The sequence below is a fragment of the Kitasatospora sp. YST-16 genome, assembly GCF_026802215.1.
GTDB classification, from domain to species: domain Bacteria; phylum Actinomycetota; class Actinomycetes; order Streptomycetales; family Streptomycetaceae; genus Kitasatospora; species Kitasatospora cineracea.
The window spans coordinates 3,913,139-3,969,622 of record NZ_CP113837.1 but is presented as its reverse complement, the minus strand read 5'-3'; the positions used below and the strand labels follow the sequence as shown (position 1 = coordinate 3,969,622).

General features: G+C 71.4%; 51 protein-coding genes, 3 rRNA genes and 1 pseudogene (2 of these 55 only partly in view). 15 read left to right on the top strand and 40 right to left on the bottom strand.

The window, feature by feature from the left end:
- From OU787_RS18265 to OU787_RS18255, 3 genes are all read right to left on the bottom strand, one after another.
- Positions 1-109 carry the 5' portion of a dodecin gene (locus tag OU787_RS18265; RefSeq protein ID WP_030458156.1) on the bottom strand. It extends 113 nt beyond the left edge of the window, so the window shows 109 of its 222 coding nt (coding positions 1-109); the start codon lies at positions 107-109; its stop codon lies beyond the left edge, outside the window.
- 110 nt (positions 110-219) lie between these two features.
- Complete coding sequence (locus OU787_RS18260) at positions 220-1,170, bottom strand: asparaginase (RefSeq protein ID WP_030458157.1); 951 nt, start codon at positions 1,168-1,170, stop codon at positions 220-222.
- 60 nt (positions 1,171-1,230) lie between these two features.
- Entirely contained in the window at positions 1,231-1,749 is a 519-nt protein-coding gene (locus tag OU787_RS18255) for an RsiG family protein (RefSeq protein ID WP_030458158.1), read from the bottom strand.
- A gap of 347 nt (positions 1,750-2,096) precedes the next feature.
- Between OU787_RS18255 and dtd the strand changes: the two genes are divergently transcribed.
- Positions 2,097-2,528 (top strand): D-aminoacyl-tRNA deacylase, encoded by a 432-nt coding sequence (gene dtd / locus OU787_RS18250; RefSeq protein WP_030458159.1) that lies wholly within the window; start codon positions 2,097-2,099, stop codon positions 2,526-2,528.
- 119 nt (positions 2,529-2,647) lie between these two features.
- Here the strand turns inward: dtd and ygfZ are convergent, their stop codons facing one another.
- The 3 genes from ygfZ to OU787_RS18235 form a co-directional block, all read right to left on the bottom strand.
- On the bottom strand, positions 2,648-3,604 hold the full coding sequence (ygfZ, locus tag OU787_RS18245; protein WP_123553451.1) for a CAF17-like 4Fe-4S cluster assembly/insertion protein YgfZ: 957 nt from the start codon (positions 3,602-3,604) through the stop codon (positions 2,648-2,650).
- Positions 3,605-3,614: 10 nt separating this feature from the next.
- On the bottom strand, positions 3,615-4,061 hold the full coding sequence (locus OU787_RS18240) for a Fur family transcriptional regulator (protein WP_268660006.1): 447 nt from the start codon (positions 4,059-4,061) through the stop codon (positions 3,615-3,617).
- A gap of 86 nt (positions 4,062-4,147) precedes the next feature.
- Positions 4,148-4,732, bottom strand: coding sequence for an FABP family protein (locus OU787_RS18235; RefSeq protein WP_030458162.1), 585 nt, complete (start codon positions 4,730-4,732; stop codon positions 4,148-4,150).
- A gap of 242 nt (positions 4,733-4,974) precedes the next feature.
- Here OU787_RS18235 and OU787_RS18230 point away from each other — a divergent pair, with 242 nt between their 5' ends.
- Positions 4,975-5,337 carry a DsrE family protein gene (locus OU787_RS18230; RefSeq protein WP_268660005.1) on the top strand — a complete coding sequence of 121 codons (363 nt, stop codon included), beginning with the start codon at positions 4,975-4,977 and terminating at the stop codon, positions 5,335-5,337.
- On the opposite strand, the gene OU787_RS18225 is transcribed toward OU787_RS18230, so the two are convergent.
- The 5 genes from OU787_RS18225 to OU787_RS18205 form a co-directional block, all read right to left on the bottom strand.
- Entirely contained in the window at positions 5,331-5,612 is a 282-nt protein-coding gene (locus tag OU787_RS18225) for a DUF3099 domain-containing protein (RefSeq protein ID WP_268660004.1), read from the bottom strand. The two genes, OU787_RS18230 and OU787_RS18225, sit on opposite strands and share 7 nt — an antisense overlap.
- Positions 5,613-5,684: 72 nt before the next feature.
- Complete coding sequence (locus OU787_RS18220; RefSeq protein ID WP_030458165.1) at positions 5,685-5,975, bottom strand: DUF1416 domain-containing protein; 291 nt, start codon at positions 5,973-5,975, stop codon at positions 5,685-5,687.
- 39 nt (positions 5,976-6,014) lie between these two features.
- Entirely contained in the window at positions 6,015-6,848 is an 834-nt protein-coding gene (locus OU787_RS18215; protein ID WP_030458166.1) for a sulfurtransferase, read from the bottom strand.
- Between the two features lie 662 nt (positions 6,849-7,510).
- On the bottom strand, positions 7,511-8,182 hold the full coding sequence (locus tag OU787_RS18210; RefSeq protein ID WP_268660003.1) for an LmeA family phospholipid-binding protein: 672 nt from the start codon (positions 8,180-8,182) through the stop codon (positions 7,511-7,513).
- 121 nt (positions 8,183-8,303) lie between these two features.
- Entirely contained in the window at positions 8,304-8,561 is a 258-nt protein-coding gene (locus OU787_RS18205) for a MoaD/ThiS family protein (protein ID WP_030458172.1), read from the bottom strand.
- 662 nt (positions 8,562-9,223) lie between these two features.
- Between OU787_RS18205 and OU787_RS18200 the strand changes: the two genes are divergently transcribed.
- The 5 genes from OU787_RS18200 to OU787_RS18180 all read left to right on the top strand — a co-directional run bounded on the left by OU787_RS18200 (position 9,224) and on the right by OU787_RS18180 (position 14,774).
- Positions 9,224-9,955, top strand: coding sequence for a response regulator transcription factor (locus tag OU787_RS18200; protein WP_268660002.1), 732 nt, complete (start codon positions 9,224-9,226; stop codon positions 9,953-9,955).
- A 126-nt stretch (positions 9,956-10,081) separates the two neighbouring features.
- Positions 10,082-11,122, top strand: a complete 1,041-nt coding sequence (locus tag OU787_RS18195) for a LacI family DNA-binding transcriptional regulator (protein ID WP_268660001.1) — start codon at positions 10,082-10,084, stop codon at positions 11,120-11,122.
- Between the two features lie 125 nt (positions 11,123-11,247).
- On the top strand, positions 11,248-12,411 hold the full coding sequence (locus OU787_RS18190; protein WP_268660000.1) for a S1C family serine protease: 1,164 nt from the start codon (positions 11,248-11,250) through the stop codon (positions 12,409-12,411).
- A gap of 111 nt (positions 12,412-12,522) precedes the next feature.
- A complete protein-coding gene (locus tag OU787_RS18185) occupies positions 12,523-13,296 on the top strand; it encodes a response regulator transcription factor (RefSeq protein WP_030458176.1) in 774 nt (257 codons plus the stop codon).
- On the top strand, positions 13,293-14,774 hold the full coding sequence (locus tag OU787_RS18180) for a sensor histidine kinase (protein WP_268659999.1): 1,482 nt from the start codon (positions 13,293-13,295) through the stop codon (positions 14,772-14,774). Before OU787_RS18185 ends, OU787_RS18180 begins: the two co-directional genes overlap by 4 nt.
- Before the next feature lie 83 nt (positions 14,775-14,857).
- Here OU787_RS18180 and OU787_RS18175 read toward each other — a convergent pair whose 3' ends face one another.
- The 6 genes from OU787_RS18175 to OU787_RS18150 form a co-directional block, all read right to left on the bottom strand.
- Entirely contained in the window at positions 14,858-16,666 is a 1,809-nt protein-coding gene (locus tag OU787_RS18175; protein ID WP_051816561.1) for a bifunctional metallophosphatase/5'-nucleotidase, read from the bottom strand.
- A 164-nt stretch (positions 16,667-16,830) separates the two neighbouring features.
- Positions 16,831-18,177, bottom strand: coding sequence for an ATP-binding protein (locus OU787_RS18170; RefSeq protein ID WP_030458179.1), 1,347 nt, complete (start codon positions 18,175-18,177; stop codon positions 16,831-16,833).
- A gap of 44 nt (positions 18,178-18,221) precedes the next feature.
- Positions 18,222-19,793: an SCO6880 family protein gene (locus OU787_RS18165; RefSeq protein ID WP_030458180.1), complete on the bottom strand. Its 1,572-nt coding sequence runs from the start codon at positions 19,791-19,793 to the stop codon at positions 18,222-18,224.
- Between the two features lie 7 nt (positions 19,794-19,800).
- Positions 19,801-21,078, bottom strand: coding sequence for a hypothetical protein (locus OU787_RS18160; protein WP_268659998.1), 1,278 nt, complete (start codon positions 21,076-21,078; stop codon positions 19,801-19,803).
- The gene (locus OU787_RS18155; protein WP_268659997.1) at positions 21,068-21,886 is read right to left on the bottom strand and encodes a hypothetical protein; all 819 of its coding nucleotides are present in this window, start codon (positions 21,884-21,886) and stop codon (positions 21,068-21,070) included. Before OU787_RS18155 ends, OU787_RS18160 begins: the two co-directional genes overlap by 11 nt.
- A gap of 127 nt (positions 21,887-22,013) precedes the next feature.
- Positions 22,014-22,361 carry a hypothetical protein gene (locus OU787_RS18150; protein ID WP_030458183.1) on the bottom strand — a complete coding sequence of 116 codons (348 nt, stop codon included), beginning with the start codon at positions 22,359-22,361 and terminating at the stop codon, positions 22,014-22,016.
- Between the two features lie 250 nt (positions 22,362-22,611).
- Between OU787_RS18150 and OU787_RS18145 the strand changes: the two genes are divergently transcribed.
- Together OU787_RS18145 and OU787_RS18140 are read left to right on the top strand one after the other, a co-directional pair.
- Positions 22,612-23,667, top strand: coding sequence for a bifunctional lytic transglycosylase/C40 family peptidase (locus OU787_RS18145; RefSeq protein WP_268659996.1), 1,056 nt, complete (start codon positions 22,612-22,614; stop codon positions 23,665-23,667).
- Between the two features lie 211 nt (positions 23,668-23,878).
- Entirely contained in the window at positions 23,879-24,637 is a 759-nt protein-coding gene (locus tag OU787_RS18140) for a phosphatase PAP2 family protein (protein ID WP_268659995.1), read from the top strand.
- 44 nt (positions 24,638-24,681) lie between these two features.
- On the opposite strand, the gene OU787_RS18135 is transcribed toward OU787_RS18140, so the two are convergent.
- Complete coding sequence (locus OU787_RS18135) at positions 24,682-24,876, bottom strand: hypothetical protein (RefSeq protein WP_035953947.1); 195 nt, start codon at positions 24,874-24,876, stop codon at positions 24,682-24,684.
- Between the two features lie 159 nt (positions 24,877-25,035).
- Here OU787_RS18135 and OU787_RS18130 point away from each other — a divergent pair, with 159 nt between their 5' ends.
- Both OU787_RS18130 and OU787_RS18125 read left to right on the top strand, forming a co-directional pair.
- Entirely contained in the window at positions 25,036-25,866 is an 831-nt protein-coding gene (locus OU787_RS18130) for a hypothetical protein (protein ID WP_030458186.1), read from the top strand.
- 140 nt (positions 25,867-26,006) lie between these two features.
- On the top strand, positions 26,007-26,219 hold the full coding sequence (locus tag OU787_RS18125; RefSeq protein WP_030458187.1) for a hypothetical protein: 213 nt from the start codon (positions 26,007-26,009) through the stop codon (positions 26,217-26,219).
- A gap of 13 nt (positions 26,220-26,232) precedes the next feature.
- Here the strand turns inward: OU787_RS18125 and OU787_RS18120 are convergent, their stop codons facing one another.
- Positions 26,233-26,592, bottom strand: coding sequence for a metal-sensitive transcriptional regulator (locus tag OU787_RS18120; protein WP_030458188.1), 360 nt, complete (start codon positions 26,590-26,592; stop codon positions 26,233-26,235).
- Between the two features lie 252 nt (positions 26,593-26,844).
- On the opposite strand from OU787_RS18120, the gene OU787_RS18115 reads away from it, so the two are divergent.
- Both OU787_RS18115 and OU787_RS18110 read left to right on the top strand, forming a co-directional pair.
- The gene (locus tag OU787_RS18115) at positions 26,845-27,465 is read left to right on the top strand and encodes a DUF47 domain-containing protein (protein WP_014137429.1); all 621 of its coding nucleotides are present in this window, start codon (positions 26,845-26,847) and stop codon (positions 27,463-27,465) included.
- A 5-nt stretch (positions 27,466-27,470) separates the two neighbouring features.
- A complete protein-coding gene (locus OU787_RS18110; protein WP_268659994.1) occupies positions 27,471-28,466 on the top strand; it encodes an inorganic phosphate transporter in 996 nt (331 codons plus the stop codon).
- A 133-nt stretch (positions 28,467-28,599) separates the two neighbouring features.
- Here the strand turns inward: OU787_RS18110 and pstB are convergent, their stop codons facing one another.
- The 18 genes and pseudogenes from pstB to OU787_RS18020 form a co-directional block, all read right to left on the bottom strand.
- A complete protein-coding gene (gene pstB / locus OU787_RS18105) occupies positions 28,600-29,376 on the bottom strand; it encodes a phosphate ABC transporter ATP-binding protein PstB (protein ID WP_030458190.1) in 777 nt (258 codons plus the stop codon).
- A 41-nt stretch (positions 29,377-29,417) separates the two neighbouring features.
- Positions 29,418-30,494: a phosphate ABC transporter permease PstA gene (gene pstA, locus OU787_RS18100; protein ID WP_442788491.1), complete on the bottom strand. Its 1,077-nt coding sequence runs from the start codon at positions 30,492-30,494 to the stop codon at positions 29,418-29,420.
- The gene (gene pstC / locus OU787_RS18095) at positions 30,491-31,474 is read right to left on the bottom strand and encodes a phosphate ABC transporter permease subunit PstC (RefSeq protein WP_268659993.1); all 984 of its coding nucleotides are present in this window, start codon (positions 31,472-31,474) and stop codon (positions 30,491-30,493) included. Before pstC ends, pstA begins: the two co-directional genes overlap by 4 nt.
- Before the next feature lie 174 nt (positions 31,475-31,648).
- Positions 31,649-32,785: a phosphate ABC transporter substrate-binding protein PstS gene (gene pstS, locus OU787_RS18090; protein WP_030458193.1), complete on the bottom strand. Its 1,137-nt coding sequence runs from the start codon at positions 32,783-32,785 to the stop codon at positions 31,649-31,651.
- A gap of 256 nt (positions 32,786-33,041) precedes the next feature.
- Positions 33,042-33,455, bottom strand: a complete 414-nt coding sequence (locus tag OU787_RS18085; RefSeq protein ID WP_030458194.1) for an NUDIX hydrolase — start codon at positions 33,453-33,455, stop codon at positions 33,042-33,044.
- 130 nt (positions 33,456-33,585) lie between these two features.
- Entirely contained in the window at positions 33,586-33,948 is a 363-nt protein-coding gene (locus OU787_RS34575; protein WP_327059397.1) for a hypothetical protein, read from the bottom strand.
- Positions 33,864-34,661: a CHAD domain-containing protein gene (locus tag OU787_RS18080; protein ID WP_327059396.1), complete on the bottom strand. Its 798-nt coding sequence runs from the start codon at positions 34,659-34,661 to the stop codon at positions 33,864-33,866. The genes OU787_RS34575 and OU787_RS18080 overlap by 85 nt, the downstream gene beginning before the upstream one ends.
- An 89-nt stretch (positions 34,662-34,750) precedes the next feature.
- Complete coding sequence (locus OU787_RS18075; RefSeq protein ID WP_268659992.1) at positions 34,751-37,237, bottom strand: RNA degradosome polyphosphate kinase; 2,487 nt, start codon at positions 37,235-37,237, stop codon at positions 34,751-34,753.
- Between the two features lie 285 nt (positions 37,238-37,522).
- Positions 37,523-38,443: a mycothiol synthase gene (mshD, locus tag OU787_RS18070; protein WP_268659991.1), complete on the bottom strand. Its 921-nt coding sequence runs from the start codon at positions 38,441-38,443 to the stop codon at positions 37,523-37,525.
- A gap of 295 nt (positions 38,444-38,738) precedes the next feature.
- Entirely contained in the window at positions 38,739-39,326 is a 588-nt protein-coding gene (locus OU787_RS18060; RefSeq protein WP_268659990.1) for a hypothetical protein, read from the bottom strand.
- A gap of 115 nt (positions 39,327-39,441) precedes the next feature.
- Positions 39,442-39,558, bottom strand: a 5S ribosomal RNA gene (gene rrf / locus OU787_RS18055).
- Between the two features lie 74 nt (positions 39,559-39,632).
- Positions 39,633-42,739 (bottom strand): 23S ribosomal RNA (locus OU787_RS18050).
- Between the two features lie 279 nt (positions 42,740-43,018).
- Positions 43,019-44,535 (bottom strand): 16S ribosomal RNA (locus tag OU787_RS18045).
- The 16S, 23S and 5S rRNA genes sit together here, the layout of an rRNA operon.
- 535 nt (positions 44,536-45,070) lie before the next feature.
- A pseudogene (locus tag OU787_RS18040) lies at positions 45,071-46,294 on the bottom strand (PP2C family protein-serine/threonine phosphatase); the annotation flags it as partial.
- 239 nt (positions 46,295-46,533) lie between these two features.
- Positions 46,534-47,808: an NAD(P)/FAD-dependent oxidoreductase gene (locus tag OU787_RS18035; RefSeq protein WP_232795255.1), complete on the bottom strand. Its 1,275-nt coding sequence runs from the start codon at positions 47,806-47,808 to the stop codon at positions 46,534-46,536.
- Between the two features lie 237 nt (positions 47,809-48,045).
- Positions 48,046-48,621, bottom strand: a complete 576-nt coding sequence (locus tag OU787_RS18030) for a hypothetical protein (protein WP_268659989.1) — start codon at positions 48,619-48,621, stop codon at positions 48,046-48,048.
- Positions 48,618-50,432 (bottom strand): alpha/beta hydrolase, encoded by a 1,815-nt coding sequence (locus tag OU787_RS18025; protein ID WP_268659988.1) that lies wholly within the window; start codon positions 50,430-50,432, stop codon positions 48,618-48,620. The genes OU787_RS18030 and OU787_RS18025 overlap by 4 nt, the downstream gene beginning before the upstream one ends.
- The gene (locus OU787_RS18020; protein WP_268659987.1) at positions 50,432-51,109 is read right to left on the bottom strand and encodes a hypothetical protein; all 678 of its coding nucleotides are present in this window, start codon (positions 51,107-51,109) and stop codon (positions 50,432-50,434) included. The genes OU787_RS18025 and OU787_RS18020 overlap by 1 nt, the downstream gene beginning before the upstream one ends.
- 487 nt (positions 51,110-51,596) lie before the next feature.
- Here OU787_RS18020 and OU787_RS18015 point away from each other — a divergent pair, with 487 nt between their 5' ends.
- Together OU787_RS18015 and OU787_RS18010 are read left to right on the top strand one after the other, a co-directional pair.
- Positions 51,597-52,415 (top strand): TetR/AcrR family transcriptional regulator, encoded by an 819-nt coding sequence (locus tag OU787_RS18015; RefSeq protein WP_081967380.1) that lies wholly within the window; start codon positions 51,597-51,599, stop codon positions 52,413-52,415.
- Positions 52,416-52,747: 332 nt separating this feature from the next.
- Positions 52,748-54,739 carry a sigma-70 family RNA polymerase sigma factor gene (locus OU787_RS18010; protein WP_268659986.1) on the top strand — a complete coding sequence of 664 codons (1,992 nt, stop codon included), beginning with the start codon at positions 52,748-52,750 and terminating at the stop codon, positions 54,737-54,739.
- A gap of 33 nt (positions 54,740-54,772) precedes the next feature.
- On the opposite strand, the gene OU787_RS18005 is transcribed toward OU787_RS18010, so the two are convergent.
- The 3 genes from OU787_RS18005 to OU787_RS17995 all read right to left on the bottom strand — a co-directional run.
- Entirely contained in the window at positions 54,773-55,228 is a 456-nt protein-coding gene (locus OU787_RS18005) for a hypothetical protein (RefSeq protein WP_268659985.1), read from the bottom strand.
- A gap of 149 nt (positions 55,229-55,377) precedes the next feature.
- Positions 55,378-56,073 carry a DsbA family oxidoreductase gene (locus OU787_RS18000; protein ID WP_268659984.1) on the bottom strand — a complete coding sequence of 232 codons (696 nt, stop codon included), beginning with the start codon at positions 56,071-56,073 and terminating at the stop codon, positions 55,378-55,380.
- 170 nt (positions 56,074-56,243) lie between these two features.
- Positions 56,244-56,484, bottom strand: partial view of a universal stress protein gene (locus OU787_RS17995; RefSeq protein WP_268659983.1) — the 3' portion only. It continues 257 nt past the right edge of the window; the window shows 241 of its 498 coding nt (coding positions 258-498); the start codon falls outside the window, past its right edge — the gene reads right to left on this strand; the stop codon is at positions 56,244-56,246.

Below are 56,484 nucleotides of genomic sequence, written 5' to 3'. Positions count from 1 at the left end.
GGTTGCGCAGCGTCCGGTTCGCCCGGGCCAGGCCGTTGCGGATGGCGGCGTCCACGCCCTCGTGCGAGGAGCCGACGATCTCGGTGACCCGGTAGGTGTGGTCGGTCATGGCGGTCTCTCCCTGTGCGGCGACGGGTGGCTCCCCCCGCCGTCCACCGTGCACCGAAGCGCCGCCCCGGGCATCCCGGCGTCCGCCGACGGGGCGCCCGGGGCGCGGGCTCAGAACGCCGCGCGGACCTCGCCGACCACGTTCCCGCCGCCGTGCAGCGGGGCGGCGGCGATCCGCTCCAGCACCGGGTCCTGGACGCCCAGTCGGCGCAGCGCGGCGGCCAGCACCGGGCCCCGGGCGCGCTCCGCGCCGTCCTCGATCTTGAAGGCGAGCGCCCGGCCGTCGGCCAGCGCCACCACCTGGACGGCCTCGGCGCCCATCTTGGACAGCGCGCCGGGCACCGCCCGCATCAGCCAGGTGTCGGCCCGGCGGGTGCCGGCCACGTACTCGGGGTGGGCGCGCATCGCGTCGGCGACCCGGCGCTGCTCGGTGCCGGGGGCGGCCAGCAGCAGGGCGCGGTAGCCGCGGGCCAGGCCGGTCAGCGAGACGGCCAGCAGCGGGGCGCCGCAGCCGTCGGTGCCCAGGTGGGCGGCGCGCTCGCCGGTGGCCTCCTCCAGGGCGGTGCGGGCCAGCTGCTGGATCGGGTGGGCCGGGTCGAGGTAGCCCTCCAGGTCCCAGCCGTTGGCGGCGGAGGCGGCCAGCCAGGCGGCGTGCTTGCCGGAGCAGTCCATCAGGATCGGGGCGCGCTCCCCGCCGGAGCGCAGCAGTTCCTCCGCCTCGACCTGGTCCAGCGGCAGGTCCGCGGGCAGCCGCAGGGCGGCCTCGGTGAGGCCGGCGTCGGCCAGCAGCCGGCGCACGGCGGCGCGGTGGAAGGGCTCGGCGGAGTGGCTGGAGGCGGCCAGCGCGAGCTGTTCGCCGTGCAGGTCGAGGCCGGCCCGCAGGGTGGCCACCGCCTGGAAGGGCTTGGCGGTGGAGCGCGGGTAGACCGGCAGTTCGGGGGTGCCGAGCGCGTACTCGACGGCGCCGTCGGCGTCGAGCAGGACCAGCGAACCGCGGTGGCGGCCCTCGGTGAAGCCGGAGCGTATGACCTCGGCGAGGGCGGGCAGGGCGGACTGCGACACGGGTGGGTCTCCAGGGCGGTGCGGTGAGGGTGAGGGTGGCCCCGGCCGCGGCCGCCCCGCTCAGCGTTCGCTGAGCAGGTCGTCGACCCGGGCCTCCCCCTCACGGTACCTGCGGGTGATCTCCGCCCCGCAGTCGTCCGCGGTGCGCTGCAGCGCGTGCCGGCGGCCGGAGACCTCGCGCTGGTGCACGTCGAGCCGCTCGACGGCGGCCAGCAGGTCGGCGGTGGCGTGCGCGGACAGGTCGGCCAGCTGGACGTCGCCCATCAGGGCGTCCGCCTCGCGCCGGTAGCGCTCGCCGCGCGGCGGGCCGAGGGTGACGTGCCGGGCCGGGCGGCGGGTGGCGGACGGGGCGTCGGCGAGGATCGCCGGCAGTCGGTCCAGCAGCGCGCACTGGGCCTCGCCGGCGGCGGTCAGCGGGATCTCCCGGCGCTGGAGCTCGGCCCGCAGGATGTCCATCCGGCCGTGCAGCAGGCGGCGCAGGTAGGACAGGTCGGCCTCCTGCTCCAACGCGTCCCGGCGGAGCACCCGCAGTTCCTCCAGGGCCAGGCCGGCCAGCCCGTCGACCGCGCTCACGTCCATCAATCCGACCACCTGCCGTAGTACCAGTGCCCGCCGGTAGCACGGGCCGCCCGTCCTCCAGGGTTCCCCCCGGCGGGCGCTGCCACTCGTGCGGGTGACGCGGTTCGCCGGGACGGCGGACGCCACCGCGGGGCCCGGGTGGCCCCGGGCCGTCGGACAGCGTGCCACCCCGGGCCCCGGCGCCGCACGCCCGAGTACCCGAACGGCCCCCTGGCGAACACCCCTGGCTAGTACGAAGAATCCGCGCCACCGGCTCACCTGCACGAATCAGGGCGCATCACGCGCGACCCCGGCGCGCAACCGGAGGCCGTGCGCCCCCAGTGAGCCCGGACGGGCACAATGACGGCATGCGAGCAGTGGTGCAGCGGGTCGCCGGGGCGGCCGTGACGGTGGACGGCGAGACGGTCGGCGCGATCGAGGGGCCGGGCCTGTGCGTCCTGGTCGGCGTCACCCACGAGGACACCCCGGCCCGGGCCGCCCAACTGGCCCGCAAGCTCTGGACGCTGCGGCTGTTCCCGGGCAACCCCGAGCAGTCCTGCTCGGAGCTCGGCGCCCCGCTGCTGGTGATCAGCCAGTTCACCCTCTACGGGGACGCCCGCAAGGGCCGCCGCCCCACCTGGAACGCGGCCGCGCCCGGCCCGGTCGCCGAGCCGCTGGTGGACGCCGTGGTGGCCGAACTGCGCACGCTGGGCGCCAAGGTGGAGACCGGGCGGTTCGGCGCCGACATGCAGGTGTCGCTGGTGAACGACGGGCCGTTCACCGTGCTGCTGGAGGTCTGAGGCCCGCACGGGCGCGAGGGGTCCTCACGGATGCGACAGGCCCTCACGGCCGTGAGGGGATGTCGTGAAAGTGAGGCCCTCTCACGGAGGCGAGAGGGTCTCACGAGAGCGTCGCCCCGTCACGCCGGGACGATCACGTCCTGGGTGCCGGGGACGCCGTCGGCCAGCAGCACCGCGTCCACCGGGGTGTTGCGCTTGACCAGGGCCAGCGCGATCGGGCCCAGCTCGTGGTGGCGGGCCGAGGAAGTGACGAAGCCGACCGGGCGCTCCTGGCCCTCGACGCGGACCTCGGCGCCGTGCGCGGGCAGCTTCTCCTCGGTGCCGTCCAGGTGCAGGAAGACCAGGCGGCGCGGCGGCCGGCCCAGGTTGTGCACCCGGGCGACCGTCTCCTGGCCGCGGTAGCAGCCCTTCTGCAGGTGCACGGCGCTGCCCAGCCAGTCCACCTCGTGCGGGATGGTGCGGTGATCGGTCTCGAAGCCGAGCCGCGGCCGGTGCCCCTCGACCCGCAGTGCCTCGTACGCCCAGACGCCCGCCGCCGGGCCGAACTCCTCGGCGGCCGCGGCGAGTTCGGCGCGCGGGAGGAACAGGTCGCGGCCCCACGGGAGTTCGCGCACCGCGGCGGCCCGCTCGACCGGGGCGGTGGAGCCGGCCGGCAGGAAGACCACCGCGTACTGCTCGGTGGCGTCGGCGACCTCGACCCGGTTCCAGAACTTCATCGACTCCAGGTACTTCACCAGCGCGGGAGCGTCGCCCGGCTCGACGTGGATCCAGGTGGTCTCCCCGTCGTCGACCAGGTAGAGCGCGTGCTCCACGTGCCCGTTCGGGGAGAGCACCAGCGCCTCGGTGGCGTGCTGCGGCGGCAGTTCGCTGACGTGCTGGGTGAGCAGCAGGTGCAACCAGCTCAGCCGGTCCGGGCCGGTCGCGGTGATCACGCCGCGGTGCGACAGGTCCACGAAGCCGCGGCCCGCGGCCAGCGCGCGCTGCTCGCGGAACAGGTCGCCGTAGTGGGCGGCGACCCCCTCGTCGGGACCTTCGGCGGCAACGGCGCCGGGCAGGGCAAGCAGCGGGCTCTTCATACCGGTCAGCTTACGACCGCCCGCCCGCCAGCTTGGCGGTGCAGTCGGCGCAGCGGCCGAAGATGGCGAAGTGCTTGAGGTCGGTGTCGAAGCCGTGCTCGGTGCGCAGGCTGTCGATCAGCGGGGCGGCGATCGCGGTGTCGGTCTCGGTGACCTCGTCGCAGTCCCGGCAGACCAGGTGCAGGTGGGTGTGCCGGTCGGCCAGGTGGTAGGTGGGGGCGCCGTGGCCGAGGTGGGCGTGCGAGACCAGGCCGAGTTCCTCGAGCAGCTCCAGCGTCCGGTAGACGGTGGAGATGTTGACGCCGCTGGCGGTCTTGCGGACCTGGCACAGGATGTCGTCGGGGGTGGCGTGGTCGAGCACGTCGACGGCCTCCAGCACCAGCTGGCGCTGCGGGGTCAGCCGGTAGCCGCGCTCGCGCAGGTCGGCCTTCCAGTCGGTGCTCTCGCTGTTCGCCACGTGTGTCCCTGCCCGGTGAGAGGTCGTGCCGACAAGTGTAGGGACCGACCGCCCGGTCGGCCCCTACCCGTGCGTACGCGCTCCGCTCAGCGGAAGAACGCGATGCCGTCGTCCGGCAGGTCGTTGATGTCGTTGATCAGCTGCGCCGGGTTGAGCACCTTCTTCAGCTGGGCCGACATGTACGGCCGCAGCGGCACCTCGGGGGCGGCCTTCTCGCCGACCCAGAGCAGCTCGTCCTTGACCAGGCCGTACAGCCGCTTGCCGCCGCTGTAGGGGGCCGCGCCCTCGATCCGGGCGACCGCGTCGGTGGCCAGGTCGATCTGCGGCTTGCCGTCGTGCAGCTTGCCGTACCAGATCTCCACGGTGCCGTCGTCGCGGACCGAGGAGACCTCGATCTCGCGCTCGCCGCTGGTGCCGTGCTGGTTGCTGGTGACCCGCCAGAAGGCGTGCTCGGTCTCCAGGGCGCGGACCTTCTCCCCCTGCTCGTCCAGCACCCAGGTGCGGGAGCGGAACTCCAGGAAGGGACGGCCGTCGTGCCGGAAGACGATCTCCTGGCCGAAGTTGCACTTCTCGCTGCCCGGGAAGTCGTGGACGCCCGCGCCCTCCCAGGTGCCGAGGAGGAAGGCGAGCGGGACGACGTCGCGGTGGAGGTCGGAAGGAATCTCGATCATGGTCCTGGCTGGTGTCGTCGGACGGTTACCGGGTCAACCGTACGGCAGTCGTCAGCGCTGGCCCTGGTAGAGCTTCATGACGGAGAAGATGGCGAACCAGGTGATCAGCACGGCCATCAGAGCCAGCAGGCTGTCGAAGAAGATCTCAAGACCGGACACGGTGCGCTCCCAGGGGCGGGTTCGACGGGCTGTGGTACGGCGCGAGTCTATCCGGCGCCCCTCGCGCCCGTAGTCTCTGGGGCATGTCGAAGAAGCTGGTCATCAAGGTCACCGCCGGTGCGGACGCCCCGGAACGCTGCTCGCAGGCCTTCACGGTCGCCTCGGTCGCGGTCGCCAGCGGCGTGCCGGTCTCGCTCTGGCTGACCGGGGAGTCCGCCTGGTTCGCGCTGCCGGGGAGGGCCGCCGAGTTCGAGCTGCCGCACTCGGCGCCGCTGCCGGACCTGCTGGGGGCCGTCCTGGCGGCCGGGAGCGTCACCCTGTGCACCCAGTGCGCGGCGCGCCGGGGCATCGTCCAGGACGACGTGATCGAGGGCGTGCGGATCGCCGGGGCGCAGGTGTTCCTGTCCGAGGTGATGGCGGACGACGCCAGGGCGCTCGTCTACTGACGGTCGGGCGGGGGTTCGCGGTCCGGCGCGTCCCGGTCGTGGCCGCGCTGCTCCCAGCGCGGGTCGTCCCAGCGCGGGTCGTTCCACCAGTCGTCGTCCTTGTCGCGCTTGTTGGCGAGGACGGCGGCCACCGGCGGGATCACCATGGCGACCACGCACATGCCGATGGCGGCGCCGACCGACCAGAAGCGCACCACGCCCCAGGCGAGGACGAACAGCGCCAGGCAGCCGCCCATCATCACGAAGTAGCGCACGTGCCGTCGGTGTGCCTGCACCCTTCCAGGGTAGGCCGAGGGGCCCGGCCGTCAGAAGACGTCCGGGCCCCTCGTCACGCTGTCGCGCGGTCCTCAGACCGCGATCGCCACCTCGGTGAACTCGCCCTGGGCGGCGACCACCTGGCGGTCGACGGTGGCGCCGGGCACCAGGGCCCGCAGCGTCCACTTGCCCGGGCGGGCGAAGAACCGGAACTGCCCGGTCGCCGAGGTCGGGACCTCGGCCGTGAACTCGCCGTTCTCGTCGAGGAGCCGCACGTAGCCGTTGACCGGCTCGTCGTTGCGGGTCACCGAACCCTGGATGATCGTCTCGTTCGCCACGTCAACTCCTGCCAGGTCCGGGCCGCCGGCCTTCGCACCGCACATGTCTGTCTCCCTCTTCCTTGCTGTCGTGCGAGCCGGGGCTCAGTTGCCGAGCTCGATCGGCACGCCGACCAGGCTGCCGTACTCGGTCCACGAACCGTCGTAGTTCTTGACGTTCTCCTGGCCGAGCAGCTCGTGCAGCACGAACCAGGTGAGCGCGGAGCGCTCGCCGATCCGGCAGTACGCGATGGTGTCGGTGGCCAGGTCGACGCCCTCGGCCTCGTAGAGCGACTTGAGCTCGTCGTCGCTCTTGAAGGTGCCGTCGTCGTTGGCGTTCTTCGCCCACGGGATGTTCTTGGCGGACGGAACGTGGCCCGGGCGCTGCGACTGCTCCTGCGGGAGGTGAGCCGGGGCGAGCAGCTTGCCGGAGAACTCGTCGGGCGAGCGGACGTCGACCAGGTTCAGGGTGCCGATCGCGTTGACCACGTCGTCGCGGAAGGCGCGGATCGAGGAGTCGGCCGGCTGCGCGGTGTACTGGGTGGCGGCCCGCTGGGGCTGCTCGACGACCAGCTCGCGGGAGTCGAGCTCCCACTTCTTGCGGCCGCCGTCCAGCAGGCGGACGTCGCCGTGGCCGTACAGCTTGAAGTACCAGTAGGCGTAGGACGCGAACCAGTTGTTGTTGCCGCCGTAGAGCACCACGGTGTCGTCGTTGGCGATGCCCTTGGCGGACAGCAGCGCCTCGAAGCCGGCCTGGTCGATGAAGTCGCGGCGGACCGGGTCCTGGAGGTCCTTCTTCCAGTCGATCCGGACCGCGTTGCGGATGTGGTTCTTGTCGTAGGCGGCGGTGTCTTCGTCGACCTCGACGATGACGACCTTCGGGTCGTCCAGGTGGTCCTGGACCCAATCGGCGTCGACCAGGACGTCGCTGCGGCTCATGTGGGTTTCTCCATCCGGGGGCGGTTGGCGGAAGGGCTGCTGGGAGTGCTCCGGACCGCACGCGTCCGCACACCCGTCCGCATGCTGGGACGGGAGTGGGTGCGGCTTCGGCCGGGGTGAATCAGAGGTGTGTGCTCGTCGCTCCGGACGCACCGGTGCCCATGGCTACCGGTTCGCGGCGTCGGAGCGGGGCTGACGCGCCGGGACTGCGGGACGTGACCGCAGAATCAGCGCATTCGACACAGGCAGCTCGACACGCGGCAGTGGTCTACCGCCCGCCGCTTCGTGAGGTCCGCCTGTCGCTTCATGACGACGATGCTAGGGACTCGGAGGGGGCGCTGTCATCATCGTGTCGAATGCTGAGACCGGATCATCCGGATATTGGGATTTACCGCTTTCCGCTCACCTGCCGCCAGGCCCGGACCCCGTGCGGGGACCGGGCGGGCGGGCGATTCGGGGCGTTCCGGCAACCGCGCTGGACAGGCCGTCTCGCCCAGCGGACAGCGGGGCGAGGAGGGCGGCGCGGGCCTAGTGCCGCGTCAGGCAACCTTCGCCGTGAAGGAGCGGCGTCCGGTGCGGCGAGAGTGCGTGCCAAGGGGGCACCTCCCAGCCCCCCTTGGGGCTGGGGGAGTCGCGACGGGCGAAGGTTGCCTGACGCGGCACTAGTGGCCGAGGGTGGTGCCGGGGGCGAAGGTGAAGCTCAGCCGGACGCCGTCCTGTTCCGGGGTCGCCTCGGCCAGCGAGAGGCCGGTCGGCAGGCCGGTCAGGCCGAACCGCTGGGGCTTCAGCAGGTCGCCGGCCAGGCCGCTCAACTTGGATGCGGCGCCGGTGAGTTGGAGACCGTCCACGACCACCTGGTTGCCCTCGCTGCGTAGCCTGCCCTCGACCGCGCCGCCCGGCACCTCGGCCTTCACCTTGCCCGGCCCGGCGTACGCCAGGGTGAGCCGGCCGCCGCCGACCATGAACTTCGACAGGTCCTGGTAGGCGATCACGCCCCGGCCGTCGCCGTGCCCGACCGTGACGCCCCGGTAGGAGTCGGTGAACTTCACGTCGGAGAGGTCGGCCCGGAAGGAGTGCATCGTCACCGTCTCCTTGCCGTCGGTCACGGTCATCCCGTCCGAGCTCATCGTCACCTTGTCCAGCTCGCCGGCCACCGCGCTGGTCAGGAACGGGAAGTCGTCGATGCTGACGTCCGGCTTGGTGGTCATCCAGCCGGAGGAGACGGCCGCGTCCGCCGCCTGGTCCTCCGCGACCCCGACGGCTATCCGGTCGGCGCCGACCAGCAGGCCGCCCACCACCCCGAGGCCGATCAGCAACTTCACCGAGCCGTGCATCGCACTCCCCCAGAGACGGTCGATCCGAGATCCGTTCGGAGGCGAACGGCATTCGGGCTACGGACATAGGACGATCGCACGCATGCCCCAGTTCCGGAACCGCACCCGGGGAAAACGGCGCTCAGCCTCCGGCGAACGGCGGCAGCACCTCGACCGTCCAGCCCTCGGACAGCAGCACCGCGGCGGGCTCCCGGCCGCCGGTCTGCTCGCCGTCCAGCAGGAACGAGCACACCTCCAGCAGCCGCAGCAGCTCCGGCCGGTCGGCGTGCGCGGCGCGCACCGCGGCCAGCGCCCCGGCGAGCGTCGCGGCCTCGACGGGCTCCTCGGCCCGGCCCGCCGCGGACTTGGCGGCGGCCCAGTAGCGGACGGTCCCGCTCACCCTCCCGGGTGATCCGGCGGCGGCGGGCTCCCCGGCGGTGGTGCGGGTTTCGGCGGTCGCGGTCACGGCAACCCCTCTCGACGGTCCTCGCCCGGTACGGCGGCCGGCCCGGTGCCGGCCGGCCCACCCGTGGAATCGGTGTACACGTACGGTGCGGCCGGTGCGGCCCCCATCATCGCCCGCGCCCCCCGTCCGGAGGCAAACACCCGAGGTCGCGCCGCCCCGCCGGAGTGACGAACCGCACGGCCCTAAGCCCCGCCCACCGCCGCGCGCCCCGCTCGCGCCTCTCCCCAGGCTCGGGCCGGTCGGCTATTCTCGAACCCGATGAGGGATCCGGGCAGAGTCGCCCCCGGGTCCTTTTGTGCTTTCAGGACGCCATACGGACGTTCTTGCGAACGGTGCCCCACCCGCACCCGACGCCGGAGCGCCCCCACCGCTCGACCGCACGACGTGGTGCGCCGACGGCGGGACAGACCGGAGGGTACGCCGATGGACGGGGCACCAGCGGGACGCCAGGGGTTGCGGGACCCCGGGCGCGCCACCGCCGCCCCGCCCGACGACGCCCCCGCCGGCCCTGTCGGCGCTCCCCCACCCTGTACCGCGGCCGGTGCTCTCCCCCGGCGGCCGCGACCGCGACGACCCGGAAAGGGGACTAACCGGGTATGAGTTCTCTGCTCCTGCTGACCAACGCCCTGCAACCCTCCGCCGAGGTGCTGCCCGCCCTCGGGCTGCTGCTGCACAGCGTCCGGGTGGCCCCCGCCGAGGGGTCCGCCCTGGTCGACACCCCGAGCGCCGACGTGATCCTGGTCGACGGCCGGCGCGACCTGCCGCAGATCCGCAGCCTGTGCCAGCTGCTGCGCTCCACCGGCATCGGCAGCCCGCTGATCCTGGTGGTCACCGAGGGCGGCCTGGCCGCCGTCACCGCCGAGTGGGGCATCGACGACGTGCTGCTCGACACCGCCGGACCGGCCGAGGTGGAGGCCCGGCTGCGGCTGGCCCTCGGCCGGCTGAACTCCGCCGCCGACGACAGCCCGATGGAGATCCGCAACGGCGACCTCTCGGTCGACGAGGCCACCTACTCCGCCAAGCTCAAGGGCCGGGTCCTCGACCTCACCTTCAAGGAGTTCGAGCTGCTCAAGTACCTGGCCCAGCACCCCGGCCGGGTCTTCACCCGGGCCCAGCTGCTCCAGGAGGTGTGGGGCTACGACTACTTCGGCGGCACCCGCACCGTGGACGTCCACGTCCGCCGGCTGCGGGCCAAACTCGGCGTCGAGAACGAGCAGTTGATCGGCACCGTGCGCAACGTCGGCTACCGCTTCGTGGTCCCCGAGCGCCCCGACAAGGCCCCCGAACGGGCCGAGCAGAGCCGCACCGGCGCGACCCGCGAACACTGACGGAGGGCCGGGCGGGCCGCACCGCGGAGACACTCGCCCGGCTTTGCCCGGATCGGTCCCGAAACCGCCGTCCCACCAGGTGTCACCCCGGGCCTGGGCGCCGCACCACCCGCGTAGACTCCCCCCGTGGCCAAGGTGACGCGCGACGACGTAGCCCGACTGGCTGGCACCTCGACCGCGGTCGTCAGCTATGTGATCAACAACGGTCCCCGGCCGGTCGCCCCGGCCACCAGGGAGAAGGTGCTCGCCGCGATCGAGCAGCTCGGGTACCGCCCGAACTCGGTCGCCCAGGCGATGGCCTCCCGGCGCACCAACCTGATCGGCATGGTCGTCCCCGACGCCCGGCAGCCGTTCTTCGCGGAGATGGCGCACGCCGTGGAACGCGCCGCCTCCGAGCGCGGCAAGCTCGTCCTGATCGGCAACTCCGACTACGTGGACGACCGCGAGGTGCACTACGTCCGGGCCTTCCTCGGCATGCGGGTCTCCGGCCTGATCCTGGTCAGCCAGGGCCCCTCGCAGCGCGCCGCCGAGGAGTTCGCCGCCATGGAGGGCGCCAAGGTGGTGCTGCTGCACCGCCGCCCCGAGGCGATCGACGACGTCGCCGTGGTCACCGACGACGTCGGCGGCTCCGAGCTGATCGTCCGGCACCTGCTGGAGGTGCACGGCCACCCGTACGTGGCCTGCTTCGGCGGGCCGGTGGAGTCGCCCGCCCCCGGCGACCCGGTGATCGACCACGTGGCCGGCTGGGAGCTCGCCATGACCGCGCACGGCCTGCCCACCGAGCCCCACCTGGTGGACGCCCCGTTCCACCGCTACGGCGCCTACCAGGTCGCGCTGGAGCTGCTCGGCTCCGACCGGCGGCCGCCCGCGATCTTCTGCTCCACCGACGACCAGGCCATCGGCGTGCTCCGGGCCGCCCAGGAGCTCGGCCTGCGCGTCCCCGAGGACCTCGCGGTGGCCGGCTTCGACGACATCCCCGAGGCCGCCTTCGCCTCCCCGCCGCTGACCACCGTCGCCTCCGACCGGGACGCGATGGCCCGGGCCGCCGTCGACCTGGTCCTCGACGACTCGCTGATGGTGCCCGGCAGCGACACCGAACGGGTCCGCAAGTTCCCGTCCCGGCTGGTCGTGCGGCGCTCCTGCGGCTGCGGCGGCGAACAGCCCTGACCTGCGGGTCCTCCCCCGGGCCGATCACCGGCCTGACCAGGCTTTATGAGAAGCTGACGCGCTTCTCGGGGAACCTGTAGCACGCTCTCATCCGGTCTTCATGAACCGGGCGGAACTTGGTCGTCATGAGCGACCAGCACCGCAGCACCCACGAGCCCCACCCCCAGGACGGCGGCGCGGGCTGGCTCCCGCCGCAGCCGCCCGCCGCCCCCGCGTACCCGCCGCACACCGGCACCCCGTACCGGGAAGCCGCCTACCCGGCCCTGCCGCCCGCCGCCGCGCCCGACCCGGCGCTGCTGCCCGCGACCTTCGCGCTCGCCGCCGAACCCGGCACCGGGGACGGCCCCGGGGCGGGCCCTCAGCCGCCCGCCGGGCACCGGGCCCGCCGCGGCCTGCTGCGCAGCCGGCTCGCCCTGGTCACCGCCGTCGCCGCGATCGCCGCCCTGGTCGGCGGCGTCACCGGCGGCGCCCTGGCCGGCGAGCGCACCGGCTCCGCCGGCGCGAGCAGCACCCTGGTCCGCCCGGTCTCCGCCAACGCCGACGGCAGCGCCGACGTCTCGGCGATCGCCGCCGCGGTCTCCCCCGCCGTCGTGCAGATCACCGTCAAGACCGGCAGCGGCACCGCCACCGGCACCGGCGTGGTGCTCACCGCCGACGGCCAGATCCTCACCAACTACCACGTCGTCTCCGGCGCGGTCGGCGGCGGCGGCCAGACCACCGTCACCTTCAAGGACGGCTCCACCGCGACCGCCACCGTCACCGGGACCGACAAGTCCCTCGACACCGCCGTCATCACCGCCTCCGGCGTCAGCGGCCTGACCACCGCCGTCCTCGGCGACTCCGACAGCACCGCCGTCGGCGACCCGGTGGTCGCCATCGGCAACCCCGAGGGCCTCACCGGCACCGTCACCTCCGGCATCATCTCCGCCAAGAACCGGCAGGTCTCCGTCCAGGTCGACGAGGGCACCACCAGCAACAACGGCGGCTTCGGCTTCCCCAACCTGCCCGGCCAGCGCGGTTCCTCCGGCTCCTCCGCCGGCAGCTCCTCCTCCGACACCGCCACCTACCAGGCCCTGCAGACCGACGCCGCGCTCAACCCCGGCAACTCCGGCGGACCGCTGATCAACACCGCCGGACAGGTCATCGGCCTCAACTCGGCGATGTACTCCGCCAGTGGCTCCAGCTCCACCGGCAGCTCCGACGCCGGCAGCGTCGGCCTCGGCTTCGCCATCCCGATCAACAGCGTCAAGCAGGTCCTGTCCCAGATGCAGGCCGGCAAGACCCTCTGACCGCCGGTGCCGACCGGCACCGCCGACCACCCCCCGATCCATCCCCCGATCCGTCCCCACCCGACGGACAATGGCCAGGACCGCACCGGACGCAGAAAGGGCCCCGAGCCGATGACTCCCCCCGCCGACGACCGCACCCCCACCGAGGCCCCGGGCGGCGGCGCCCGCGTCCTCGTCGTCGACGACGAGCCCGCGCTGCGCGACGCGCTGGAATCCAGCCTCGCCTTCGAGGGCTACCAGGTCACCACCGCCACCGACGGCTACGAGGCCCTGGCCGCCGTCGAACGCGACCGGCCCGACCTGGTGCTGCTCGACATCATGATGCCCCGGATGGACGGCCTCACCGCCGTCCGCCGGATGCGCTCCCGCGGCGACGCCGTCCCCGTCCTGATGCTCACCGCCCGCGACGCCGTCGGCGACCGCGTCACCGGCCTCGACGTCGGCGCCGACGACTACCTCGCCAAGCCCTTCGAACTCGACGAACTCCTCGCCCGGGTCCGCGCCCTGCTCCGCCGCAACGCGCTCGCCGCCGAAGCCGCCGCCCGCACCGCCGCCGACGAGGACGGCGGCGAGGTGCTGGCCTTCGCCGACCTGCGGATGAACACCGCCACCCGCGAAGTCACCCGCGACGGCACGCCCATCGAACTCACCCGCACCGAGTTCATGCTGCTGGAGATGTTCCTCTCCCACCCGCGCCAGGTGCTGACCCGCGAACAGATCCTCAAGGCCGTCTGGGGCTTCGACTTCGAGCCTTCCTCCAACTCCCTCGACGTCTACGTCATGTACCTGCGCCGCAAGACCGAGCAGCACGGCATGCCCCGGATCATCCAGACCGTCCGCGGCGTCGGCTACGCGCTGCGCGCCGCGACCGGCGCCGCGGCGTGAAACTGATCGGCCGGCTCACGGGGTGGTTCCGCGGCAAGTCGCTGCGGAGCAGGCTGGCCATGCTCACGGCTGCCGCGGTGGCGGTGGCGATCGCGGTGGTGTCGGTGGCCAGTTGGCTGCTGGTGCGCGAGAAGCTCTACCAGGAGGTGCACGACAGCCTGGACAAGGCGGTCCAGGAGGGCCCCGGCCTCAGCCGCAACCAGCTCCTGTACTGCGGCAAGACCCCCGCGGAGGCCCTGGCCGCGGTACCGTCGGCGCCCGCCGACGGCCACTTCGGCCCGCCGAAGTACGACTTCCAGGTCGTGACGTCCGACGGCACCGTGTGCTTCCCGATCGGCGCCAACAAGGCGGTCGAGGTGAAGTCGAGCGACCTGCCGCGCAACCTGCCGACCGGCACGCCGGACCACAAGAGCGCCAGTTACCGCGAGGGCAGCTACCTCAACGGCGACTCGGCGCTGGTCCGCCGCACCGCCACCAGCGTCCTGTCCGCCACCGGGGAGCAGCAGCCCGCGACGCTGCTGACCGCCCTGCCCACCAGCGGCGTGGAGGAGTCCCTCAAGAGCCTCGCGCTGCTGATCGCGTGCGTGGCCGGGCTCGGCGTGATCGGGGCCGGGGTGGCCGGGCGGATCGTCGCCCGCTCCGCGCTCAAGCCCGTCGACCAGCTCACCGACGTGGTCGAGCACATCGCCCGCACCGAGGAGGTCGGCACCACCATCCCCGTCAACGGGAAGGACGAGATCGCCCGGCTCTCCACCTCGTTCAACTCGATGTCGACCGCGCTCGCCAACTCGCGGGAGCGGCAGACCCGGCTGATCGCCGACGCCGGGCACGAGTTGCGCACGCCGCTGACTTCGCTCCGCACCAACGTGGACCTGTTGATCCGTTCGGACGCGCAGGGGCGGGCGCTGCCGGCCGAGACCCGGGCGCGGATGCTGGGGAACATGAAGGCGCAGATGCAGGAGTTGACCGTGCTGATCGGGGACCTGCTGCAGCTGTCCCGGCCGGACACGCCGAATCCGGAGGCGGTGCGGACGGTGGTGCCGTTCCACGAGACGGTGGGGCGGGCGCTGGAGCGGGGGCGGTTGCGCGGGCCGTCGCTGGTGTTCGAGACGGACGTGCGGCCCTGGTACGTGCACGGGGACCCGGCAGCGCTGGAGCGGGCGGTGATCAACCTGCTGGACAACGCGGTGAAGTACTCGCCGCCCGCCGGGACGATCGAAGTGTCGTTGCGGGAGGGGAGGTTGACGGTCCGGGACCACGGGCCGGGGATTCCGGCGGAGGAACTGCCGTACGTGTTCGACCGGTTCTGGCGTTCGCCGTCCTCGCGCCAGCTGCCGGGTTCGGGGCTGGGGCTGTCGATCGTGGCGCAGACCGTGCAGGACACCGGCGGGCAGGTCTCGCTGGGCCCGGCTCCGAACGGCGGCCCGGGGGCGCAGGCGGTGGTGCTGCTGCCGGGGCAGCCGTCCGAGCCGCGCTGAGACGCGCTGAGACGCGCTGAGACGTACTGAGACGCGCCGGGGGCGGGGCACCGGAGTGCCCCGCCCCCGTTGCTGCGGTGGTGTCAGCTGTTGTCCTGGCCGATGCCGATGACCTTGATCCGGTCGGCGGCGGGCGGCGCGATCGGGGCGCTCGCCGAGCTGTGGCTGGTCAGGTAGGCGTTGAACAGGTCCAGGTCGGAGGCGCCGACCAGCTTGTCGGTGCCGGCCGCGAAGGCCGGGAAGCCGTCGCCGCCGCCGGCCAGGAACTCGTTCGCGGCGACCCGGTAGGTCGCGGCCGGGTCGATCGGCGCGCCGTTCAGGCGGATCGAGTCGACGACCACGCGGGCCGCACCGGCCTTGTTCAGGTCGAGGGTGTAGCGCAGGTTGTTCGAGATCTGCAGGACCTTCGGGGACGCCTCGTTGGAGCCGGAGACCTGCTGCTGCAGGACCTGCACCAGCTGGGCGCCGGTCAGCGTCTTGACCTGCATCATGTTGGTGAACGGCTGGACGGCGAACGCCTCGCCGTAGGTCACCACGCCGTCGCCCTCGGCGCCGGTGGCCTTGTAGACCAGGTCGGCGCGGATGCCGCCGGGGTTCATGAACGCCACCTGCGCGCCGCCCTTGTCGGGCGCCGAGAGACCGGCCAGCTGGGCGTCGGCGATCAGGTCGCCGAGCGGCTTCTCCAGCGCGGTGGAGCCGCGGCCGTTGATGTCGGCGGTGATGTAGCCGGTGGCGCGGTTGGCGATCGGCGCGGCCAGCTTGCTGTACCGGTCGATCAGCGCGGTGAGGTCCGGCGCCTTCGGCACGTCGCGGCGGACGATGTGGTTGGCGGCGCTGACCGAGGGGCGGACGATGCTGCCGGTGCGCTTGTCCAGCTTGAGGTCGATCTCGGTGTACAGGCGGCCGAACGAGGCGGCGCTGGTGACCGAGCGGGGCACGCCGTTCGGGTCCGGGATCATGCAGGCGTACGAGTTGTGGGTGTGGCCGGTGACGATCGCCCCGACGGCCGGGTCGATCCTCTTGGCGATGTCCACGATCGGGCCGGAGATGCCCGCGCCGGCCGCGCCGCAGTCGTAGTTGTAGACGTTGCTGGCGGGCAGGCCGCCCTCGTGGATCAGCGCCACGATCGAGTTGACGCCCTGCTTCTTCAGCTCGGCGGCGTACTTGTTGATGGTGGTGACCTCGTTGCCGAACTTGAGGCCCTGCACGCCGGCGGCGGTGACGATGTTCGGGGTGCCCTCCAGGGTCACGCCGATGAAGCCGACCTTGACGCCGCGGACGTTCTTCACCCAGTACGGCTTGAGCAGCGTCCTGCCGGTCTTCTCGTTGGTGACGTTCGCCGCCAGGTACGGGAAGTCCGCGCCCTCGAAGGTGCGGCCCGCCTCGTAGCAGCCGTCGGTGGGGTGGCAGCCGCCGTTCTGCATCCGCAGCAGCTCGGCCGAGCCCTCGTCGAACTCGTGGTTGCCCACCGAGGTGACGTCGAGGCCGATCTCGTTCATCGCCTCGATGGTCGGCTCGTCGTGGAACAGGCCGGAGACCAGCGGGCTGGCGCCGATGACGTCGCCGGCCGCGACGGTGAGGCTGTTGGCGTGACCCTTGCGGGCGTCGCGCAGCGCGGTGGCCAGGTACTCGACACCGCCGGCGGGGGTGGCGACGGTCTTGCCGGTGGCCGGGTCGATCTCGTTGATCGTGCCCGAGGAGCCGGCCGGCGGCTCCAGGTTGCCGTGGAAGTCGTTGATGGCGAGGAGCTGCAGGTCCTCGTACTTGGGCTTGTCGTGGCCCCGGCCGTGGGCCTCGGCGGTGGCCGGGAGGGCCATCGTGCCGAAGAGGGCGGCGGCCGCGGCGACCGCGAGGGCGGTCGAGCGGCGGCCGGTGGAACCGGAAATGGGCATGGCTGTCCCCTGGACCGTCGGGGGCCGCGGCTGTGCGGCCTGGCGTTGTCTGGGTGCAGCCTAGGGTCAACGCGCGTAGCTGTCAGGAACCTGCGAGTAACGAGCTGGTATCCGCGGCCTGACGAAACGTCGGCCGACCCTTGGTCAGCCCCTGGGCCGGGCGCTCAGATCCGCGGCTGCGCCGCCAGCTGCTGGTCGGCCCGGTCCCGCTCGGCCACCGCGTCCTCGGTCATCGCGCGGTCGGTGTACACCAGCGGCTTCTCGGCCTCGGTGATGATGTGCTTGACCACCTGCACGTTGCCGTTGACGTCCCACACCGCGATGCCCGGCGACAGCGTCGGGATGATCTCCACCGCCCAGCGCGGCAGGCCCAGCACCCGGCCGGTGGCCCTGGCCTCCTCGGCCTTCTGCATGTAGATCGTCCGGGTCGAGGACATCTTCAGGATCGCCGACGCCTCCTTGGCCGCCGCCCCGTCCACCACGTCCGACAGGTGGTGCACCACCGCCACGAAGGACAGGCCCAGCCGGCGGCCGAACTTCAGCAGCCGCTGGAACAGCTGCGCCACAAACGGGCTGTTGATGATGTGCCAGGCCTCCTCCACCAGGAAGATCCGCTTCACCCGGTCCGGCCGCAGCCAGGTGTGCTCCAGCCACACCCCGACGATCGCCATCAGGATCGGCATGGCGATCGAGTTCCGGTCGATGTGCGACAGGTCGAAGACGATCAGCGGCGCGTCCAGGTCGATGCCCGCCGAGGTCGGGCCGTCGAACATGCCGCGCAGGTCGCCGTCGACCAGCCGGTCCAGCACCAGCGCCACGTCCAGGCCCCAGGACTGCACCTCGCCGACCTGCACGCCCAGCGACTCCACCGCCGACAGGTCGGGGCTGCGCAGCGTGTCGATGATGTCGTTCAGCACCGGCTGACGGTCCTTCACCGTCGCGGTCACGTACGCGTGCGCGGCCTTCAGCGCGAACCCGGCCCGCTCCTCCAGGCCGCGGCCCATCGCCACCTCGATGATGGTGCGCAGCAGCGACAGCTGGCCGGTGGTGGTGATCGCCGGGTCCAGCGGGTTCAGCTTCACCCCGCCGTCCAGGGCCGCCATCGGGTCCAGCCGGATGGACTTTATCCCCAGCGCGTTGGCGATCAGGTTCCACTCGCCGACGCCGTCCTCGCCCTGCGCGTCCAGCACCACCACCTGGCGGTCGCGGAACCTCAACTGCCGCAGCACGTACGTCTTCTCCAGCGCCGACTTGCCGTTGCCGGACTCCCCCAGCACCAGCCAGTGCGGGGCCGGCAGCTGTTGGCCGTACAGCTGGAACGGGTCGTAGACGTAGCCCTTGCCGCTGTACACCTCGCGGCCGATGATCACCCCGGAGTCGCCCAGGCCGGGCGCCGCCGTCGGCAGGTACACCGCCTGCGCCTGGCCGCTGGAGGTGCGCACCGGCAGCCGGGTGGTCTCCACCCGGCCGAACAGGGTGCTGGTGAAGGAATCGGTGAGCTTGCCGAGCATCTACGGGCCTCCGGGGGTCAGCGGCGTCAACGACGTCGGCGGCGTCAGCGGCGGATGCCGGTGGCGAACGGCAGGGTGTTGGCGAACGCCCGGTGGTGCTCGCGGTCGCACCACTCCAGCTTCAGGTAGCTCTTGCCCGCCGACGCCCGGATGGTGCGCTTGTCTCGGGCCAGCGCCTCCGGGCTGCGCGAGGACACCGTCAGGTACCCCACCAGGTTCACCCCGGCCGCGCCGGACGCCAGGTCGTCGCCGCGCTGGTCCACCCGGCCGGTGTGCGCCAGGTCGCGCGGGTCCACCGTGCGGTTCATCTTCGCCGCCCGGCTGGCCTCCGCCTCGTCGTTGGTCTTCTCGGTCAGCATCCGCTCGATCGCCACGTCGGTCGGCTCCAGGTCCATGGTCACCGCGACCGTCCGGATCACGTCCGGCGTGTGCACCAGCAGCGGCGCCAGGAAGTTCACCCCGACCGGCGTCAGCGGCCACTCCTTGATCCACGCGGTGGCGTGGCACCACGGCTCCCGGGTCGCCGCCTCGCGGGTCTTCGCCTGCAGGTACTGGGTGTGGGTGGCGTCCAGCTCGGCCGGCCAGGCGTTGCGCCGGCTCATCGCCTGGATGTGGTCGATCGGGTGGTCCGGGTCGTACATCGAGTGGATCAGCGACGCCAGCCGGGCCTGCCCCAGCGGCTGCCGCACCCGGATGTCCGCCTCCGCCAACCGGGCGCAGATGTCGGTCAGTTCACGCGCCATCACGGTCGCCAGGCCGTCATCCGACCGGTCCCGCCTCTCGCCCCGCCCGTACGCGGTGCGCCCCATCGCGTGCGCCTCGGCCGCCAGGTCCCGGGTGTAGTGCATGCACGCCACCAGGTACGCCCGGTGCTGCTCCGAGGAGGTCGACACCATCGACTGCAGCTGGTCGTAGCTCTCCTGCAGCCAGCGCGGCGCCGCGTGGTCGCCGCGCCGCTCCACGTCCTTGGCGTGCGCGTCCGGGTCGGCCGGCAGGGTGCGGGCCAGGATCTGCAGCCGGGTCACGAAGCCGTCGCCGTTGGCCACGTGCTTGAGCAGCGTGCCGAACCGGTCGACCAGCGCCTCCTGGTCCTCCGAGTCGCGCAGGCCCACGCCCGGGCCCTCGATCTCGATCGCCGCGGTCACCGTCCGCCGCTCCAGGTGCATCAGCACCGCGACCTCGTCCGGCCCGAACGGCGCGGTCAGCCAGCGCAGCCGCCCCACCCCCGGCGGCGGGCCGACCTCCACCTCGCGCCCGTCCAGCCGCGTCCCGGCCTCGTGCACGTCCGGCTTCCACACCGCCCGGCCGCTGCGCACCGTGCGCCGGAACGTCCGGTTGATCTCCACCCACTTGTAGAACGTCCGCCGCCGGTACGGCACGTACACCGCCATGATCGCCAGCAGCGGGAAGCCCACCAGGCCCGCGATCCGCAGCGGCAGCAGGCTCGGGATCAGCCCCCACACCATGCCCAGGCCGGCGCCGGCGATGATCAGCACGATCTCGCCGTTCTCCCGGTTGCGCCCGATCGGCGCGTTCGGCCGCGCCTTGCCGATCAGGTAACTGCGGCGCTGCTGGGCGTACTGGGTGCCGTACTGGCCGAACTGTTCGCTGCTCATCTCCCCGTCACCCTCCCTTCGGGTTGTTGACCGGAGCCTGGACCTGGGCCTGCGCGGGCGGCGCCGCCGGACGGGGGGCGTTCGCCGGCCGGGACGCATGCGCCGCGATGCCCGCGCCCGCCCCGCCGCCGCCCGCCGGGGCGCCACCGCCGCCCCCGCCCTCCGCGCCACCGCGCGAACCGTGCGTGGAGATGCCCTGCTTCACGAAGTTCGCCGGGCCGTTGATCATCGCGCTGCCGGCCTGCACCGCACTCGCCCGGGCCCGCCGCATCGCCATCAGCTCGTCGCCGAAGCCCGGCACGAACCGGTACACCGCCGCGCTGGCGAAGATCGACAGGAACAGGATCGCCAGCCCCGCCAGCACCCGGCTGAAGTCGTCGTCCGCCCCCGCGCCGGTCGCCACCGCGCCCGCCAGCCCCAGGATGATCACCACGATCGGCTTCGCCAGGTCCACCGCCAGCATCATCGCGGCCCACCGGCGGACGTGCTTCCACATCTGCTTGTCCACCAGCCCCGCGTACACCGCCGTCCCCAGCAGCGCGCCCACGTACAGCATCGCCGCCCGGATCACCAGTTCCACCCACAGCACCGCCGCGGCCAGCACCGCCACCAGCGACACCAGGATCAGGATCAGCGGACCGCCGCCGATGCTCCCCTTCTCCAGGGTGTCCGCGAACCCGCCCAGGTACGTGCCCGTGTCGGACTTCGTCCCCGCCGCGATCGCGTCCGTCAGCCCGTCGGTGACCGTCACCACCGTGTACAGGATCAGCGGAGTGAACGCCGAGGCGATCACCGTCAGCCACAGGAACCCGACCGCCTCGCCGAACGCCTGCCCCAGCGCCGCCCCGCGCACCGCGCGCTTCGTCACCGCCAGCAGCCACAGCACCAGCGTGATCACCGTCGAGACCGCGAACACCACCGCGTACTGCTGCAGGAACGCCGCGTTCGTGAAGTCGACCTTCGTCGTCCCGTCGATCGCCCCCGACAACTGCCGCACCACCCAAGCCGCCGCCTGCGCGCACCCCTTCGCCAACGACCCCAACGGGTCGGTGACCCCGGAGACGGTGCCGGACCCGGGGATCACGGTGGCCCCGGGCGGAGCGCACAGCTTGTCGGCGCCCGGCACCGGTACGTCCACCGTGCAGGACGGCTGGGGGGTGGGTGACGGGGTCGCCGCGGTGGCTGCCCCGGTCACCGCGAAGAACGCCAACTGGAGCGCGGCGGTCGCTCCGGCCAGGGCCGCGGCACGACGGCCGAGGCCTCTGCCGGCTCCGTCAGCGTGCATAGCGGAAACCTCCGAACTGCTGGACGGCACCCGTGATCTCCTCCGAGGTCGCGGCCTTCTGATCGGCGGGCAGCGGGGCCGGGCCTGCCTTCCGGCTGTAGTCGATGATCTTCCAGTCGCTTCCGGTCCAGCGCATCGTGATGCCGAGCGTGTACCAGTTCTCGCTGACCGGGATCTCTGAGGTCTTGCCGGTCAGTCCCACCAGCGAGTTGCACCACACCTCGACCGCGGTGCCGGTGTCCGAGTAGTTCACCAGGTTCGTGCCGATCGGGACGGTGCGGCTGATGAAGGTCAGGTTCCGCGGTGCCTTGCCCTGCGCGTCCAGCCCGTAGCGCGCGTTGGTCTCCGGCGTGAACGCCTGGTCCAGGCGGGCCTGCAGGGCCGGTAGGGCGGTGGGGTCGGCGACGGTGGCCAGCACGGTGCGGCGGCTGTCGGTGCGGAACATGTCCGCGGAGCCCAGCGCCACCGCGTAGTTGGCGGCGGCGGACTGCGCGCCCTGGTCGGTGTGCGGGTAGCCGGTGCCGATGCCGTTGGACGTGGTGGCGACGGGCTGCTGGCCGCTGGCGGCGGTGCGGTCGGGGGAGGCGCCGGCGCCGGGGGCGCGGTCGCCGGAGGTGCTGGTGCCGCCGCGGCCGGCCGCGGGCTTGTCCCGGTTGGCGACGGCGACGGCGACCACCAGCAGGGTGACGATGCCCAGGACGGTCAGGAGGGTGCGCAGCGGCCGGGCCTGACGGCCCGTCGCGGGGGTGGTCTGTTCGGCGACCGGTAGCCGCGTACGGGTGTGCGGCTGGTCGTCGGACAACGGCACGGGGCCCTCCTGGTGGGCGCCGCCGCGCGGGGCGCGCGCGGCGGCGTGACGGGTGCTCGGCGGAGAAGTGCGGGGCGGCGGGCCGGCGGGCCGGATCAGCGGCGCCGGACGGTGAGTTGTCCGATCGTCAGATGGCCATGCCGTACACAATGGTGAACAGGGTGCCGAGCGAACCGATGATGAACACGCCGGTCAGGCCCGCGACGATCAGCCCCTTGCCCTGTTCGGCGCTGAAGGTGTCGCGCATCGCGGTGGCGCCGATCCGCTGCTTGGCGGCGCCCCAGATGGCGATGGCCAGGCAGACCAGGATCGCCACCGCCATCACGACCTGGACCATCACCCGGGCCGAGGAGCCGAGCGTGGCGAACGGGCCCCAGTCCGGGGCGATCCCACCGATGATGGTGTCGATGTTGGCCTTCTTGGGCGGATCCTCCGCCAGGTACCGGATCACTGTGCTGTCCACGTTCAGGTCCATCCCATCTCACCGCCCGATCAGGAAAATTCAAGGCCCCGGACCACGGTCGAGCGAAGGGGCAGGTCCTATTCTTGGCCAGATCTGACGTCGACTTGGCTGCTTCTCGCGGATTGCTCGTGGCTGGACCGGACGCTCCGCCAGGATGTCCGGTGGCTCCAAGGATACTTCCCGCCCGTGGTATCTGTGATGATTGCACCGGGCAATTGCGTAACAGGACATGGCCGCTGACGTTCCGTCGGGATGGTGCTGGATGGTGCTCCGGAAGGCTCGGGCGGCAGGTGCCGCGACGGTGGTGCTGGCCATCGGCTTCGTGGGTGTGGTGACCCTCGGGACGTATGCGGCCAGTGGGGTTCCCGAGTCCTCCTCGGCCACCCTCGGACTGTCCGGCGGAACGGTGCCGGCCGCCTACCGACCGCAGATCCAGAAATGGGGCGCGCTCTGCCCGGAGATCTCGGCGCCGATGCTGGCCGCGCAGCTCTACCAGGAAAGCGGTTTCGACCCGGCCGCGAAGAGCCCGGCAAAGGCCTACGGGATGGCCCAGTTCCTGGAGGGGACGTGGGCCACCTACGGGACGGACGGCGACGGCGACGGCAAGCAGGACATCTGGAACGCCTTCGACGCGATCGCCTCCGCCGCCACCTACGACTGCGCGCTGGCCCGGGACGTGGCCAAGGTGCCCGGCGACAAGCAGTCCAACATGCTGGCGGCCTACAACGCCGGGCCGTACGCGGTGATCGAGCACAACGGGATCCCGCCCTACAAGGAGACCCAGGGCTACGTCCGCAGCATCCAGGCGCTGGCGAAGTCCTTCACCGCGCCGGCCGACCCGGGCGTGCAGCTGGCGCTGTCCAAGGAGGCCACCGGGGCGATCTGGTTCGCGCAGAGCAAGCTGGGCACCGACTACCTGTGGGGCGGCACCGGGCAGTCCTGGGAGAACGGGCGGTTCGACTGCTCGGGCCTGACCAAGGTCGCGTACGAGAGCGTGGGCATCGAACTGCCCCGGGTGGCCAACGACCAGTGGTACGCCGGGCCGCACCCGTCCCGGGACCAACTCCGCCCCGGCGACCTGGTGTTCTTCGCCAACGACCTGGAGGACCCGCGCACCATCCACCACGTCGGCATCTACGTCGGCGGCGGCTACATGATCGACGCGCCGCACACCGGGGCCAAGGTCCGCTACGACACCATCGACCAGCGGGACTACATCGGGGCGACCCGGGTCACCCCGGACGGCGCCGCCGCGCTGCCCGACCGGAACCTGAACGACGGCACCATCACGAAGAGCGAGACGCCGAAGGTCGACTGACCGCGGCCCGTCTGCCCCGACCCGCCCCGGCGGTCGGATCCGGTCTCGGCATGTGCATGCGCGGTGGACAGTCAGTCAATTTTCCATAACGGTACGTTTCGACGGAAACCGCGGCGGCCTTGATCGCGTTGACTGGGGAGGCTGCCGGTCGTCCGCACCCGGAAGCACCACGACCTGGGACCACTGCGGAGAGCGGACAGGGAGGTGCGGCGTGCCGACGCTGCTCGCGGACGCCGGATCCGGTTCGGGCGACCCGGATCTCGGCCTGCTCAAGGCCGTCAACGGCCTGGCCGCGGACGCCCCCGGCTGGCTGGACTCACTGGTCGCCTGGACGGCCGAGTACGGCATCCTGCTCGGTCTGGCCGCGATCGGCCTGACCGCCTGGCTGAGCGCCCGCCGCCGGCCGGACGCCCCGGTCGCGGTGGCGAGCGTGCTGTGGGCGCCGCTCGCGGTGGCCATCGCCGAGCTGGCCAACCTGCCGATCTCCAAGCTGGTCGACCGGCCCCGGCCGTTCGTCACCCACCCCGAGCTGGACGTCCTGGTGCCCGGCAAGGAGGACACCCTGTCCTTCGTCAGCGACCACTCGGCGATGTCGATGGGCATCGCGGTCGCGCTGTTCCTGGTCAACCGCAGGCTGGGCCTGGCGGCCGGCGCGCTGGCCCTGCTGCAGGGCTTCTGCCGGCTGTTCGTGGGCGTGCACTACCCGACCGACGTGCTCGGCGGCTACGCGCTGGCCACCGCCGTGGTGCTGCTGCTGGCCCCGATCGCCATGGCCGTCCTGGTGCCGCTGTGCCACGCGCTGTCCCGGGGCGCGCTGCGCCCGCTGGTGGTGGCCCGCGCCTCCGCCGCGGACTCCGGGCGCCGCCGCCAGTCCGCGCCGTCCGGCCGTCGCTCCGGCCGCCGCGCGGGCCGCGACCGCGACCGGGGCCGGGATCACGAGCCGGACCACGAGTCCGACCTCGCCGCCTGACCCGCACCCGTTCCGGCCGACCGGCCGGGCCGTTCAGCCGCCGTTCAGCCGCCGTGCTCCGCGAGGTGCTCCGCGGCGTCCCGCCGCGACTTGTCCCGGGAGCGCCGCCCGGGGGCGAACCAGCCGCAGTCGCACCGGGCGAAGCTGAACGAGCCGCGTTCCGTCACCTCCACCCGGTGCTCGGCCGGGTGGTCGGTCCGCGTCGTCCCGCCGGGCGCCCCGGGGCGCTGGTCTGCCACATCCTTCACCGTATCCCGCCCGCGCGGCGCGGCGTGCCGCCCGTCCGGTGAACAACGGCGTAACCTTCCGCGCCCCAACTCGTTTGCCTGGCAAGCGCTCTGCCCATCCGGGGCGGTTGCTTGCCGGGTCATCCGGGGCCCGAGGGGGTTGTCGAAGAAGTGAAGAAGCTCAACCGCGCCGCGGCCGCGGCCCTGCTCGTCACCGTGCTGTCGGCCTGCAGCGGCGGCGGCCAGGACCGGCCGGGTTCCGCCGACCAGCTCTCCGCCGACCCGCTGACCGCGGTCCGCTCGGCCGCCGACATCACCGGCCGCACCGGTTCGGTGAGCGCCGCCACGGAGCTGATCACCGAGTCCGCCGACAAGAAGGCGGTGTTCAAGGGCACCGGCGGCTACGACTACGTGAAGCGGATCGGCCGGCTGGAGGTCGACGTGCCGCCGGGCGCCGCCACCACCGGGAAGATCACCGAGGTGGTGCTGCCCGGCACGGTGTACCTGCAGAACAGCGGCGCGAAGATCCCCGAGGGCAAGTGGGTCAAGCTGGACGTGCGCCAGCTCCCGGACGGCAACCTGGTGAGCTCCGGCGCCACCGACCCGGCCACCGCGGCGGGCGCGCTGCGCGGCGCGCAGAGCGCCGAGCTGGTCGGCACCGAGCCGGCCGACGGCGGGGAGCTGAAGCACTACAAGGGCACCCTGGACCTGGCGAAGGCCGCCGACGCGACCGGCGGCCGCGGGGCGGACGGCCTGCGGATGGCCGCCCAGACCTTCACGGTGAAGGAGGTCCCGTACGAGGTCTGGCTGGACGGGCAGGGCCGGCTGCACAAGGTGGTGGAGAACTTCACCTTCGCCGGGGTGGCCGGCTCCACCGCGGCCAAGGACCAGGTCAAGGTGGTGTCCACGCTGTCGCTGGCCGACTTCGGCAAGCCGGTGGAGGCCGCCGAGCCCGCCGCCGCCGACATCTACTCGATGAAGGCCAGTCCCTCCCCGAAGTGACCGGCCCCGCCGGACGGGCCCACCCGTTTCGGACGGCAGAGATGGCCCGTCCGTGCCATGTGGCCCGGCCCGCGGCTCCCTACGCTGGTACGGGGCGGGCAGGCCGGTGCGGCGGACGGGGCGCGGAAGGGGTGGAGGCCATGGCATCCGGGGAGAGCGGCACCCGCGGCCACGACCGAGCCGCGCTGGACGAGATCGACCTGGCCGGCGAGCTGATGATCGCCGCCTCGGCCAGCCGCGCGGAGCGGCTGGCCGCCGAGCAGATCGACGAGGTCCTGCTGGCCCGCCACCGCGCACCGGGGCCGGCCGGGGACGGGCCGGCGGACGGGGACGGGCGCGGTTCCGGGTCCTGACGGACCGTCGGCGTCAGGTGCGCAGCAGCCGGGCGATGGCCGCGCTGGCCTCGGCGACCTTGGCGTTCAGCTCCTCGCCGCCGTCCTCCGCGGCGGCCGCGGCGGCGACGCAGTGCCGCAGGTGCTCCTCCAGCAGGGAGAGCGCGAAGGACTGCAGCGCCTTGGTGGAGGCGGACACCTGGGTGAGGATGTCGATGCAATAGACGTCCTCGTCGACCATCCGCTGCAGGCCGCGGATCTGACCCTCGATCCGGCGCAGCCGCTTGAGGTGCGCCTCCTTGTCGCCGCTGTAGCCGTGCGGCCCGGTGGCCGCGGGGCCGCCGTGGCAGGCCGCCGGCGCGGTGTCGGTGCTCGGGGTGTCGATGGTGGTCATCCGGTCCGCCCTCTTGGTCTCGGTACTCGGCCCGCCCCCGGCCTCCGGCCGGGAGGTGCTCCCCTGTCCAACACGCGGCGCCAGCCGCGTGTTCCGCCGTCCGGGCGTCAGGTCAGAGATCCCCGTGCAGAGCGGGAGCAAACCGGCGTGTCGTGGGACACACTTAGGGCGCGCGTCGGCAACCCCGTGTCCACCAGTGGGGCGCGTGCGCCTAGCATCGTCAAGTACCGACCCCGCACATCGGAGATTTCCGTGCGTTTTAGCCTGACCCCGAAGGAGACGAGCTTCTACGACATGTTCGCCGCCGCCGCGGAGAACCTCGTCGTCGGATCGAAGCTCCTGCTGGAACTACTGGGCTCTGACGTGTCAGCCCGCGCGGAGATCGTCGAGCGCATGCGCGCCGCCGAGCACGCGGGCGACGACACCACCCATGCGATCTTCCACCAGCTGAACTCCTCGTTCATCACCCCGTTCGACCGGGAGGACATCTACAACCTGGCCTCCTCGCTGGACGACATCATGGACTTCATGGAGGAGGCCGTCGACCTGGTCGTGCTGTACGACATCGAGACCCTCCCGAAGGGCATCGAGCAGCAGATCGAGGTGCTGGCCCGGGCGGCCGAGCTGACCGCGGAGGCGATGCCCAACCTGCGGTCGATGTCGAACCTCACCGAGTACTGGATCGAGGTCAACCGGCTGGAGAACCAGGCGGACCAGATCCACCGCAAGCTGCTGGCCCACCTGTTCTCCGGCCAGTACGAGGCGATCGAGGTGTTGAAGCTCAAGCAGGTCGTGGACGTCCTCGAGGAGGCGGCCGACGCGTTCGAGCACGTGGCCAACACGGTGGAGACCATCGCGGTCAAGGAGTCCTGACCTCCGTGGACATGGCAGCACTGATCGTCGTCATCGGCGTCGCTTTCTTCTTCACGTACACGAACGGCTTCCACGACTCCGCCAACGCGATCGCCACCTCGGTCTCCACCCGGGCGCTGACGCCCCGGGCGGCGCTGGCGATGGCCGCGGTGATGAACCTGGCGGGCGCCTTCCTCGGCAGCGGGGTGGCGAAGACCGTCTCCGAGGGGATCATCGAGACCCCGACCGGCAGCAAGGGCATGGCGATCCTGTTCTCGGCCCTGGTCGGGGCGATCGCCTGGAACCTGGTCACCTGGTACTTCGGCCTGCCGTCCTCCTCCTCGCACGCGCTGTTCGGCGGCATGGTGGGCGCGGCACTGGCCGGCGGCATCGGGGTGGTCTGGCACGGCGTGGTCGAAAAGATCATCATCCCGATGATCGTCTCGCCGGTGGTCGGCCTGGTCGGCGGCTTCCTGGTGATGCTGGCGATCCTGTGGATCTTCCGGCGGGCCAACCCGCACCGGGCCAAGCGCAACTTCCGGGTGGCGCAGACCGCCTCGGCGGCGGCGATGGCACTGGCGCACGGCCTGCAGGACGCGCAGAAGACCATGGGCATCGTGGTGATGGCCCTGACCATCTCCGGCCACCAGTCCGGCAACGGCATCCCGATCTGGGTGAAGATCTCCTGCGCCACGATGCTCTCGCTGGGCACCTACGCGGGCGGCTGGCGGATCATGCGCACCCTGGGCCGGAAGATCATCGAGCTGGACCCGCCGCAGGGCTTCGCCGCCGAGGCCACCGCCTCCGCGGTCATGTACGTCACCTCGTTCGTCTACGCGGCGCCGATCTCCACCACCCACGTGATCACCTCGGCGATCATGGGCGTGGGCGCCACCAAGCGGGTCCGCGCGGTCCGCTGGGGGGTGGCGAAGAACATCGTGATGGGCTGGTTCATCACCATGCCGGCGGCGGCGATCGTGGCCGCCGCGATGTACGGGATCGTGAACCTGCTGATCCTCTGACCGGCCCCGCGCACCGCAGGCGGAAGGGCCCGCCCCCACAGCACGGGGGCGGGCCCTTCCTCTTCTGACTCCGCGGCGGCACCGCCATGCAGCGCCGCGGAGCAGCTCGTACGGCCCCAGGACGGGCCTCCGGTCAGCCGAAGCGGCCGGAGATGTAGTCCTCGGTGGCCTGGACCGACGGGTTGGAGAAGATCCGCTGGGTGTCGTCGAGCTCGACCAGCTTGCCGGGCTGGCCGACGCCCGCCAGGTTGAAGAACGCGGTGCGGTCGGAGACGCGGGCCGCCTGCTGCATGTTGTGGGTCACGATCACGATGGTGAACTGCGACTTCAGCTCGCCGATCAGGTCCTCGATGGCGAGGGTGGAGATCGGGTCGAGGGCCGAGCAGGGCTCGTCCATCAGCAGCACCTCGGGCTCGACCGCGATCGCCCGGGCGATGCACAGGCGCTGCTGCTGGCCGCCGGACAGGCCCGCGCCGGGCTTGTTCAGGCGGTCCTTGACCTCGTTCCACAGGTTGGCGCCCTGGAGGGACTTCTCCACCACGCCGTCCAGCACGGACTTCTTCTTCACGCCGGCCAGCTTGAGGCCGGCCACCACGTTGTCGTAGATCGACATGGTGGGGAACGGGTTGGGGCGCTGGAACACCATGCCGACCGAGCGGCGGACGGCGACCGGGTCGACGTTGGCGCCGTACAGGTTCTCGTCGTCCAGCATCACCTTGCCCTCGACCCGGGCGCCGGGGATCACCTCGTGCATCCGGTTGAGGGTGCGCAGGAAGGTGGACTTGCCGCAGCCCGAGGGGCCGATGAAGGCGGTCACCGAGCGGGGCTCGATGGTCATCGAGATGTCCTCGATGGCGCGGGTGGAGCCGTAGTAGGCGGACAGTCCGCTGACGTCGATGCGCTTGGCCATGATCTTTCGTCTTCTCTCGTCTGTTCGTACGTCAGTCGGTGTCAGTGCCCGCCCTTGGGCGAGCGCCAGCGCGCGATGCCCCGGGCGATGAGGTTGAGACCCATCACGAAGGCGATCAACACGAGGGCGGCGCCCCAGGCGCGCTGGTAGCCGAAGTCGTTGTTGATCTGCGAGTACTGCTGCCAGATGTAGAGCGGCAGCGACTGCTGCGGTCCGTTGAACGGGTCGCTGTTGATGAAGTCGGCGCCGAACACCAGCATCATCACGGGGGCGGTCTCACCGGTGATGCGGGCGACCGCCAGCATCACACCGGTGGTGATGCCACCGACGGCCGTGGGCAGGACGATCCGCAGGATGGTCTTCCAGCGCGGCACACCGAGCGCGTACGAGGCCTCGCGCAGCTCGTTCGGGACGAGCTTGAGCATTTCCTCGGTGGAGCGGACCACGACCGGCATCATCAGGATGGCCAGCGCGAGGCTGCCCGAGAAGCCGGAGTACTCGAAGCCCAGCGCGATGTTCCAGAGCGAGAGGACGAACAGGCCGGCCACGACCGACGGGATGCCGGTCATGACGTCGACGAAGAAGGTGACCGCCTTGGCGAGCCGGCCGCGGCCGTACTCCACCAGGTAGACGGCGGTGAGCAGGCCGATCGGCGCGGCGATCAGGGTGGCCAGCAGGACCTGCTCGATGGTGCCGATGATGGCGTGGTAGATGCCGCCGTCCGGGCTGAGGGTGGCGACGACGCCCTTCATCGAGTGGGTGAGGAAGTCGCCGTTGATCGCTCCGATGCCCTGCTGGACGGTGTAGACCGTCAGCGAGACCAGCGGGACGACGGCGCAGATGAAGGAGACCCAGACCAGCGAGGTGGCGAACCGGTCCTTGGCCTGGCGGCGGCCCTCGACCGAGGCCGAGACGGCGTAGCCGGCCAGGACGAACAGCAGTGCGGAGATCAGGCCCCACTGGACGTGGCTCCTGAGCCCGGCGGCGGCGCCGATGCCGCAGCCCACCGCGATCGAGGCGGCGGCGATGCCGGCCGGCGCCCAACGGGGCAGCCGGGCCGCGGTCAGCCGGTGGCTGAGCTGCGGGGTGGCGTCGGTGACGGTGGAGATGGCGCTCACGCGGCGGCCCCCGAGTACTCCTTGCGACGGGCGATGATCATGCGGGCCGCGCCGTTCACCAGCAGGGTGATGACGAACAGGACCAGGCCGGAGGCCATCAGGGCGTCCCGGCCCAGCGGCTGGGCCTCGTTGAACTTGAGCGCGATGTTCTGCGCGAAGGTGCCGCCGCCCGGGTCGAGCAGGTGCAGCGAGAGCTTGCTGCTGGTGGACAGCACGGTGGCGACCGCGATGGTCTCGCCGAGCGCGCGGCCCAGGCCGAGCATCGACGCGGAGATGATGCCGGGGCGGCCGAACGGCAGCACCGCGGTGCGGATGGTCTCCCAGCGGGTCGCGCCGAGCGCGAGCGCCGCCTCCTCGTGCATCCGCGGGACCTGCCGGAACACCTCGCGGGTGACCGCGGTGATGATCGGCAGCACCATGATCGCCAGCAGGATGCCGACGGTGAACAGGTTGCGCGCCGGGACGCCCGCGGTGGACTGGCCGAAGACGTACGTCCAGCCCAGGTACTGGTCCATCCAGCTGGTCAGGCCGTCCATGTGCGGGACCAGGAACAGCACGCCCCACAGGCCGTAGACGATCGACGGGACGGCGGCCAGCAGGTCCACCAGGTAGGCGAACGGCTGGGCGATCCGGCGCGGCGCGTAGTGCGAGATGAACAGCGCGATGCCGACCGAGACCGGGACCGCGATGACCATCGCGATCAGCGCGCTGACCAGGGTGCCGAAGGTGAGAACGGCGATGCCGAACACCGGCTTCGCGGCGTCCGGGGTCCACTCGAAGGTGGTGAGGAAGTTGCCCTCGTTCTTGCCCAGGGCGAGGGCGGAGCGGTAGGCGAGGAAGCCTGCGATGGCGGCCATGATGACCAGCAGCAGGATGCCCGAGCCGCGGGAGAGGTTGAAGAACAGGCTGTCACCGCGGCGGCTGTCGCCCCGGCTCCGTCGAACCCGTCCCCGCGCGTCGGCGGGGGGTGCAGAAGTCATGGTCGTTTACTCCGGTCTGGCGGCGCTGCCCCGCGGAGGGCGGCACCTTGGCGGCGGTGCCCCGGACGTTCTCGTGGTGGGTGGTGCGTGTGCTGCGTGCCGACGGGTGCCCCGGCCGGGCGGCCCCTCCCCCTCCTTCGGGGGCCGCCCGGCCGGTCGTCGTCCGGCCCCGGATCAGGCCAGGGCGTCGATGTGGGACTTGACCTTGGTGGCGAGCTCGGCCGGCAGCGGCACGTAGCCGACGGCGCCGATGGCCTGCTGGCCGGCGTCGCTGACGGTGTAGTTCAGGAAGGACTTCAGGACCGGCAGGCTGTCGGCCTTGTTGCCCTTGTCGCAGACGATCTCGTAGGTGACCAGGGTGATCGGGTAGTTGCCCTCGGCCTTGGTCGCGTAGTCGATGTCCAGCGCCAGGTCGGCACCGGTGCCGACGACCTTGGCGGAGGCCAGGGTGGCGGCGGCGTTGGCGGCGGTGGCCTCGACCGGCTTGGAGGCGCCGGTGTTGATCGCGGCGCTGTTCAGCTTGTTGGTCTGGGCGTAGGAGAGCTCGACGTAGGAGATCGAGTTCTTGGTCTGCTTGACCAGGGCCGCGACACCGGCGGAGCCGTTCGCGGACTGGCCGCCCTGGCCCGCCCACGCCTTGGCGGCCGGGTACTTCCAGTTGCCGCCGCCGGCCTTGGCCAGGTAGCCGGTCAGGTTGGCGGTGGTGCCGGAGTCCTCCGAGCGGTGGATCGCCTGGATCGCGGCGTCCGGCAGGGTGACGCCCGGGTTCAGCGCGGCGATCGCCGGGTCGTTCCACTTGGTGATCTGCGAGTCGAAGATCTTCGCCAGGGTCGGGCCGTCCACGACGAGCTTGTCGACGCCGTCGATGTTGAAGACGATCGAGACCAGGCCGGCGACCATCGGGAGGTCGATCGCCTGGCCACCGGTGCAGACGGCCTTGGAGGCGTCGACCTCGGCGGGCTTCAGGGCCGAGTCGGAACCCGCGAAGGCGATCTTGCCCTGGTTGAACTGGGTGACACCGGCGCCGGAACCGCCACCGGAGTAGGTCAGGGTCGCGCTGGAGCAGGCGGCGCTGTAGGCGGCCTTCCAGACGTCGATGGCCGGAGACTGCGCGGTCGAACCCGCGCCCAGCAGCTGGCCGCCCTTGTCGGCGCACGCGATCTTGGCGGCGGTCGCTCCGCCCGCGGTCGAGGCGCCCGAGGAGGACTTGCCGGTGTTGTCGTCCGTGCCGCAAGCCGAGAGCGACAGCGTGGAGACGAGCGCGACGGCACCGATGGCGAGGGCCTTGGAGCGGCCGTTCCGCAGGTTCACTGGGTGTCCCTTTCTGAGGCAATGCCGGTCTCGGAACGACCGGTTTTGCTGTGGTCCGGGGCCCTTTCGGCCCTCCGGTAACCCAGAAGTTAGGCAGGACAGGTGACGCGTCAGCCGGTCGCAAATGAACGGGGAGTGAACCTCGAAGGGACGTCAGGAAACTGCGGCCGGTAGTAACGGTTGCGTCACGGTGCGGGCGCGGGCAGATCACCCGTACGACCTGTGCGAACCACCCGGGCCCGTCCCGGCCCCCCGGTCAGCCGAGCAGCAGCTCCAGCAGCGCGTCCACCAGCACCCGGTCGCGCGGGTGCGTCAGCCGCTCCTTGGCCCGCTTCGGCGGCAGCCACTCCAGCCGGTCCACCTCCCGGTTGGGCCGGAACGCGCCACCCGTCGGCACCGCCGACCAGTACCGGACCTCCTTCGGCCGGCCGTGCGCCAGGTAGTGCTGCACCGGCAGCTCCGGCCCCAGCACGCAGCGCATCCCGGTCTCCTCCCGCACCTCGCGCAGCGCCGCCGCCCGCCAGCCCTCCCCCGGGTCCAGCTTCCCCTTCGGCAGGCTCCAGTCGTCGTACTTGGGCCGGTGCACCAGCGCGATCCGCGGCTTCTTCCGCCCCTTGCCGCCCTTCTTCGGCGGCCCCGGCACCCAGAGCACCGCCCCCGCCGCCAGCACCGTCGAACGGGGGCCCGCCGCCGGCCGGCGGTCGGTGCGGAGCCGCCCGACCGCGCCGGGGCACGGTCGGGCGCCGAGGAGCGATCGGGCATCTGCGGCACGCGGTCCATCCGGGCGGGGAACGAGGGTCTCAGTCCGACAGCGCCGCCACCGGACCGACCAGCCCGGGCGCCACCCCCGGCCACTGGCGCCCGAAAGCGTACCGGGCCGACTCCACCTCCAGCCGCTGATCGGCGTGCACCACGCCCAGCACGTACGCCGTCGCCGGGGTGATCCGCGGCGTGCGCGCCGCCGTCGCCACCGTCGCCGCCGCGTCCGACGCCTCCTGGTGGCGCGCCAGCACCCCGTCCAGCTCGGCCAGCCCGTCGCCCGGCACCCCGCACACCTCCAGCGCGTACCGGGCCCGCTTCACCAGGATCCGGGCCCGCAGCCACGGCTCGTCGTCCGCCGCCAGCGCCGCGTCCGCGTCCGCCGGGGTGCGCGCCGCCGGCACCCCGCCCGGCTCCGCCTCCCGGGCCGGGGGCCCAGCCGGTGCAGCCCCGCCCCGCCGTACGCCTGCGCCGCCCGCTGCCACGGCAGCCGCTCGCCCGCGCCCAGCAGCGCCGCCAGCGCCGCCCCGGTCTGCGGCAGCAGCGCCGCCACCGGCTCCGCGGCCGCCGGCGCCACCAGCGGCACGTCCCCGGCCAGCAGCGTCATCCGGTCGGCCAGCGCATGCAGCCGGGCCGAGCGCAGCTCCTGCAGCACCGCGGTGTGCGCCCGGGTCCGGGCCAGCGTCAACTGCCGCTCCAGCAGCGCCCGGGCCTTCGGCGCGCCCGCGTGCCCGGCCAGCATGCCCGCCCCGTCCGGGGAGGTGTCGGCCAGCGAGTCCAGCGCGCCCAGCAGCCGCACCGCCCGCCGCTGGTAGCCCGGCTCCTGGGCGAGCAGGTTGAGCAGCCAGCGCAGCTCGGTGCGCGACTCCTGCGCCCACTCGGCCTCGAACGCCGCCGCGAAGGTGTGCAGCGCCCCGCCGATCCGGCGCACCGCGCGCAGCAGGTCGTCCGCCGCCTGCGCCGACGCCGGGAGTGCCCCCGGTCTGGACCCCGCCTCGCCGACCGCCTGCGGCAGGGCGCGCAGGAACGCGCCCGCCTGGGCGGTCAGGTAGCCGGCAAGGACCTCCCCGGCGGTCGCGGCGCGCGCCACCGGGGCCGTCGTCGGCGCATCGGTCATGGCTGTGGCTCTCCCCGATTCCCTCCCTGGGCCTGCCCCAGGGGTGCAGTCCGCCCGCGCCGGGGCTCCCGGCGCGGGCGGGGTGCCGCTCAGCGCGCGGCGGCGGAGCCGCGGTTGCGGCGGCGCGAGTCGATCAGCAGGTCCTGGACGTGGCGCAGCGGCCGGCCCTCGGCGTCCTGGGCGTGCCTGGTCCAGGTGCCGTCGGCGCCCAGGTGCCAGGAGTCGGTCTCGTCCGAGACACCGAGGTCCAGCAGCCCGTTCAGCTCGGCCCGGTGCGCCGGGTCGGTGACCCGCACCAGCGCCTCGATCCGGCGGTCCAGGTTGCGGTGCATCATGTCGGCGCTGCCGATCCACACCTCCGGGTCGCCGCCGTTGCCGAACACGAACACCCGCGAGTGCTCCAGGAACCGCCCGAGTATCGACCGCACCCGGACGTTCTCGCTCAGCCCCGGCACGCCCGGCCGGATCGCGCAGATGCCGCGCACCCACACGTCCACCGGCACGCCGGCCTGCGAGGCCCGGTACAGCGCGTCGATCACCACCTCGTCGACGATCGAGTTGACCTTGACCTTGACGAAGGCCGGCCGCCCGGCCCGGTGGTGCGCGATCTCCCCGTTGATCCGCGCCACCAGCCCGTCGCGCAGCCCGCGCGGCGCGGTCAGCAGCCGCCGGTACGACTCGCGCCGCGAGTACCCCGACAGCCGGTTGAACAGGTCCGACAGGTCCGCGCCGACCTGCGGGTCGGCGGTCAGCAGGCCCAGGTCCTCGTACAGCCGGGCCGTCTTCGGGTGGTAGTTGCCGGTCCCGACGTGCGAGTACCGGCGCAGCGTGTCGCCCTCCTGCCGGACCACCAGCGACAGCTTGCAGTGCGTCTTCAACCCGACCAGGCCGTACACCACGTGGCAGCCGGACTCCTCCAGCTTCCGGGCCCACTTGATGTTCGCCTGCTCGTCGAACCGGGCCTTGATCTCCACCAGCACCAGCACCTGCTTGCCGGACTCCGCCGCGTCGATCAGCGCGTCCACGATCGGCGAGTCACCGGAGGTGCGGTACAGCGTCTGCTTGATCGCCAGCACGTGCGGGTCGGCGGCGGCCTGCTCCAGGAACGCCTGCACCGAGGTCGAGAACGAGTCGTACGGGTGGTGCAGCAGCACGTCGCGCTCGCGCATCGCGCCGAAGATGTCCGGCAGCGTCGCCGACTCCACGTCGGTCAGCCCGCGCGCCGTGCCCGCCACGAACTTCGGGTAGCGCAGCTCCGGCCGGTCCAGGTCGGCGATCCCGAACAGCCCGGTCAGGTCCAGCGGCCCGGGCAGCGGGAAGACCTCCGCCTCGGTGATGTTCAGCTCCCGCACCAGCAGGTCCAGGATGTACGGGTCGATCGACTCCTCGACCTCCAGCCGCACCGGCGGGCCGAACCGGCGCCGCATCAGCTCCTTCTCCAGCGCCTTCAGGATGTTCTCGGTGTCGTCCTCCTCCACCTCCAGGTCCTCGTTGCGGGTGACCCGGAACGCGTGGTGGGCGAGCACCTCCATCCCCGGGAACAGCTCCTCCAGGTGCGCCCCCATCACGTCCTCCAGTGGCACGTACCGCTGCGGCGACGCCTCCAGGAACCGCGACAGCGACTGCGGCACCTTCACCCGGGCGAAGTGCTTGTGCCCCGACACCGGGTTGCGCACCACCACCGCCAGGTTCAGCGACAGCCCCGATATGTACGGGAACGGGTGCGCCGGGTCGACCGCCAGCGGCGTCAGCACCGGGAAGATCTGCTGCCGGAACAGCGTGTGCAGCCGGGCCTGCTCGGTCTCCGCCAGGTCCGGCCAGCGCACCAGCTCGATGCCCTCGGCCGCCAGGTCCGGCAGCACCTCCTGCTGGAAGGTCGCCGCGTGACGCGCCATCAACTCGCGCGAACGCCGCCAGATCAGGTCCAGCACCTCGCGCGGCTGCAGACCGGACGCCGAACGCTGCGCCACCCCGGTGGCGATCCGGCGCTTCAGGCCGGCCACCCGCACCATGAAGAACTCGTCCAGGTTGGACGCGAAGATCGCCAGGAACTTGGCCCGCTCCAGCAGCGGGATGTTCGGGTCCTCCGCGAGCTCCAGCACCCGTTCGTTGAACGCCAGCCAGCTGCGCTCGCGGTCCAGGAACCGGCCCTGCGGCAACTCCGCCTCCTCCGCGCCCCGCCCGTCGGGCGAACCCGCGGCACCCGCCGGGAAGGCCGCCGACACCGCCGCGGGCAACGCCGTCGCCGCCCGCACCGGCTCGGCCTTGGCGTCCGCCTGCTGCCCGGCCTGCTGCCCAGCCCTCGGCCCGGCCTTCTGCTCCGTCCGGGCCGCGGGCCTGGGCGCCGCCTCGGGCTCCTCCGTGTCGGACGCCGCCTTGGCGCCGGCGGACCGGGTCTTGGAGCGCGCCGACACCGCACGCGGCTTGGCGTCCTTGGCGTCCTTGGCCACCGTGCCGGCGGCGTCCTTGCCGGAAGCCGCGGACCTGGACCTCACACCCGACCGCGCGGCCGGCTTCTGCTCACTGCTGCGCTCGGCCGGATCGGCCGAGTCGGAGACGGGGCGGGGGATGCTCATCGGTTCCAGCTCCTCCTGCAGGACGCGGCCCGGACGGGACGAAGGGCATGACTCCGCAAGCTGCTCGTCCTCGTCGACCCACGTCCACCCGCCCGGGGAAGCCGGAATCCGGCCGGACGGGCGGGGTGTGGAGCGGTGACGCGGACGCGGCAATACGGACGACATTCTGTGATCTTCGCGGCGCCAATTGAATCCACGGTAAACACCGCATGGCCAGGAGGAAAGCTGAGTCCGTCACCCCCGTGGCTGCGAGCGGACGCTCCCTTCCGCCCGCGTCCGCGCAGCTCAGCGGGCCCCGGACGGCTCCCACCGGTACATCAGGTCCACCTCGTGGACGGTGAACTCGAGTCGCTCGTACACCCGGACGGCGGCCGCGTTGTCCGCGTCCACGTACAGCATCACCGTCGACAGGCCGCGATCCAGCAGCAGGTGCCGCAGACCCACCGCCGTCAACGCCCTCCCCAGGCCATTACCCTGCTCCGCCGGATCCACCCCCACCACGTACACCTCGCCCAGCCCGTCCGGCTGGGTCTTGGTCCAGTGGAAGCCCACCAGCCGGCCGTCCCGCTCCGCCAGGAAGAAGCCCTTCGGGTCGAACCACGGCTCGGCGATCCGCTCCGCCAGGTCCTGCTCCGTCCACGAGCCCTGCTCCGGGTGGTGGGCGAAGGCCAGCGCGTTCAACGCCAGCCAGGCCGCCTCGTCCCGGCCCGGCTCGAACGTCCGCAACTCGACGCCCGCCGGCAGCGGCACCGCGTCCGGAGCCGCCGCGGTGCGCCGCATCTGCCGCAGTTCGCGCACCAGCACCGCGCCGTGCGCCTCCGCCAGGTGCCGGGCCGCCGGGAGGCCGCCGTGCGCCCAGAAGTCCAGCCCGCCCGCGCCCTCGGCCAGCACCGCGTCCACCAGCTCGCCGCCCAGGCCCCGGCCGCGCTCCGCCGGAGCCACCGTCAGCTCCACCGTCCCGGGCCGCTCGCCCTCCAACTGCGCGTAACCGACCACCGCACCGCCCACCGACTGCACCAGGTGCCGCACGCCCTCGCGCGGGCTGTCCGGCCGGATCCGCAACCGCCCGGCCTCCGACACCGCCTCCCGCCCGTCCGCCCGGGCCGCCGCCGCCAGCAGCTCCCGCACCGCCCCGGCCCGCTCCTCCGTCAGCACCTCGACCCGCTCGATCCGACCCGCGCCTGACGTGTTCTCAGAAGTCCGCATACCGGCGAGCCTACGTTCTCCGCCCCGCTTCCAGCAGAGCGCCGGGAGGCCGGGGCCTCGCACCGTCGGGGCGTCGGGCTGTCGGGGCCTCGGGCCTCGGTGCTGGGTCAGGGCACCGGCCAGGCCGCCAACGCCAGTTCGGCCGTCGCGGCCAGCTCCGCCGCGTCCGCCCCGTCCCGGGCGCGCTGCGACATCCCCTGCAGCATCGCACCGCAGCAACACACCACCGTCGCCCTCGCCTACGTTCTGGACCACTCCGACGCCTGGCGTCGTCTCAACTCCCGTCGTCCCAAGGTCAGTAGACCGGGGCCACCCCCACCACGCCCCACCCCCGGGCTGCGGCCCACCGCACCACTCGCAGCGGACCGTCGAGCAGTTCCTCGGCCGGGTAGCCCGGCTCGTCCCCGAGCCCCACCAGCCAGGCCCGCACCCGGTCGAGGATCCGCTCCCGCTCCTCCCCCGACCACCCCAGGGCCGCCTCGAACTCCGGCAGCCGGTCCCACACCTGGTCCGCGCTCAGCACGAACTCCCCGAACCACCCCGGCAGCCCGAGCACCGCCTCCGGACCCACCCCGTACGCCAACGCCCCGAACGGGAACGCCTTGCGCATCACTGCGGCGAAGAACCGCTCAGGCTCCCGCTCGTCCAGCCACCCCGTCACCGCTCCGCGGAACCCCTCCGCCGCGTCGGCCCCTTCGTACCACCTGCCGATCAGCTGCCCGAGCCGATCGGCGTCCTCGTCCTCCCACAGCCTGTGGACAACCCTGCCCGCGCGATTCCGCTCGTGAACCGCCTCCCACCAGGCCCGCTCGCCCTCGACCTCGGCCGGCGGCACGAACAACCCGTCCAGCCCCGGCAGCCGCCCCAACTCGTCATCGGGCACCGCAACGACCATCCACGCCCCGGTGAATCCCACCGCTCTTCCTCTTTCCGTCCGGCGGGCCCGGAAATGCAGAAAGGGCCCCAGCCTGACGGCTGGAGCCCTTTCTTGAATGATTGTTCGGCGGCGTCCTACTCTCCCACAGGGTCCCCCCTGCAGTACCATCGGCGCTGTGAGGCTTAGCTTCCGGGTTCGGAATGTAACCGGGCGTTTCCCTCACGCTATGACCACCGAAACACTATGAAACTGTGTACCGCCCGCGTGTGCGGGGTTCGTTGTTTCAGAACAACACAGTGGACGCGAGCAACTGAGGACAAGCCCTCGGCCTATTAGTACCGGTCAACTCCACCCCTCACAGGGCTTCCATATCCGGCCTATCAACCCAGTCGTCTACTGGGAGCCTTACCCTCTCGAGGAGGTGGGAGTGCTCATCTCGAAGCAGGCTTCCCGCTTAGATGCTTTCAGCGGTTATCCCTCCCGAACGTAGCCAACCAGCCATGCCCTTGGCAGGACAACTGGCACACCAGAGGTTCGTCCGTCCCGGTCCTCTCGTACTAGGGACAGCCCTTCTCAACACTCCTACGCGCACAGCGGATAGGGACCGAACTGTCTCACGACGTTCTAAACCCAGCTCGCGTACCGCTTTAATGGGCGAACAGCCCAACCCTTGGGACCTACTCCAGCCCCAGGATGCGACGAGCCGACATCGAGGTGCCAAACCATCCCGTCGATATGGACTCTTGGGGAAGATCAGCCTGTTATCCCCGGGGTACCTTTTATCCGTTGAGCGACGGCGCTTCCACAAGCCACCGCCGGATCACTAGTCCCTACTTTCGTACCTGCTCGACCCGTCAGTCTCACAGTCAAGCTCCCTTGTGCACTTACACTCAACACCTGATTGCCAACCAGGCTGAGGGAACCTTTGGGCGCCTCCGTTACCCTTTAGGAGGCAACCGCCCCAGTTAAACTACCCACCAGACACTGTCCCTGATCCGGATCACGGACCCAGGTTAGACATCCAGCACGACCAGAGTGGTATTTCAACGACGACTCCACGACAACTGGCGTTGCCGCTTCACAGTCTCCCACCTATCCTACACAAGCCGAACCGAACACCAATATCAAGCTATAGTAAAGGTCCCGGGGTCTTTCCGTCCTGCTGCGCGAAACGAGCATCTTTACTCGTAATGCAATTTCACCGGGCCTGTGGTTGAGACAGTCGAGAAGTCGTTACGCCATTCGTGCAGGTCGGAACTTACCCGACAAGGAATTTCGCTACCTTAGGATGGTTATAGTTACCACCGCCGTTTACTGGCGCTTAAGTTCTCAGCTTCGCCCGACCGAAATCGGACTAACCGGTCCCCTTAACGTTCCAGCACCGGGCAGGCGTCAGTCCGTATACATCGCCTTACGGCTTCGCACGGACCTGTGTTTTTAGTAAACAGTCGCTTCTCGCTGGTCTCTGCGGCCACCACCAGCTCAGGGAGCAAGTCCCGTCACCAGCAATGGCCCCCCTTCTCCCGAAGTTACGGGGGCATTTTGCCGAGTTCCTTAACCACAGTTCACCCGAACGCCTCGGTATTCTCTACCTGACCACCTGAGTCGGTTTGGGGTACGGGCCGCCATGAAACTCGCTAGAGGCTTTTCTCGACAGCATAGGATCATCCACTTCACCACAATCGGCTCGGCATCAGGTCTCAGCCTTAATGAACGGCGGATTTGCCTACCGTTCGGCCTACACCCTTACCCCGGGACTACCACCGCCCGGGCTGGACTACCTTCCTGCGTCACCCCATCGCTCACCTACTACAGGCTTGGACCGGCGGCTCCACCACGTCCCATTGTCCGAAGACTCCGGGCCGGCTTCACGGCCTTAGCATCACCTGGTTCGACGTTGGCGCTTCAAAGCGGGTACGGGAATATCAACCCGTTGTCCATCGACTACGCCTGTCGGCCTCGCCTTAGGTCCCGACTTACCCTGGGCAGATCAGCTTGACCCAGGAACCCTTGGTCAATCGGCGCAAGAGTTTCCCACTCTTGTATCGCTACTCATGCCTGCATTCTCACTCGTGAACCGTCCACAACTCGATTCCTCGGCTGCTTCACCCGGCACACGACGCTCCCCTACCCATCACAGCCTCCGTTGGGAGTATTGCTGCAATGACACGACTTCGGTGGTGTGCTTGAGCCCCGCTACATTGTCGGCGCGGAATCACTTGACCAGTGAGCTATTACGCACTCTTTCAAGGGTGGCTGCTTCTAAGCCAACCTCCTGGTTGTCTCTGCGACTCCACATCCTTTCCCACTTAGCACACGCTTAGGGACCTTAGTCGGTGTTCTGGGCTGTTTCCCTCTCGACCATGGAGCTTATCCCCCACAGTCTCACTGCCGCGCTCTCACTTACCGGCATTCGGAGTTTGGCTAAGGTCAGTAACCCGGTAAGGCCCATCGCCTATCCAGTGCTCTACCTCCGGCAAGAAACACGCGACGCTGCACCTAAATGCATTTCGGGGAGAACCAGCTATCACGGAGTTTGATTGGCCTTTCACCCCTAACCACAGGTCATCCCCCAGGTTTTCAACCCTGGTGGGTTCGGTCCTCCACACGGTCTTACCCGCGCTTCAACCTGCCCATGGCTAGATCACTCCGCTTCGGGTCTTGGGCATGCAACTCTGGACGCCCTATTCGGACTCGCTTTCGCTACGGCTACCCCACACGGGTTAACCTCGCTACACACCGCAAACTCGCAGGCTCATTCTTCAAAAGGCACGCAGTCACAGCCCGAAGGCTGCCCCCACGGCTTGTAGGCACACGGTTTCAGGTACTATTTCACTCCGCTCCCGCGGTACTTTTCACCATTCCCTCACGGTACTATCCGCTATCGGTCACCAGGGAATATTTAGGCTTAGCGGGTGGTCCCGCCAGATTCACACGGGATTTCTCGGGCCCCGTGCTACTTGGGAAATGAGCAAGCAAGCCGCTGATGTTTCGTCTACGGGGGTCTTACCCTCTACGCCGGACCTTTCGCATGTCCTTCGACTACACCAACGGTTTCTGACTCGCCGACCGGCCGGCAGACCGATCAAGCTCACTCCCACAACCCCGTCGTGGCAACCCCTGCCGGGTCTCACACCACAACGGTTTGGCCTCATCCGGTTTCGCTCGCCACTACTCCCGGAATCACGGTTGTTTTCTCTTCCTGCGGGTACTGAGATGTTTCACTTCCCCGCGTTCCCTCCACACTGCCTATGTGTTCAGCAGCGGGTGACAGCCCATGACGACTGCCGGGTTTCCCCATTCGGACACCCCCGGATCAAAGCTCGGTTGACAGCTCCCCGGGGCCTATCGCGGCCTCCCACGTCCTTCATCGGTTCCTGGTGCCAAGGCATCCACCGTGCGCCCTTAAAAACTTGGCCACAGATGCTCGCGTCCACTGTGCAGTTCTCAAACAACGACCAGACACCCAAACCCGACACCCCACAACAGGGCGCCCGGCATGAGGCCGGCATCCATGAGGCAACTCCCGTTCCCTCAGGACCCAACAACGTGCCCGACCCGGTCCCTTGCAAGCAGTCGCGTTCCACGCCCCGAAGGGCAGTACTGGCGGCTTGCGCCGAACCGTGCCGAATAGTCAACGTTCCACCCATGAGCTAGCACTCCGGGACGTTCGCCCGAAGCTGCCGTGTGCTCCTTAGAAAGGAGGTGATCCAGCCGCACCTTCCGGTACGGCTACCTTGTTACGACTTCGTCCCAATCGCTGGTCCCACCTTCGACGGCTCCTCCCCTGACGGGTTAGGCCACCGGCTTCGGGTGTTACCGACTTTCGTGACGTGACGGGCGGTGTGTACAAGGCCCGGGAACGTATTCACCGCAGCATGCTGATCTGCGATTACTAGCAACTCCAACTTCATGGGGTCGAGTTGCAGACCCCAATCCGAACTGAGACCGGCTTTTTGGGATTCGCTCCGCCTCGCGGCATCGCAGCCCTTTGTACCGGCCATTGTAGCACGTGTGCAGCCCAAGACATAAGGGGCATGATGATTTGACGTCGTCCCCACCTTCCTCCGAGTTGACCCCGGCAGTCTCCTGTGAGTCCCCGACATTACTCGCTGGCAACACAGAACAAGGGTTGCGCTCGTTGCGGGACTTAACCCAACATCTCACGACACGAGCTGACGACAACCATGCACCACCTGTACACCGACCACAAGGGGGCGCCCATCTCTGGACGTTTCCGGTGTATGTCAAGCCTTGGTAAGGTTCTTCGCGTTGCGTCGAATTAAGCCACATGCTCCGCTGCTTGTGCGGGCCCCCGTCAATTCCTTTGAGTTTTAGCCTTGCGGCCGTACTCCCCAGGCGGGGAACTTAATGCGTTAGCTGCGGCACCGACGACGTGGAATGTCGCCAACACCTAGTTCCCAACGTTTACGGCGTGGACTACCAGGGTATCTAATCCTGTTCGCTCCCCACGCTTTCGCTCCTCAGCGTCAGTAATGGCCCAGAGATCCGCCTTCGCCACCGGTGTTCCTCCTGATATCTGCGCATTTCACCGCTACACCAGGAATTCCGATCTCCCCTACCACACTCCAGCCTGCCCGTATCGAATGCAGACCCGGGGTTGAGCCCCGGGCTTTCACATCCGACGCGACAGGCCGCCTACGAGCTCTTTACGCCCAATAATTCCGGACAACGCTCGCACCCTACGTATTACCGCGGCTGCTGGCACGTAGTTAGCCGGTGCTTCTTCTGCAGGTACCGTCACTTGCGCTTCTTCCCTGCTGAAAGAGGTTTACAACCCGAAGGCCGTCATCCCTCACGCGGCGTCGCTGCATCAGGCTTTCGCCCATTGTGCAATATTCCCCACTGCTGCCTCCCGTAGGAGTCTGGGCCGTGTCTCAGTCCCAGTGTGGCCGGTCGCCCTCTCAGGCCGGCTACCCGTCGTCGCCTTGGTGGGCCGTTACCCCACCAACAAGCTGATAGGCCGCGGGATCATCCTGAACCGCCGGAGCTTTCCACCGCAGAACATGCATCCTGCGGTCGTATCCGGTATTAGACCTCGTTTCCAAGGCTTGTCCCAGAGTTCAGGGCAGATTCCCCACGTGTTACTCACCCGTTCGCCACTGATCCACCCCGAAGGGCTTCACCGTTCGACTTGCATGTGTTAAGCACGCCGCCAGCGTTCGTCCTGAGCCAGGATCAAACTCTCCGTGAATGTCTCCACGGGGAGCGGCACGGCAACCACCGGAATAAGGCGGCCCCGCGCACTGCGTCCTCGCTAGTGTTTTACTTCAAAAGGAATCTCCAACCCCGACAAGACGTCGAGGCCGGGGATGTCAACATATCTGGCGTTGACTTTTGGCACGCTGTTGAGTTCTCAAGGAACGGACACTTCCTTCGGACCGCATTCCTGCGGACCCTCCGGGCGCTTCGTTCTTTCGTGTTTCCAGCTTATCAGATCCGAGCTTGTGCTCTTTCCCGACTCGCTTTCGTCTTCTGCGGCTTGACGCCCCGTCCGACGTTTCAAACTCTAGCCGATCCCCGCTCCTGAAAGCGAATCGGCCGCAATCTCCGGAAAAGCGCACGCCGAAAATACGAACGGGGACGCGAAAGAGACGCGACCCGTCACGGATCATCGAACTGGTTTCTCAAGGGATTGGCCGCCCCGGGACCGTCCACGCAGATACGTGCTCGGTGCTCCCTGTCAGGCAACTCGAAGAACTCTACACACCCGGAAGCTCGGGATCAAGTGGCACCTGGAAGACCAGGACCGCGACGTCGTCGTCGTGCTCGGCGGTGACGCCCAGGGCGCGCAGGAGGCGGGAGCAGACGGTGTCGGGGGTGCCGACGGGGCCGGTGAGGGTGTGGGCGAGGTGGTCGATGCCCTGGTCGATGTCCTGGTCTCGGCGTTCGACCAGGCCGTCGGTGTAGAGGACGCCGGTGGTGCCGGGGAGGAGGCGGAGGGTGTGGGAGAGGTGGCCGGCACCGCCGGTGCCGAGGGGTGGGCCGTTCTGTTCCTCTCCGCGCAGGACGGTGCCGTCGGGGCCGCGGAGGAGGAGGGGGAGGTGGCCGGCGGAGGCGTAGAGGAGGGTGGTGGTGGTCGGGTCCCAGACGGCGTAGGTGCAGGTGGCGATCTGGTTGGCGTCGATCTCCATGGCGAGGCCGTCGAGGAGGGTCATCACCTCGTGCGGGGGGAGGTCGAGGCGGGCGTAGGCGCGGACGGCGGTGCGGAGCTGGCCCATGACGGCGGCGGCGCGCAGGCCGCGGCCCATGACGTCGCCGATGACCAGGGCGGTGCGGCCGCCGCCGAGGCCGATGACGTCGTACCAGTCGCCGCCGACCGCGGCGTCGGCTCCGCCGGGTTGGTAGGTGGCGGCGACGTGGAGGGTGTCGGGCTGTTCGAGTTTCTGCGGGAGGAGGCTGTGCTGGAGGGTGACGGCGGCTTCGCGTTGGCGGCGTTCGGCTTCGCGGAGGCGGCCGGCGGACTGGGCCTGGTCGGTGACCTCGGTGGCGAAGATGAGGACGCCGGTGGGGGTGGCGTGTTCGTCGGGGCCGAGCGGGACGCAGGCGATGTTGTAGTAGCGGTTGCCGCCGAGGCCGAGGATGCAGCGGGACTTCACGCTGCGGGGCCGTCCGCTGCGCAGGACCTGGTCGAGCAGCGGGAGGACGCCGAGGGTGGCGAGTTCGGGGAGGGACTCGGCGGCGGGGCGGCCGGGGGTGCGGGGGCCGAACAGGTCGCGGTAGGCCCGGTTGGCGTAGCCGAGTTGGTGCCGGGGGCCGTGGGTGAGGGCGACGGGGGCGGGCAGGCGGCGCAGGACGTCGCGGAGGTCGTAGGGCTGTTCGGTGTCGCGGGGGTCGGGGCAGGAGGTGGCCGGGTCGCGCGGTGCGGGCACGGTGACGGGTTCGTCCGCGGTGGCGGGGGTGACCCGCCAGGCGGCTCCGGTGAGCCGGGCGCTCCAGCGCATGAGGTTCAACGTTGGCCGCTTCCTCGGGGACTGATGGGGGGTGGTGCCCGTCGGGCGACTGCAGTGTGATGATCACAATTCGTGCGCACAGCCGCACTCGCCGTAATGGTCCGTCGGGGTCGATCCTGTCAGGCTCCGGCGCGATTCCGGAAGTCGCGCCCCCGGTACGGCGCGTTTCGGGAGGTACGCGCCGGGGTGCACTTCTGTGCGACGGGTGAAGGGGCGGGTGAGAGGGGGAGAGGGAGGCGTCAGGTGCCGGGGCCGGTGGTGAAACCGGACTCGAATTCGGCCCGGGGGTGCTCGATGGTGCCCAGGGCGACCACCTCGCGCTGGAAGAGACCGCCGAACAGCCAGTCCATCAGCACCCGGATCCGGCGCTCCCGGGTCGGCAGGCGGCGCAGCTGGCGGGCGCGATGCAGCCACCAGGCGCGGCGGCCGGTGAGCCGGGTGCCGCGGCGGGTGTGGGCGACGGCGCGGTGCAGGCCGAGCGAGGTGGAGCAGGCGGGGTGGTCGGAGCGGTAGGCGGTGAGCGGGCGGCCGTCCAGTTCGGCGGCCAGGTTCTCGGCGAGCAACTTGGCTTGGGCGAGGGCGTGTTGGGCGTTGGGGGCGCACGGTTCGCCGGTGTGGTCGGGGACGGCGGCGCAGTCGCCGGCGGCCCAGGCGTCGGGCAGCGGGAGGCCGTCGGGGGTGGCGATCCGCAGGGTGGGCAGGCAGGTGATCCGGCCGGTGGCGTCGAGCGGGAGGTCGGTGAGGGAGAGCACCGGGGCGGGGCGGATGCCGGCCGTCCAGACCAGGGTGCGGGCGGCGAAGCGGCTGCCGTCGGAGAGCAGCATGAGCTGGTCGGTGGCGGATTCCAGGGTGGTGGAGAGCCGGACGTCGATGTTGCGTTCGCGCAGTTCGGCGAGGGTGTGGACGGCGAGTTCGGGGGTCTCCTCGCCGAGGATGCGGTCCTTGGCCTCGACCAGGACCCAGCGCAGGTCGTCGGGGTCGATGTTGTGGTAGCCCTTGGTGGCGGTGCGGGCCATGTCCTCCAGCTCGGCGAGCGCGCCGACGCCCGCGTAGCCGGCGCCGACGAAGACGAACGTCAGTGCGGCGTGGCGCAGTTCGGGGTCGCGGGTGGAGGAGGCCAGGTCGAGCTGCTCCAGCACGTGGTTGCGCAGGGCCACCGCCTCGCCGACGGTGGCGAAGCCCATGCCGTGCTCGGCGAGGCCGGGGACGGGGGCGGTGCGGGAGACCGAGCCGGGGGCCATCACCAGGACGTCGTACGGGACTTCGGTGGGCAGCCGGAGTTCGCCGCGCGGGGCGGCGTCCACCCAGGCGGTGCGGGTCGCGTGGTCGATCCTGGTGACGCGGGCCGTCAGCACCCGGCAGCCGGGGAGCGCGGTGCGCAGCGGGACCACCACGTGGCGCGGGTCGATGGTGCCGGCGGCGACCTCGGCCAGCAGCGGCTGGAACGTCAGGTAGGGCTGCGGTTCGACGATCGTCAGCTCGATCCGACGGTCCTTCAGCCGGTCGCGCAGCAACTGCTGGAGACGCAGCGCGGAGCTCAGTCCGGCGCAGCCGCCGCCGATGATCAGGACTCGAATGGGGCACCTCCGGCCGGCCCTGGTGCTGTGACCCGTTTCACGTTCCCCCTATGACGCACCCGGCGGAGGTGTCTTGTCCACAGTCAGGGCCGGATCGGTCCGAATCCGGCCGGGAAAGGGGTCCCGGAACGCACCGCGCCGCCCCGATCGGCGGGGCGGCGCGGTGAGCGGTCGTCAGTGCGACCAGTAGGGGTGGTCCTGCTGGCCCGCGGGGTGGCGGCTGGCGGTCGGCAGGGGGGTCTGGGTGTTCGGGAACGGGTTGCCGCCGCTCCGGAACTTCGTCTTCTCCACCCAGGACTTGATGCCCACCACGCCGTCGCTGTAGGCATCCACCATGACGTGCGCCTTGTCCGGGCAGGTCGCCGAGATGTACTTCTGCTGGTCATCCGGTTTCTTGGCGTTGATCGTGCATCCCTGGTTCTTCCAGTACTTCTCCACCTGGTCGAACAGGACGGCCCTCTTCCCCTCGGCGAACCGCTCCTCCAAATAGCTCTGCCGCTCCACCTCGGCGTAGCCCGTCTCGTTGCCGAAGACGTTCCGCTCCTCGTCGTAGATGAACCCGATGTACGGCGTGAGCGTCACCGCCGGGGTGATCGCCTTGGCCGTTTCGTCGATCAGGGCGTCGATCCGGTGCTGGGCCGCAGTCGGGTCACCGAGCGGACCGAGATCCTCGGAGCCCGAGCAGCCGGCGGCGAACGTCACCGCCAGCAGGGCGGCGGCGAGGGCTGCGAGCGAAGTCCGGGGCTTCATCGGGGGGTCTCCTTGGTCGTGTCGCCGCCGTGGCCGGTAACGATCCGGGCCATGTTGCCCAGGGAATCGCTGGGCTCCTTCTTCTCCCTGCCGTCCTTGAAGTTCCAGTAGTCGGAGTGGGACTCGAAGCCCAACGGCCCGTCCGCGACCGCGAAGCGGTTGCCGCCGAAGTCCTTGCTCGCCGGGTCCTGGCCGAACCACAGTTCGTGCTCGTCCACGAAGTGTCCGCCGACATAGCCGGCGGCTCCTCCGAAGAGCCCGCCGGTCGCCATTCCGAGCGGTCCGAGCGGGGCACCAACCACTGCTCCGCCGATCCCGCCGAACCCCACCCCGGCGCCCTCGGCCCCGCTCGGGAGGCGGGTGACCGGGTCGTTCTCTGAGGCCCCCACCCAGACGTGCTTGGGGTCGATGCCGAGTTGGCCGGCATGTTGGGCCCCGGTGCCGGGGCTGCCCACCAGAATGATGTCGTCCACGGGAAGGCCGCCGGGGCGCTGGGCGGCCTGGCCGACGGTGAACGAGCCGTACGAGTGCCCCAGGGCGGTCATGTGCGCGGGCTCGCCCTCGTGGGTGGCCCGTAGCCCCTGGACGAAGGTCTGGTACGACTCGCCGCCCTTCTCGGCCCGCTCGGTGCCCGCGACGGCGAGGCTGTCCGGGGTGGCGCCCTTCAGCTGCGGGGCGTCGTAGCCGATCCAGGTGATCGAGGCGACGTCCTTGCTCGGGTCGGCGGCCTTCGAGGCGGTCCACAGGTCCTTGGCCCGGTCCGCGTCACCACCGCCGGCGCCGCTGATCTTGGTACCTAGACCTGGCACGTAGGAGACCACGTCGGTGGCGGTGTCCGGGTTGCCGAAGGAGATCGCGGCCCGGCCCTGGCCGACCGTGTCGATCGCCAGCAGGTAGGGCTGCGGGGCCTGGTCCGGATGGTCCCCGTGCAGGCCGTCCTCCATGGCCAGCCGTTCCTTGATCTTCCTGAAGCCGGCCAACTGCTCCTGCTCCGCAGAGCTGAGTTGACCCTGGTTCTCCAGTCGGGTGATGGTGCGGTCGAGGTTGGCCCGGTTGGCCTGGTCGCGGACCGGGGACGGGATGCCGTCGAGGTTGCCGATCTCCTGCGAGTGGGTCTGGAGCAGGCGCTGCTGCTCCTCCAGCGGGAGGCCCTTCCACCAGGCGTTGACCTGGTCCGGGGAGCTGCCCTGCTTCGGTATGGCGGAGTCGACCAGGTCCTCGCGGTGGAAGCGGCGCATCACCTCGGTGCCGGCCGCTGTCCTGGTGAGGCCCTTGCCGGTGCGGGCGTCGTCCGTGAGCGCGCGCAGGCGGTCGGAGGTGACCTGGTCGGCGTGCTCGGCCTCCTTCAGGACCTGCTCGATCCGTGTGCCGTAGGCGGTGGCCTGCATCTCGCGGGCCTGCTGCAGGACCATCTCGTCGATGGTGGTGCCCTGGCCGGGTGCGGACGGCGTGGCCGACTGCCAGGAGACCGAGCCGTCCGCGCCGACCTGGTAGCCGTCGGCCTTGGCGTCCTGCAGGAGGACGGCGAGCTTGTTCTGGGCGAGCAGGAAGGCCTCGGCACCCTCCCGCAGGACCGGGGCGATGCTGCGCAGTTCACCGGAGGCCGCCTTCACCTTGACGCCGGTGGCCTGCAGCGAGGTGTCCGCCTTGTCGGCGGCGTCGCCCGTCCAGCCAGAGCTGCGGACCCGGCCGTGGACCCCGTTGTCCCAGGTGCTGGAGTGGTCGGCGAAGGCGGCGCCGATCCGCTCGTACGCGTCCGCGGCCGCGAACAGCTCGTCGTAGCGGCCGTTCTGGAGGGTCTGGATGTCCATCAGAGGCCTCGCACCGGGGCGTTGAGGTCGAACGAGTCCGGATCGACGGTCTGTTCGACGTGGTGGACCTTGAAATCGAGCCGGGGGTCGCGACCGGGGACCGGGACGCCGTTCGGGGCGGGCGGGTCGAAGGCGCTGCGGAAGCGCTCGGACTCCTCCGAGGTCAGCCGGTGCGGCTGCGTCGTCACCTGCGGACCGTCGAAGGCGCTGCGCAGCAGTCGTTCCCCGACCGGCGTCGCTCGTCCGGGGGCGCCGACGCTCGTGAGGGTCGGGCCGCGGAGGGTGCGCACGTTCGGGTCGGCGGGGAGCAGGCTCTGGTGCGCGTTCTCCTCGCCCTTGCGGTAGTTGGCCGCGGTCTGGATCAGTTTGTCGCCCTGGGAGCTCATCTCCCGGGAAAGTCCGTCGAGCACCCGCTTCCACTCGTCGGTGCAGGCGCTGAGTTCGCTGCCGGTCCGCCAGCCGTTCAGGCCGGTCTCCGCTTGGTCGGAGGCGGAGAGGACGCCGCTCGTTTCGCCGGGAATCGTCTCTGCGGTCTGCTGGGCGGTTCGGCCGGACTGTTCCAGCTCGTCAGGGGAAACGGTGAACCCGTTTCCCCCGGTTCCCCCCGGTGTTGGTTGCCGCATCATGCCCCCCATGTGCTCGGCGATGTGTGGTTGTTGTGCGAGTTCGTCGATCACGCTAGCGAGGAACGGTCGCCGGGGAGGCAGGAACGTGCACGTTCGATCGTTCGGATGAAGGGTTGAGGGCTCCGGGGGCGGGATTCTTCGAGCTGACTGTTCGTCAAGTTATGGCAAAGGAAGGCGTATCGGGGTGAAAGGGTGCGGGCGCGGGCCGGATGCTCGGTTGTGATCCGTCTCACGTGGGGCGGCGGGTGGTGCGTGCGGGGGTTTGTCCGCACGTGGCGACCGGATCGGGGCGGTTCGGGGTGGGGAGTGGTCCACTTCTGCGGCGAACTTCCTTGAACTATGGTCGGATTGTGCTTCGGACCGCCGATGGTGCCGGTCCGTTCGTCCTGGACCTGGTGGCGTCGACGCGACTGCACGGGAGCCATCCGGGGAAGGTAGTGCGCGGACGTCGGGCCACGGCCGGTGTCGGCAGCGCACACCAGGGGGCGCAGTAGCCGTTCGGGTACCCGGGACGGGGTGCCCCGGGGGAGGTTTTGGCATGTCGGAGCAGGATCAGGTGGCGGGGCGGGTGCCGGTGGCGTCGTTCGGGCGGGCCGCGGTGGACGTGGTGCCGGAGCAGCGCGGGCCCGGTGAGCGGGAGCAGTACGCCTTCCCGTCCGGTGAGCGTCCGGGCGAGGCGGGGCGCGAGGCCGGGCGGGAGGCCGGACGCGGGGCGGGCTCGCGGTTGCGGGTGGACGCCCGGCGGAACCTGGAGAGCGTGCTGCGGGCCGCCCGCGAGGTGTTCGGCGAACTCGGGTACGGGGCGCCGATGGAGGAGGTCGCCCGGCGGGCCGGGGTCGGCGTGGGCACCGTGTACCGGCGCTTCCCGAGCAAGGAGGTGCTGGTCCAGCGGATCGCCGCCGAGGAGGTGTCCTGGCTGACCGCGCAGGCCCGGGAGTCGCTGTACGGCGGGCTGACCGGCCCGTGGGACGCGCTGGCGGGCTTCCTGCAGCGGGCGGCGGCCTCGGGCGCGGGGCGGCTGCTGCCGCCGGAGGCGTTCCGGTACGCCGAGGAGATCGGCCGGGTGCCCGAGCAGCGCGGCACCGAGCTGCGGGCGTTCGGCGGTTCGCCGGTGGCCGAGGGCGAGCAGGGCGCCGATCCGCGGCTGCTGCTGCAGTTGCTGGCGGCGCTGGTGGCCCGGGCGGGTGCGGCCGGCGAGTTGCGGCCCGGGGTGACGGTGGCCGACGTGGTGCTGGTGCTGACGGCGGCGGTGCCGGTGCACGCCTCGGCGGCCGTCCCGGTGCGGGAGGGCGAGTCCGAGGGCGGGGCGGGCCACCGGCTGCTGCAGATCCTGTTGCAGGGTCTGCGCGCGGCCTGAACCCGGCTGGTCGGCGGGGGTTCTGACGCACCGTGCGGGCGGCCGTCCGGCGGGGGCGGCCGGGGGGAACACCGTTCGGGTGACGGGCGGCCGCCGGGCCCGGGGGGCGCGCGGAACGCTCCGGGTACGCGCGGTGCTTGCGCGGTCGAGCTCCGAACACTTCCGCGAGCGGCGGCCCGGACGGGTGGGCCGGGGCGGACCCGGCTACCGGTGGTCGCTGCGCTATGCCATTCTTTGCCCGTGGTTGGAGCCATTGTCCCGTTGCACACCGTGACCGCCGTCGAATCCGAGGGGCGGCCCGCGCCGCGCGCCGCACGGCGGGACGGTGTCCGGTGAACCCAGACGAGCAGGGTGACGCAGGCGAGTTGGGCTCCGGCCTGGAGGCGCCCGGCCAGGTCCCGGACCAGGGCGGCAGCCCGGCCCACGAGTCGCTGACCGGCCGGGTGCCGGGCCAGGCACCGGCCGGACAGGGCGGGGTCGCGCCCGAGGCGTTCATCGGCGAGGAGTTCCCGGCACGCGCCGTCGTGCCCGCCCCCGCCGACCCGGTGGACGGTGAACGCCCGCCCTCCGACGCCGAGTTGACCGCCCGGGTGCGGGCCGGGGACGACGCCGCGTACGAGGAGATCTACCGCCGGCACGCGGACGCCGTCCGCCGCTACGCCCGGACCTGCTGCCGGGACAGCTTCACCGCGGAGGATCTGGCGGGCGAGGTGTTCGCCCGCACCCTGCAGGCGCTCAAGGCCGGCAAGGGCCCCGAGTTCGCGGTCCGGGCCTACCTGCTGACCGCGGTGCGCAACGTGGCCGCCGCCTGGGCCCGCTCCGACCGGCGCGAGCAACTGGTCGACGACTTCACCGGTTTCGCCGAGGCCTCCGCCGCCACCGTCGAGTTCGACCTCGCCGACCCGGGCGCGGACGCCTGGGCGCTGGCGCTGGCCGACCAGCGCATGGTGATGCGCGCGTACGCCGAACTGCCCGAGGACGACCGGGTGGTGCTCTGGCACACCGAGGTCGAGCGGGAGTCCCCCAAGACCGTCGCGGTGATGCTCGGCAAGACCGCCAACGCCACCGCCGTCCAGGCCCACCGGGCCCGCGACCGGCTGGCCGCCGCGTTCCTCCAGGCGCACGTGTCCGGCAGCCAGGAGTCGGGCTGCGCCGGGTACGCCAACCGGCTCGGCGCGTACGCCCGGGGCTCGCTGCGCAAGCGCGCCTCGGCGGAGGTCGGCAAGCACGTCCAGGACTGCACCCGTTGCACCGCCGCGTACCTGGAGCTGGCCGACATCAACCACGGGCTGCGGGCCGTGTTGCCCGGCGGTGCGCTGCTCTGGGTCGGCAGCGGCTGGTTCGCGGTGGCGGCCGCCGCGGTCGGCGGTGCCGCCGTCACCGGCGCGGCCGTGGGCGGGGCGGCGGTGGCCGGTGGTGCGGCGACCGCGGGCGCCGCTGCGGGTGCGACCGCGGGGGCGGCCGGGGGTGCCGGTTCGTCCGGCGGCGGCGGGGCGGCGGCCGGGGAGGGCCTCGGCACCGCCGCGAAGGCCGGTATCGCGGCCGGCATCGCCGTCGTCGCGGCGGCGGTCGCCGCGTTCGCGCTGACCGGTTCGCCGGAGCCCGCGCCGCCGGTGGCCGCGCCGCCGGTCACCGCCGCACCGGAGACTCCGCCGCCGGCCCCGCGCCCGACGCCGTCCCCGACACCCACCCCCACGCCGACGCCCACCCCGACCCCGTCCCCGACGCCGTCCCCCAAGCCGACGCCGACGCCCACCCCCGCGCCCAGGCCGGCGCCGACTCCCACGCCGACGCCGACGCCGCGCCAGGTGCCGCCGCCGTCCCCGACGCCCACCCCCGCGCCGACGCCGACGCCCACTCCGACGCCGTCCCCGACGCCTCCGGCGGCCCGCCAGTTCTGGCTGGACGAGGTGCCGCTCAACCGGGGCCACCGGGACGCCCGGTCGACGCCGACCATCCGCGGCGGCGGCCAGGTGCTGCAGCGGTCCTCGGCCTGGCTGCACGGCACCCGCTACCAGCACGTGCTGGCGGCCCGGGTGCCGTCCCGGGTGACCGTCGACCTGAACCAGGCCTGCCGGTCCTTCGACGCGGTCGCGGGGCTGGACGACTTCGGCGTCACGTACGGCGAGGTGGTCTTCTCGGTGCAGGGCACCGACGGGGAGGTGCTGTGGAGCTCCCCCGAGCTGTCCGCGGGCGACCGCCCGGTGCCCGTGCACGTCCCGCTCGACGGGCAGTCGTCGATCCGGCTGGTGGTCACTCCGGTCCGCGGCTCGGTCCCGGTGATCGACCTGGCGGACTGGGCGCAGGCCCGGATCACCTGCTGACCCGGGCGGCGGGCGGCCGGCCGGGCCGGGCGGTCAGCCGAGCCGGGCGGTGAGGGCCTGCTGGCCGCGGGCGATCCAGCGCGCCGGCCAGCGCAGCAGCACGAGGAGGGTGAGCGCCCAGCCGGCGGCGTGGACGGCCCAGACGCCCGCCATGGTGGGGCCGCCCCAGGCCTGGTGGTAGTCGGTGTGCAGGTACCAGAGCGGATAGCCGAAGTTGCGGACCGAGTTGAAGACCGCGTAGCCGAGCAGCAGCAGGGCGAACCCGTCCAGCGGGAGGCCGAGCAGCAGGCGGGCCAGTCGGCGGCCGGTGCCTGTCGGACCGGGCTGCAGGCGCTGCGCGGCCTCCCGGCGGCCGGTCAGCTGCAGCACCAGCGCGGCCAGGCCGGCCGGCAGGGCCAGGCCCGCGCGGAGGGTGGGGGCGGCCGCGGCGGCGGCCCGGCGGGCGGGGGTGGTGGCGGTGCGGCTGGTGGCGGGCACGGTCACGGCCATCTGCGGGCTCCTTCGGCACTGCTCCTGCGGTGGACGACCCGTACCTTCCCGGACCGGGGCGGTACGGGTCGTCACACCGGGGAGCTGACCCGCCGTCATACCCGGGTACGACCCGCGCGGTCAGATCGCGCCGGGTACGACCCGCGCGGTCAGATCGCGCAGCTGCCGTCCTCGCAGGTGTCGGCGGCCGGGGCGAGCGGGGTGATCCGCTGGGCGGTCTCGGCCTCGACCTGGCGGAGCACCTGGAGGAAGGTCTCGGCCTCCTGGCCGCCCTGGACGGCCCACTTGCCCTCGAAGACGAAGGTGGGGACGGCGGTGACGCCGATCGCGCGGGCCTCGGCGAGGGCGGCGAGCGTCTCGTCCTCGCCCTCGCGGCCGGCCAGGTAGGCGGCGGCGCGGTCGCGGTCGATGCCGGTCTCGGCGGCGAGGTCGGCCAGCGCGTCGGGGTCGCCGACGTTCACGCCCTCGGAGAAGTGGGCCTTGAGCAGGCGCTCCTTGAGGGCGGCCTGGACGGCGGGGCCGTACTCGGTCTCGGCGAGGTACAGCAGGCGGTGCGCGCGCAGGGTGTTGACCTCGAGCGCGGCGTCGAAGTCGTAGTCGATGCCGACGCTCCTGCCGACCTCGGTGATCCGGGCGTCCATGGCGAGGGACTGCGGCCCGTAGCGCTCGGCGAGCCACTCGCGGTGCGGGCGGGCCTGCTCGGGGGCGTCGGGGACGAGCTGGTAGGGGCGGTAGACCACCTCGACGCCGTCCTTGCCCTCGAACTGCCCGAGCGCCTGCTCGAAGCGCCGCTTGCCGACGTAGCACCAGGGGCAGGCGATGTCCGAGTAGATTTCGACCTTCATGGCGGGCGGGCTCCTGTCCGGCGGTTCGGTGGTCCTGGGCGACCGGGGGCGGCCGTCCGACGGAAGGTGAACGCTCAACCATCCGCGGACATTCCGGTCAGGCCCCCGTCGGCCCCGGTCAGGCCCCTCGGCTTCAGCCACCTCGGACCTCGGCTTCAGGCTCCTCGGCTTCAGGCCCCCTCCGCGGGCGGTGCGGGGACGACCAGCACCGGGCAGGTGGCGTGGTGCACGGCGGCGGTGCTGACCGAGCCGAGCAGCAGCCGGCCGAAGCCGCCGTTCCCGCGGGTGCCGACGACCAGGGTGTGCCGCCCCTCGGCGGCCCGCAGCAGCACCTCGACGACGTTGCCGAGGACGACGTGCAGGGCGAGCCGGCCGGCGTACGGGCGGGTGCGGGCGGACTGGACGGTGGCG

Excerpts from the sequence above, each read along its gene's own strand:
- dtd (WP_030458159.1), top strand. The coding sequence starts at position 2,097 with ATGCGAGCAGTGGTGCAGCGGGTCGCCGGGGCGGCCGTGACGGTGGAC.
- OU787_RS18190 (WP_268660000.1), top strand. The coding sequence starts at position 11,248 with ATGAGCGACCAGCACCGCAGCACCCACGAGCCCCACCCCCAGGACGGC.
- OU787_RS18025 (WP_268659988.1), bottom strand. The coding sequence starts at position 50,432 with ATGGACATCCAGACCCTCCAGAACGGCCGCTACGACGAGCTGTTCGCG.
- OU787_RS18220 (WP_030458165.1), bottom strand. The coding sequence starts at position 5,975 with ATGTGCGGTGCGAAGGCCGGCGGCCCGGACCTGGCAGGAGTTGACGTG.
- OU787_RS18000 (WP_268659984.1), bottom strand. The coding sequence starts at position 56,073 with ATGAAGGTCGAAATCTACTCGGACATCGCCTGCCCCTGGTGCTACGTC.
- OU787_RS18175 (WP_051816561.1), bottom strand. The coding sequence starts at position 16,666 with ATGCCCATTTCCGGTTCCACCGGCCGCCGCTCGACCGCCCTCGCGGTC.
- pstB (WP_030458190.1), bottom strand. The coding sequence starts at position 29,376 with ATGGCCAAGCGCATCGACGTCAGCGGACTGTCCGCCTACTACGGCTCC.
- pstC (WP_268659993.1), bottom strand. The coding sequence starts at position 31,474 with ATGACTTCTGCACCCCCCGCCGACGCGCGGGGACGGGTTCGACGGAGC.
- OU787_RS18030 (WP_268659989.1), bottom strand. The coding sequence starts at position 48,621 with ATGAAGCCCCGGACTTCGCTCGCAGCCCTCGCCGCCGCCCTGCTGGCG.
- OU787_RS18170 (WP_030458179.1), bottom strand. The coding sequence starts at position 18,177 with ATGCTCGGCAAGCTCACCGATTCCTTCACCAGCACCCTGTTCGGCCGG.
- OU787_RS18075 (WP_268659992.1), bottom strand. The coding sequence starts at position 37,237 with ATGAGCATCCCCCGCCCCGTCTCCGACTCGGCCGATCCGGCCGAGCGC.
- OU787_RS18185 (WP_030458176.1), top strand. The coding sequence starts at position 12,523 with ATGACTCCCCCCGCCGACGACCGCACCCCCACCGAGGCCCCGGGCGGC.
- OU787_RS18080 (WP_327059396.1), bottom strand. The coding sequence starts at position 34,661 with ATGACCGATGCGCCGACGACGGCCCCGGTGGCGCGCGCCGCGACCGCC.
- OU787_RS18215 (WP_030458166.1), bottom strand. The coding sequence starts at position 6,848 with ATGAGCCGCAGCGACGTCCTGGTCGACGCCGATTGGGTCCAGGACCAC.
- OU787_RS18015 (WP_081967380.1), top strand. The coding sequence starts at position 51,597 with ATGTCGGAGCAGGATCAGGTGGCGGGGCGGGTGCCGGTGGCGTCGTTC.
- OU787_RS18125 (WP_030458187.1), top strand. The coding sequence starts at position 26,007 with ATGGCATCCGGGGAGAGCGGCACCCGCGGCCACGACCGAGCCGCGCTG.
- OU787_RS18150 (WP_030458183.1), bottom strand. The coding sequence starts at position 22,361 with ATGGACCTGAACGTGGACAGCACAGTGATCCGGTACCTGGCGGAGGAT.
- ygfZ (WP_123553451.1), bottom strand. The coding sequence starts at position 3,604 with ATGAAGAGCCCGCTGCTTGCCCTGCCCGGCGCCGTTGCCGCCGAAGGT.
- OU787_RS18200 (WP_268660002.1), top strand. The coding sequence starts at position 9,224 with ATGAGTTCTCTGCTCCTGCTGACCAACGCCCTGCAACCCTCCGCCGAG.
- OU787_RS18210 (WP_268660003.1), bottom strand. The coding sequence starts at position 8,182 with ATGCACGGCTCGGTGAAGTTGCTGATCGGCCTCGGGGTGGTGGGCGGC.
- OU787_RS18230 (WP_268660005.1), top strand. The coding sequence starts at position 4,975 with ATGTCGAAGAAGCTGGTCATCAAGGTCACCGCCGGTGCGGACGCCCCG.
- OU787_RS18145 (WP_268659996.1), top strand. The coding sequence starts at position 22,612 with ATGGTGCTCCGGAAGGCTCGGGCGGCAGGTGCCGCGACGGTGGTGCTG.
- OU787_RS18235 (WP_030458162.1), bottom strand. The coding sequence starts at position 4,732 with ATGATCGAGATTCCTTCCGACCTCCACCGCGACGTCGTCCCGCTCGCC.
- OU787_RS18165 (WP_030458180.1), bottom strand. The coding sequence starts at position 19,793 with ATGAGCAGCGAACAGTTCGGCCAGTACGGCACCCAGTACGCCCAGCAG.
- OU787_RS18255 (WP_030458158.1), bottom strand. The coding sequence starts at position 1,749 with ATGGACGTGAGCGCGGTCGACGGGCTGGCCGGCCTGGCCCTGGAGGAA.
- OU787_RS18005 (WP_268659985.1), bottom strand. The coding sequence starts at position 55,228 with ATGGCCGTGACCGTGCCCGCCACCAGCCGCACCGCCACCACCCCCGCC.
- OU787_RS18160 (WP_268659998.1), bottom strand. The coding sequence starts at position 21,078 with ATGCACGCTGACGGAGCCGGCAGAGGCCTCGGCCGTCGTGCCGCGGCC.
- OU787_RS18120 (WP_030458188.1), bottom strand. The coding sequence starts at position 26,592 with ATGACCACCATCGACACCCCGAGCACCGACACCGCGCCGGCGGCCTGC.
- mshD (WP_268659991.1), bottom strand. The coding sequence starts at position 38,443 with ATGCGGACTTCTGAGAACACGTCAGGCGCGGGTCGGATCGAGCGGGTC.